This window comes from Arthrobacter sp. PvP023, from assembly GCF_017832975.1.
GTDB lineage: Bacteria > Actinomycetota > Actinomycetes > Actinomycetales > Micrococcaceae > Arthrobacter.
In genome coordinates this window covers 2,624,724-2,681,461 of record NZ_JAFIBI010000001.1, presented here as the reverse complement: position 1 = coordinate 2,681,461, position 56,738 = coordinate 2,624,724, and the positions used below count along the sequence as shown (strand labels likewise).

Sequence of the window (56,738 nt, the reverse complement as noted above, 5' to 3'; positions counted from 1 at the left end):
TGGACGGCACTCTTGTCGACCCGGCAGGGGGGATCACGGACGGAATCTCCGCGGCCCTTACCGAACTCGGCATCGGGGTTCCCGACCCTGCCCTGCTGAACGCGATGATCGGTCCGAAACTCAGCGACTCCCTGCTCAACATCGCGGGAGTTCCGCAGGAGCAGCTGGGCGAGGTCATCCGCCTGTACCGGTCCTACTATCTCGAAACGGGCATCGCCCAGAGCCGCCTGTACCCGGGCATCCGCGAGCTCGTTGAGGAATACGCCGCCGCGGGCCGGCCGATAGCCGTGGCCACACAGAAGCCGGAGGGACTGGCCCGGATCGTGCTGGAACACCACGGCATTGCGTCCTCGTTCCGCTTCATCCGCGGTTCCGCCGCGGACGAAGCCGCGCACGCCCAGGTTCCGCTCGGCAAGACTGAAATTGTTGCCGCCGCCCTGTCCGACCTCCGCACCCAGCACGCCGTCATGGTGGGGGACCGTGCCCAGGATGTGGCCGGTGCCCTGGCCAACGGCCTCGACTGCATCGGCGTCAGCTGGGGATTCGCCCCGGACGGTGAACTCCATGAGGCAGGCGCCATGGCAATCGTGCACACCACCACGGATCTATTGGCCGTCGTGGAAAGCCTTGACGCCGTGCGCGCCGCAGCCCTGAGCGGGGTGAACAACGATGGCATTGTTTGATGCGATCCGCTGGACCACCCGCACGTTGATCTCCGGAACGTGCCGGCCGACCGTCATCGGGCTGGAGAACGTTCCCAAAGAAGGCCCGTTCATCGTCGCGCCCAACCACCTGTCCTTCCTGGACAGCGTTATTGTCCAGGCGCTGATGCCCCGGCCGGTGGCCTTCTTCGCGAAGGCCGAATATTTCACCACCGGGGGCGTCAAGGGGAAGGTGATGAAGTCCTTCTTCGAATCCGTAGGATCCATTCCGGTGGAACGCGGGGAACAGGCTGCCAGCGTGGCGGCCCTCAAGACGCTGCTGGACATCCTCGAGGCCGGAAAAGGCATCGGCATCTATCCGGAGGGCACCCGCTCCCGGGACGGCATCCTCTACCGGGGCCGCACCGGCGTCGGCTGGCTCGCGCTGACCACGGGGGCGCCGGTCATTCCCGTAGGCCTCATCGGGACCGAAAACCTCCAGCCGGCCGGCCAGAACGGCGTGAAGCCGCAGCACTTCACCATGAAGGTCGGCGAGCCGTTGTACTTTGAGAAGACCGGACCGGACCACTCCCTGCCCGCACGCCGCCAAGTGACGGACCGCATCATGGACGCCATTGCGGAGCTCAGCGGCCAGGAGCGATCAACGAGCTACAACCAGAGCAAAGCCGCTGAGTAGGGCGCCCGGGGACCCCCTGTCCGGATGTTCCCTGCAGCGTCAGTAGACTTGAATCGTGGCAGATCCAGCTAGTTACCGACCCCAAACGGGTGAGATTCCAACCAACCCGGGCGTGTACCGTTTCCGGGACCCGCACGGCCGCGTCATCTACGTCGGCAAGGCCAAAAGCCTGCGATCCCGCCTGAATTCGTACTTCGCCAATCCCGGCGGACTGCTGCCCAAGACCTACGCCATGGTCCACGCCGCCAGCAGCGTGGAATGGACCGTCGTCGGAAGCGAACTGGAGTCGCTGCAGCTGGAATACACCTGGATTAAGGAGTTTAAGCCGCGGTTCAACGTCGTCTTCCGCGACGACAAGACCTACCCCTACCTGGCCGTCACTATGGGGGAGAAGTTTCCGCGTGTCCAGGTTCTCCGCGGCGAACGCCGCAAAGGCACCCGCTACTTCGGCCCGTACACGGCCGGGGCCATCCGCGAAACGATGGACACGCTGCTGCGCGTCTTTCCCGTCCGAAGCTGCAGCCCGGGCGTCCTGAAGCGGGCGCAGGCCAGCGGACGGCCCTGCCTGCTTGGTTACATCGACAAATGCGCCGCACCGTGCGTCGGCCGGGTCACGCCGGAGGAGCACCGGGCGCTGGCGGAAGACTTCTGTTCCTTCATGGGCGGTGAAGCCAAGCGCTTCATCGGACGGCTGGAAAAGGATATGGCCGCGGCAGTTGCCGAGCTCGACTACGAGCGGGCCGCCCGCGTCCGGGATGACATCATTGCGCTGCGAAAGGTCTTCGAACGCAACGCCGTGGTGCTGGCGGAAGACACCGACGCGGACGTTTTCGCGCTGCATGAGGATGAGCTGGAGGCCGCCGTCCAGGTCTTCCATGTCCGTGGCGGCCGGGTCCGCGGCCAGCGCGGCTGGGTGGTGGAAAAGGTCGAGGACTTCACCACGCCGGACCTTGTGGAGCACCTGCTCCAGCAGGTCTATGGCGAGGAAGGCGAAACGCAGGGGCGGCTGCCCCGCGAGGTCCTGGTCCCCGAGGAGCCGAGCAACGCTGCCGAGCTTGCCCAGTGGCTTGCCGGCCTGCGGGGTGCAAAAGTGGACATCCGGGTGCCGCGCCGCGGAGACAAGGCAGCACTTATGTCCACGGTCCGGGAAAATGCCGAGCACGCACTCAAGCTGCACAAATCGCGGCGCGCCGGGGACCTGACGAACCGGTCCCTCGCGCTGCAGGAGCTCCAGGAGGCCCTGGACCTGCCTGTCGCGCTGCTCCGTATCGAGTGCTTCGACATTTCCCACGTGCAGGGCACGAATGTGGTGGCGTCCATGGTGGTGGTGGAAGACGGTCTTCCGAAAAAGTCCGACTACCGCAAGTTCTCCATCACCGGCGCCGCCGCCGTGGACGACACAGCTGCCATGCATGATGTCCTCACCCGCCGCTTCCGGAACTATCTGCAGGAGAAGGCCTCCCAGGCGGAAGCGGCGCAGCTTCCCGGACATCAGGCAGCGCTCGAGGCCATGGCGGTGGCCTCCATGCAGGACACCACCACGCCCGCGCCGCGCGCAAAGTTCGCCTACCCGCCCAACCTCGTAGTGGTGGACGGCGGAAAGCCCCAGGTGAACGCCGCTGCGCGCGCCCTGGCGGAACTCGGGATTGATGACGTCTATGTCGTTGGCCTGGCCAAGCGCCTCGAAGAGGTCTGGCTGCCGGACAGCGACTTTCCGGTGATCCTGCCGCGGACGTCCGAGGGCCTCTACCTGCTCCAGCGCATCCGCGACGAAGCCCACCGTTTCGCCATCTCCTTCCACCGGCAGAAGCGCGGAAAGGCCATGACGGTTTCCGCCCTGGACAGCGTTCCCGGCCTGGGGGAGGCCAAGCGCAAAGCGCTGCTTGCGCAGTTCGGCTCGGTTAAGAGCATCCGGACCGCCAGCGCGGCCGAACTAACGACGGCCAAGGGCATCGGCCCATCGCTGGCGGACGCAATCGTCAGTCATTTCAGCAACGGCGCCGCGGCCTCCGATGCGGAAGCGCCGTCAATCAATATGACGACCGGCGAAATCATTGAAACTTAGCTAGGGTAAGGACCTGAAGCGGAACGCGCGGTTGCGTCGAATTACATAGCAGGAATGGGGCTTTACTCATGGCAGAGTCAACGGCAGGATCCGAAGCGGAACAGGACGGCATGACGCCCGTCAGGCCCGTTGAAGCGGAACTGCTCGTGGTGACGGGTATGTCCGGGGCGGGGCGCAGTACCGCTGCGGACGCCCTTGAGGACCACGGCTGGTATGTCGTTGAGAACCTTCCGCCGCAGATGCTCGGCACCCTGGCCGAACTTGTGTCCCACGCCCCGCAGTCCATCCCCAAGCTCGCCGTGGTGGTCGATGTCCGCAGCACGGCTCTTTTCGCCGACATCCGGGCGGCGTTGAAAACCCTCGAGGCCAGCGGCGTCACGTTCCGTGTCCTGTTCCTGGACGCCAACGACGACGTCCTGGTGCGCCGCTTCGAGCAGGGCCGCCGTCCGCATCCGCTCCAGGAAGGCGGGCGGATCCTCGACGGCATCGCCTCGGAGCGGGATTTGCTGCATGAACTCCGGGATTCCGCGGACATCGTGCTGGACACGTCCGAGTTCAACGTCCACGCCCTTGCCACCGCCATCACCGAGCTCTTCAGCGAGACCGGTCCCGTCGCCCTGCGGCTGAATGTCATGAGCTTCGGATTCAAGTACGGGCTGCCGGTGGACGCGAACTTTGTTGTCGATGCCCGCTTCATCCCGAATCCGCACTGGGTCCCGCAGCTTCGTCCGCATACCGGCCTGGACAAGGACGTGAGCGATTACGTCCTCGAGGCCGAGGGCGTCAAGAGCTTCGTGGACCGCTACGTGCTGGCCATTGAGCCGGTCCTGGACGGGTACCGCCGCGAAAACAAGCACTACGCCACCATTGCCGTGGGCTGCACCGGCGGCAAGCACCGCTCGGTGGCCGTCGCCATGGAACTCTCCAAGAAGCTGGCGCAGTACCCCCGTGTCACGGTGACCACCACCCATCGGGACCTGGGCCGCGAGTAATGGGACTTCTTACCGGGCCCCTGCCCCTGGTTCCGCCGGCAGCCGGCACCGGCGGCGGGCAACTGGACAAAGGTCCGTCCGTCGTCGCCCTCGGCGGAGGCCACGGGCTCTCCGCCTCGCTGTCGGCCCTCCGGCTGCTGACCTCCGAACTGACGGCGATCGTCACCGTAGCGGACGACGGCGGATCCTCCGGCCGGCTCCGCGAGGAGTACGGCGTCCTGCCGCCCGGCGACCTGCGGATGGCCCTCACGGCCCTTTGTGACGACACCGACTGGGGGCGGACCTGGCGGGACGTCATGCAGCACCGGTTCAAGCCGGGCGCGGGCCGCGGCGGCTCGCTCGATGACCACGCTATGGGCAACCTGCTCATCGTCACCCTCTGGGAACTGCTGGGAGACACCGTGGGCGGCCTGAAATGGGCCGGCGCCCTGCTCGGCGCACGCGGACAGGTCCTGCCCATGTCCGGCGAGCCACTGACGATCGAGGGCGACGTCCGGGTACCCGGCCCCGACGGCACGTACACCCTGGAGACGGTCAGGGGGCAGGCCAAGTGCGCCGTGGCAGGTTCGCTGGAAAGCGTCCGGCTCCTGCCGGAGTCGGCGCGTGCATGTGTCGAAGCCCTGACGGCCATCGAACTGGCCGACTGGGTCATCCTCGGCCCGGGGTCCTGGTACACGTCCGTCCTGCCGCACCTCCTGCTGCCCGAGATGCGGCAGGCTCTCTCCGACACCCCCGCCAAACGGTGCCTCACCATGAACCTGGCTACGGACACCAAGGAGACCTCCGGGATGTCCGCTGCCGACCACTTGCATGTGCTGCGCAGCTACGCTCCAGACTTCAGTATCGACGTCGTGCTCGCTGACCCTGTGTCCGTGCCGGACGTCGAGGAGTTCAAGCGGGCCGCAGGGATGCTCGGTGCCGAGGTGGTGTTGGGTAAAGTAGGGGCGTCGAGCCGCCGTCCGATCCACGACCCCCTGCGTCTGGCAACGGCGTACCACGATATTTTCGGGAACAGTTAGGAAGGTGCCATGGCACTGACATCATCAGTCAAAGAAGAACTGTCCCGCCTGGACATTAAGAAGTCCTCGGTCCGCAAGGCAGAAGTCTCGGCGATGCTGCGATTTGCCGGCGGATTGCACATCATCTCCGGCCGCATCGTGATTGAGGCCGAGGTTGACCTCGCGTCCACGGCACGCCGCCTCAGGGCCGCGATCGCCGAGGTATACGGCCACCAAAGCGAGATCATCGTCGTCTCCGGCGGCGGGCTCCGCCGCGGCAACCGGTATGTGGTGCGGGTGGTGCGCGACGGCGAAGCCCTTGCCCGCCAGACCGGGCTGCTGGACGCGCGCGGCCGCCCTGTCCGCGGGCTGCCGTCGGCAGTGGTCAACGGTTCCGCCGCCGACGCCGAAGCCGTGTGGCGCGGCGCCTTCCTTGCCCACGGATCGCTGACCGAGCCGGGCCGGTCCTCCGCCATGGAAGTGACCTGCCCGGGGCCCGAGTCGGCCCTGGCGCTGGTGGGCGCGGCCCGCCGCCTCGGCATCCAGGCCAAGGCCCGCGAAGTCAGGGGAGTGGACCGGGTGGTCATCCGCGACGGAGACACGATCGCCGCGCTGCTCACCCGGATGGGTGCCCATGACGCGCTCATGGTCTGGGAAGAACGCCGCATGCGCAAGGAGGTGCGGGCGACGGCCAACAGGCTGGCCAACTTCGACGACGCCAACCTGCGCCGTTCGGCCCAGGCAGCAGTTGCCGCCGGCGCCCGGGTGGACCGCGCACTGGAGATCCTCGGCGACGACGTCCCGGACCACCTGAAGTATGCCGGTGAACTCCGCGTTGCACACAAGCAGGCGAGCCTGGACGAACTTGGCCGGCTGGCCGATCCGCCCATGACCAAGGATGCGATTGCCGGCAGGATCCGCAGGCTCCTGGCGATGGCGGACAAACGAGCGCTGGACCTGGGAATCCCCGGGACCGAGGCCAATGTGACGCCGGAAATGCTGGACGAGTAAAGGCGCCCCTAGAATCGAGACCGGGTAACGGAAATACCTCGCGGCGGCCGGAGGTTGTGCCCCAAGGGAGCCACCGCTCCGCCTGGATTCCGTCCCTATAGATTTCCGGGTGACCTGTCATCCGGATGCACAATCCGAGAGTTACCAAACCGGACAACCTGTCCACGACATTGGAGGATTTTGTGACCGAGTACGTACTGCCTGAACTCAGCTACGACTACGCAGCGCTGGAGCCCCACATCTCCGCACGCATCATGGAGCTGCACCACAGCAAGCACCACGCTGCCTACGTGACCGGTGCCAACAACGCGCTGGCCCAGCTGGCTGAGGCACGCGAAAAGGGCGACTTCGCCAACATCAACCGGCTTTCGAAGGACCTGGCTTTCCACACCGGCGGCCACGTCAACCACTCCGTGTTCTGGAACAACCTGTCCCCGGACGGCGGCGACAAGCCCGAAGGTGAGCTGGCCGCAGCCATCGATGACGCTTTTGGTTCCTTCGACGCCTTCCGTGCGCAGTTCAGCGCTGCCGCGCTGGGCCTGCAGGGTTCCGGCTGGGGATTCCTGGCCTACGAGCCCATCGGCGGAAACCTGGTCATCGAGCAGCTCTACGACCAGCAGGGCAACGTTGCACTCGGCACCACGCCGCTGCTCATGCTCGACATGTGGGAGCACGCCTTCTACCTGGACTACGTCAACGTCAAGGCTGACTACGTCAAGGCTTTCTGGAACATCGTGAACTGGGCCGACGTCGCCAAGCGCTTCGACGGTGCACGCAAGAACGCCACGGGCCTCATCACCCTGTAACGCCGTTCAGGTGTGACGGGCAAGACATCACCCTGTAACAAACTTCACATTTAGTCCGTTTCGGGCCGAATCGTGGACGGTCCGCCCCCGCACTTGCGGGGGCGGACCTTCTTAAACGTAAGATGGATCACGGAAGGCGGTTAGCCTTCAGCAATGTGGCTGGTCGCCCTCCGATCTGGTAATCATCTCTGCCCAATGGCGTGCGGGATCTGTTAGTTGGCTTGAACGCCCGCTCAACTAGTTGTGCTTCAACAAGCACCAAGGAGACTGAAAAAGTGACGACCCGTATTGGTATCAACGGCTTTGGCCGCATTGGCCGCAATTACTTCCGTGCTGCACTGGCACAGGGTGCTGACCTCGAGATCGTTGCAGTCAACGACCTCACCAGCCCCGAAGCGCTGGCCCACCTCTTCAAGTACGACTCCGTAGGCGGCCGCCTCAAGGAGACCATCGAGGTCAAGGACGGCAACATCGTCGTCAACGGCAATGTCGTAAAGGTTCTCGCCGAGCGCGACCCCGCGAACCTCCCCTGGGGAGAGCTGGGCGTTGACATCGTCATCGAGTCCACCGGCTTCTTCACCAAGGCCGCTGCCGCCAAGAAGCACATCGACGCCGGCGCCAAGAAGGTCCTGATCTCCGCCCCGGCCTCGGACGAGGACATCACCATCGTGATGGGCGTCAACCACGAGCTGTACGACAACGCCAAGCACCACATCATCTCCAACGCATCCTGCACCACCAACTGCCTCGGCCCGCTGGCCAAGGTCGTCAACGACGAGTTCGGCATCGAGCGCGGCCTCATGACGACGGTCCACGCCTACACGGCCGACCAGAACCTGCAGGACGGCCCGCACAGCGACCTCCGCCGTGCCCGCGCCGCCGCCATCAACATGGTCCCCACCTCCACCGGTGCGGCCAAGGCCATCGGCCTGGTGCTTCCGGAACTCAAGGGCAAGCTGGACGGTTACGCCATCCGCGTCCCCGTCCCCACCGGCTCCGCAACCGACCTCACGGTCACCGTTTCCCGCGAGACCACCGTTGAGGAAGTCAACGCAGCGCTGAAGAAGGCGTCCGAGTCCGAGGCGCTCCAGGGCTTCCTGACCTACACGGATGAGCCGATCGTCTCTTCCGACATCGTGGGCGACCCGGCCTCGTCGATCTTCGACTCCGGCCTGACCAAGGTCATCGGCAACCAGGTCAAGGTTGTTTCCTGGTATGACAACGAATGGGGCTACTCGAACCGCCTGGTCGACCTCACGGAGCTCGTCGCATCCAAGCTGGGCTAGGGTTAGACACATGACATTCCACACCCTCAACGAACTGATCGCTGATGGTGTCCGCGGGCGGTACATTCTGGTCAGAAGTGACCTGAATGTGCCGCTCGACGGCTCTGACGTGACTGATGACGGCCGCATTAAAGCGTCCCTGCCAGTACTGACGAAGCTCACGGACGCCGGTGCCCGCGTGCTGGTCACAGCCCACCTCGGACGCCCCAAGGGCGCCCCGGAGGAAAAATACTCCCTCAAGCCTGCCGTAACGCGGCTGGCCGAGCTGGCTCCTTTCAAGGTCACCCTGGCCGGAGACACCGTCGGTGCCTCGGCAAAGGAGCATGCCGCTGCGTTGCAGGACGGCGAAGTCCTGGTCCTTGAAAACGTTCGTTTCGATGCCCGTGAGACCAGCAAGGACGACGCCGAGCGCGGCGCCTTCGCGGACGAACTGGTGTCGCTGACGGGCGGGAACGGCGCCTTCGTGGATGACGCCTTCGGCGCCGTCCACCGCAAGCACGCCAGCGTGTACGACGTCGCCACCCGGCTGCCGTCGTACCAGGGCGACCTTGTGCACACCGAAGTGGAGGTGCTCCGCAAGCTCACCACGGAGACCCAACGGCCTTATGTGGTGGTGCTCGGCGGTTCCAAGGTTTCGGACAAGCTCGCGGTCATCGACAACCTGATTGGCAAGGCCGACACCATCCTGGTGGGTGGCGGCATGCTGTTCACGTTCCTGGCAGCGGCCGGCCACAAGGTTGCCGGCAGCCTGCTCGAGGAAGACCAGATCCCCGTGGTCCAGGACTACCTGAAGCGCGCGGCGGACGCAGGCACTGAGTTCGTTGTGCCCACGGACGTTGTGGTCGCGGCCAAGTTCGCTGCTGACGCTGACCACGAGACGGTCAGCGCCGACGCCATCGAAGGCAGCAGCTTCGGCGCGCAGGGCATCGGGCTGGACATCGGACCCGAATCGGCGGCCGCGTTCGCCGCCCGCATCAAGGGCGCCAAGACGGTGTTCTGGAACGGCCCCATGGGCGTCTTTGAGTTCGACGCCTTTGCCGGCGGCACCCGTGCCATCGCGCAGGCCCTCACCGAAGCGGATGCCTTCACCGTGGTCGGCGGCGGAGACTCCGCAGCTGCCGTCCGCACCCTGGGCTTCGCCGACGACCAGTTCGGCCACATCTCCACGGGTGGCGGCGCCAGCCTGGAGTACCTCGAAGGCAAGGAACTGCCGGGCCTCAGCGTTCTGGACCGCTAGATCCTCCAGCCGGCAGGGCACCGCACTGAAAGGTCGGGGCCCTGCCGGCTGTTCATATCACACGCACTTTTTGGAGAACACGTGACTACGTCAACGAATGGCAAGTTCGACCGCACGCCCCTGATTGCCGGCAACTGGAAGATGAACATGGACCACGTCCAGGGCATCACGCTGCTGCAGAAACTCGCTTGGACCCTGTCCGATGCCAAGCACGATTACAGCCGCGCCGAGGTAGCTGTCTTCCCGCCTTTCACCGACCTTCGCGGCGTCCAGACCCTCGTCCAGGGCGACGAACTGGAAGTCGTCTACGGCGGCCAGGACCTTTCGCAGTTCGATTCCGGTGCCTACACCGGTGACATCTCCGGCCAGTTCCTGAACAAGCTGGGCTGCAAGTACGTCCTGGTCGGCCACAGCGAACGGCGCACCATCCACAACGAGACCGACGAGGTCCTCAACGCTAAAGTGAAGGCCGCATACCGCCACGGAGTCACCCCGGTGCTCTGCGTCGGCGAAGGCCTCGAGATCCGGCAGGCCGGCACGCACGTCCAGCACACGCTCGACCAGCTCCGTGCCAACGTCGAAGGCCTCAGCGCCGACGAAGCGGCCGAGCTCGTGGTCGCCTACGAGCCCGTCTGGGCCATCGGCACCGGTGAAGTGGCAGGACCGGAGGATGCACAGGAAATGTGCGCCGCCATCCGCGCCGAGCTCACCACCCTGTTCGGCGACGAGGTTGCCGCGAAGGTCCGCCTGCTGTACGGCGGTTCGGTCAAGGCCAACAATGCGGCCGCCATCCTGAACGAACGCGACGTCGACGGCGTGTTGGTAGGCGGCGCCAGCCTCGATCCCGCCGAGTTTGCTAATATTGTCAGGTTCGAGAGTCACCTGCTGACGGATTAGTCCGGACACAGCCTTGACCCCCGCAATCATCAACTTCTGAAAGGCCGTCGTGGACGTTCTTCATGTCATTCTGCAGATCCTCCTGGGCATCACCAGCCTCCTGCTGACGCTGCTCATCCTGCTCCACAAGGGACGGGGCGGCGGTCTGTCGGACATGTTCGGCGGAGGCATGAGCTCAGGCCTCAGCTCGTCCGGCGTGGCGGAACGCAACCTCAACAGGTTCACGGTCATCCTCGGTGTCACCTGGGGCGTCGTCATCATCGCCCTTGGCCTTCTGATGCGCTTCTCCGGAGGCGGCGACTCCTAGCAGTCCGCCTGAACAATACCGGCCGGGAGTTTTCCCGGAATTTACACTCCCGGTACTAACGGCCCTGCCGCCGTCGGGAACTCCGCACTAAACTGTGGCTGTTGGCTTCCAACAACCGGTCAGTCGAGTAGCCAGGAGTTCCCGATGGTGCATGCTGCTTCTGGGTTCCGGGGAACCCGTGTGGGGGTGGCCGAAGGGTCAGCCCCGAAAATTCAGCCAAACGACGTTGTCGGTGAACGCTTGCCGCGTATTCGTGTTTCCTATTGGTGCGCCAAAGGACACGAGACGCGGCCTGTTTTCATTAAGCTCCCGGAAGACCAGATCCCCGTGGTCTGGGACTGCCGCCGCTGCGGCGGCACTGCGTCACGGGACGAGGCCCGCGTCGAGCTGCCGCACCATTCCGACGAGGGCTATAAAAGCCACCTTGAGTACGTTAAAGAGCGACGCTCCAGCCAGGACGCCGAAGACGTACTGGCCGGAGCGCTGGAGCGGCTACGAGCCCGCGGGACCTTTACGGACTAGCTGCTCGGGAACCCGTGACGCGGCATTCTCATCGATTAGCCACAGCGTCCGAGAGCGGCCGGTAGGTCCCGCCGCGGGGACCTGTACGGGGTTTGCGCCTGCCAGGGCAAGGCCCACGGCACCTGCCTTATCCTCGCCCGCAACGACCATCCACACTTCGCTCGCCGTGTTGATCGCCGGCAATGTCAGCGAAATGCGTTCGGGCGGCGGTTTCGGGGAATTCCGGACGCCCACAACCGTGAGCTCTTTCTCCCTGATGCCTGCCTGTTCGGGGAAGAGCGAGGCCACATGGGCATCCGGGCCTACGCCAAGGAGGACCACGTCGAAGCGGGGAAGCGTCCCCGGGTTCTCGGGACGGTCATCGGACATGTCCGCTGCATGCTCCGCCGCGGCTGCCTGGGCAAGCCGCCGCGCGTAGTCAGCAGCGGCATCTTCCGGACTGTCGAAGTCGTCCGTGGAGCCGGGTTCATGCACCCGTTCCGGGTCCACGGGGATGTGCGACAGCAGCGCCTCGTGCGCCTGGAGGGTGTTGCGATCGCTGTCTGAGCTGCCGACAAAGCGTTCGTCGCCCCACCAGAAGTTGACCTTGGACCAGTTCACTGCCGGAGAGGCCGCCGAGTCAGCAACCGCCCTGAGGGTGCCGATGCCCACAGTGCCACCCGTGAGCACCACCGTTGCCTCACCGTGTTTGTCCTGGACGTCCACGAGTTTGGTAATGAGCCGGGCCGCGATGGCAGCCATCAGTACGGATGAGTCAGGGTGGATGCTTACTCTGGGATCAGCGCTCACTGGGACGGACACTCCTTAGATTTGTGCGGGGCAGTCCAATAGTAATCACTTCACCGAAGACTTCGTCGGGATCCAGCCGCCGCAGTTCTTCGGCAAGGCAGTCCCTGAGGCTGCGGCGCGGCAGCGAGATGCGCTGTGCGGGCTGGCCCGGCTGCGTCAGTTCAGCCACAGACAATCCCGGGCGGAACAGCTGAACGTCGCCGCTGGCGCGGCTGAGCCGGACGCGCCGGATGCCGGTCCCGGCGGGGTCTGCCACGATGGTCACCGGGGCATCGAGGGCCAGTGTCAGCCAGGCTGCAAGAAGGAGGGTGCTGGGGGAGTCCGAGGCGCCTTCCACGGCGACGGCCGTGACGGGCGAAGAGTCGACCTGGTCCAGGACAGCGGCCAGCTGGATCCGCCAGTTGGTGAGGCGGGTCCAGGCGAGGTCGGTGTCGCCGGCCTTGTACGTATTCCGGATGTTGTCCAGTGCCTTCTGCGGGTCCTCCTCATTGGCGGAGTCGGTGATGCGGCGGTGCGCAATCCGCCCGATGGACGTCTCACAGGCGCTCTTGGGCGCACCGTGCGGCCACCAGGCCACGATCGGAGCATCGGGGAGCAGGAGGGCGGCAACGAGGGATTCACTTTCCTCGGCGAGCTCGCCGTACCCGCGGAGCACGATCACTTCGGATGCGCCGGCGTCGCCGCCCACGCGGATCTGGGCGTCCAGCCGGGTGGGGGAGTTGGCTCCGGCATCGGCAAGGACGATGATCCGGCAGGGGTGTTCCCGGCTGGCTTCGTTGGCCGCTTCAATAGCCTCCTCCTCCAGCCCGGACTTGGTGACCACCACAAGGGTGAGCACCCGGCCGAGCGCGATCACGCCGCCCTGCTCGCGCAGGGACATGATCTTCTTGGAGATGGCGGAGGTTGTTGTGTCGGGAAGATCTACGATCATGGCCTTCTCCAGGTTCGTCCGTCGCGGGCAAGCAGCTCATCGGCCGAGGCGGGGCCCCAGCTTCCGGGGGCATACGGCTCAGGCTGTTCGCCCAGGCCGGCCCAGTACTCTTCAAAGGGATCCAGGATCTTCCAGGACAGTTCCACTTCCTGGTGACGCGGGAACAGCGGCGGTTCGCCCAGCAGGACGTCCAGGATGAGCCGTTCGTACGCTTCGGGGCTGGACTCGGTGAACGAGTGCCCGTAGCCGAAGTCCATCGTGACGTCGCGGACTTCCATCTGCGTCCCAGGAACCTTCGAACCGAACCGGATCGTGGCGCCCTCGTCAGGCTGCACCCGGATCACCACGGCGTTCTGGCCGAAGTCGTCCTCGCCGTGATCGCGGAAAAGAAGGTTGGGGGCGCGCTTGAAGACGACGGCGATTTCCGTCACCCGGCGCCCCAGCCGCTTTCCGGCACGGAGGTAGAACGGCACACCTGCCCAGCGGCGCGTGTGGATGTCCACCCGGATGGCGGCGTAGGTTTCCGTGGTGGAGTCGGCAGGGATGCCTTCCTCCTCCAGGTAGCCAAGGACCTGCTCGCCGCCCTGCCAGCCGCCGGCGAACTGACCGCGCGCCGAGTGCGTCGACAGGTCCTCCGGGAGCTTAACCGCGGCCAGGACCTTTTCCTTCTCGGCACGAAGGTCATCGGCGTTGAAGGAAATGGGTTCCTCCATGGCCGTCAGCGCCAGGAGCTGGAGCAGGTGGTTCTGGATGACGTCGCGGGCCGCGCCCACACCGTCGTAGTAGCCTGCCCGGCCGCCCGTACCGATGTCCTCGGCCATGGTGATCTGGACGTGGTCAACATAGTTCGCGTTCCAGAGCGGTTCGAACAGCTGGTTCGCGAACCGCAGGGCCAGGATGTTCTGGACTGTTTCCTTGCCCAGGTAGTGGTCGATCCGGAAGACCGCGTCGGGCGGGAAGACAGACTCCACGATGTCGTTGAGCTGCCGGGCGGACTCGAGGTCGTGCCCGAACGGCTTCTCAATGACGACACGGCGCCACTTGTCACCCTCAGCCTGCGCCAGGCCGTGCTTCGACAGCTGTCGGCAGACCTGTTCAAACGCTTTCGGCGGAATCGAGAGGTAAAACGCGTGGTTGCCGCGCGTTCCGCGCTGCTCGTCCAGCTCGTCGATCGTGTCGCCGAGCCGCTCAAAGGCTTCGTCGTCGTCGAACTCTCCCTGGACAAAGCGGATGCCCTCGGAGAGCTGGTTCCACACAGCCTCATCAAACGGCGTACGTGCGTAGGCCTTGACGGACTCCTTGACCTCGGCGGCGAAATCCTCGTTTTCCCACTGCCGCCGGGCGAAGCCCACCAGGGCGAAGCTCGGCGGCAGCAGGCCGCGGTTGGCCAGGTCGTAGACGGCAGGCATGAGCTTCTTGCGGGCAAGGTCGCCGGTCACTCCGAAGAGGACCAGCGAGGAGGGACCGGCGATGCGGTTCAGCCGGCGGTCCCGGGGATCCCGCAACGGGTTGCGTCCCCGCCCTGCTGACTTCCTGCTGCCGTTTTCAGTTTCTGGCATGGTTGGTTCGGTGCCTTAGCTTTCAGTGTGGGATGCTGCCTGGCCGGCAAGCTCTGAAAAAATATCCTGCAGCTGCTTGACGCCTGCGGCGCGGTCTGTGAGGTGCAGGCGGAGGACCGGACGGCCGTGGTCGCTGAGAACCTGGGCGTCGCCGGCGGCCTGGGCCGAGATCAGCTCGCCGAACGTGAACGGCCGCTCCGGGATGGAGAGGTCCGTTGCGGACTCGGCAGTGACCTGCAGGAACACACCGATGGCGGGTCCGCCCTTGTGGAACTGGCCGGTGGAGTGCAGGAAGCGCGGGCCCCAGCCGAACGTCACAGGACGTCCGCTGACTGCTGCGAGCTGGTCACGGACACCTTCGAACGGGGCATATGCCAGCCGGTCGAAGTAGGCCTGGACGCTGAGGTAGCTGTCGTCGGCGAGCTGGGCGAGCAGCGCGGACACTGCGGCAGACGCCGTCGAGGCAGCTCCCAGCCAGTCGCCGCCGCGCACCTCTATGGCGCCGTCGACGAAGTTGGCCGGGGTCGGTTCCGGCTGAGCGTCCAGCAGGCCGCGTGCGGCCACCTTGGCGGCTTCGACGTCGGGCTGGTCAAACGGGTTGATGCCCAGCAGGCGCCCGGCGACGGCGGTGGCAAATTCCCACACCATCATCTGCGTCGCCAGGCCGCCGGCAATGGCTACCTCGTTGTCACCGAGCTGGACGTCGTCGGCGTCGGCAGCTACCAGACGCACCACCAGGACGTCGGCAGCGCCGGAGGTGACCTCCGGTGCTGACGGACCGGCGACGACCGGCAGAACTCCGGTGCCGAGCTTACCGGTGGATTCGGCGATGAGCTGTTCGGCCCAGTCGGCGAAACCGACGATCCCGGATCCGTCCTCCGCAATCACGATCTTGTTCCGCAGCGGGTTGGTGCCGCCCAGCGCGGTGCCCAGGGCGAGGCCGATGTTCTCGGGGGCGTCCTCGTTAAGGATCTCTGCTGCCTCTTCGGCCTCGTCCAGGAACGCCTGGATGTCCACGCCGGCCAGCCCGCAGGGGACCAGTCCGAAGGCGGTCAGTGCCGAGAAGCGTCCGCCGACGTTGGGGTCGGCGTTGAAGACTGCGCGGTAGCCGGCCTCCCGCGATGCCTTGTCCAGCGGCGAACCCGGGTCAGTGACGATGACGATACGGCTCTTCGCGTCAACTCCGGCATCGGTGAAGGCCTGCTCGAAGATCCTCCGCTGGGAATCCGTTTCGACGGTGGAGCCGGACTTGGACGAAACGACAATGGCGGTTTCGCCAAGGCGGTCCACCAAAGCAGCACTGACCTGTTCAGGGTCGGTGCTGTCAAGCACAGTCAGCTCGACGCCAGCGGTGCCCGCAATGACCTCGGGCGCAAGCGAGGATCCGCCCATGCCGCAGAGGACAATGCGCGTGACGCCCTCGGCCTTCAGTGCGTCGCGGAGTTCCAGGATGTCGCTGACCAGCGGCTGCGAGACGGTGGCCGCCTCGACCCAGCCCAGCCGGATAGCGGATTCCTGTTCGGCGTCGGGCCCCCACAAGGTGTGGTCCTTCGCGAAAATCCTGGTGGCGATGCGGTCTTCCAGCAGCGCGGGGAGGTGCTGCTCAAGTGCCTCACGGGCTGCGCCGGTGGCGTCGTAGCTGAGTGTGCTCATGATGGGTTAGGAAGCCTTCCGTGCAGAGGCCAGGGCGCCTTCGACGTCACCCAGCAGTTCCTTCCAGCTGGCCACGAACTTATCCAGGCCCTCGGACTCAAGCAGTGCCACGACGTCGTTGTAGGAAATCCCCAGCGCGTCGAGGGCGTTCAGCGTCGCGTTTGCGTCGTCGTAGCCGCGAGTGACGGTGTCGCCCGTGACCACACCGTGGTCGAACGTGGCGTCGAGGGTCTTCTCCGGCATGGTGTTGACCACGCCGGGTGCGACGAGTTCGGTGACGTAGAGGGTGTCCGGGTAGGCCGGGTCCTTCACACCGGTCGAGGCCCACAGCGGGCGCTGCGGGAGGGCGCCGGCTTCGGCGAGCAGTGCCCAGCGTTCGGTGGAGAAGAGCTCCTCGTACACCTGGTAGGCCAGGCGGGCGTTCGCCAGGCCGGCCTTGCCCTTGAGTGCCTTGGCTTCGTCGGTGCCGATGGCGTCGAGGCGCTTGTCGATTTCGGCGTCGACGCGGGAGACGAAGAAGGATGCGACCGAGTGGATCTTGGAGAGGTCGTGGCCGTTGCCCTTGGCCTGTTCCAGGCCGGACTGGAACGCGTTGATGACTGCGCGGTAGCGTTCCAGCGAGAAGATCAGGGTCACGTTGACACTGATGCCCTCAGCCAGGGTGGCCGTGATGGCCTCGAGGCCTTCGAGGGTTGCCGGGATCTTGATGAGGACGTTGTCCTTGTTGACCTTCTTGTACAGGTGCTTCGCTTCGGCGATGGTGCCGGCGGTGTCCCAGGCGAGGCGGGGGTCCACTTCGATGGACACCCGGCCGTCGACGCCCTTGGTGGCTGCGGCGACGGGGGCGAACAGGTCGCAGGCGTCGGCAACGTCAGTGGTGGTGATTTCGAAGACGGTCTCTTCAACGGTGGCACCGGCTGCTGCCTGCTCAGCGATGGTGGCGTCGTAGTCCGTGCCGGAGGTGATGGCGGCGTGGAAGATGGACGGGTTGGTGGTGACACCAACGACGTTCTTCTCTTCGATGAGCTTGCGCAGGGTGCCGGTCTGCAGGCGGCCGCGGGAGAGGTCGTCGAGCCAGATCGAGACGCCGGCGTCCGAGAGCTGCTGGGTAGGGGTAGTCATGTCATAACTCCTGGAAATCAGGGGTTCCGGGGGCGCAACGTCCCCCGGAACCGTGGGGGTTGATCAGTTGGAGAGGCCGGCGAGGGATTCCTTGGCCGCGGCGGCTACTGCTTCTGCCGTGATGCCGAATTCCTGGAAGAGGCGCTTGTAGTCCGCGGAGGCGCCGAAGTGCTCCAGGCTGATGGAACGGCCGGCGTCGCCGACGAATTCCTTCCAGCCCAGGGCCAGGCCTGCTTCGACAGACACGCGCGCCTTCACGGCGGGGGGCAGGACGGCGTCACGGTAGGCGGCGTCCTGCTTGTTGAACCACTCCACGCACGGCATCGACACCACGCGGGTGGCGATGCCTTCGGCCTGGAGGGCTTCGCGGGCGTTCACGGCCAGCTGGACCTCGGAACCGGTGCCGATCAGGATGACCTGGGCGTCGGCGGTCTTGCCGTCCTTGGAGGCTTCGGCCAGGACGTAGCCTCCCTTGGCCACGCCGGAGACGGCACCGAAGGTGTCACCCTCGGCGTCGCCTTCGCCGCGGGCGTAGGTGGGGATGTTCTGGCGGGTCAGGACGATGCCGGCCGGGTTCTCGTGGTTTTCGAGCATGGCCTTCCAAGCGGCGGAAACCTCGTTCGCGTCACCGGGGCGGACAACGTCCAGGCCCGGAATGGCGCGCAGGGAGGCCAGCTGCTCCACCGGCTGGTGGGTGGGGCCGTCTTCGCCGAGGCCGATGGAGTCGTGCGTCCAGACGTACAGGGACGGGACACCCATCAGTGCGCCGAGGCGGATGGCCGGGCGCTGGTAGTCGGAGAAGATCAGGAAGGTACCGGAGAACGCGCGGGTCTTGCCGTGCAGGGCGATGCCGTTCACGATCGAGGCGGCGGCATGCTCACGGATGCCGAAGTGCAGCACCCGGCCGTACGGGTTGCCCTTCCACGCATCGGTGGACCGGGACACGGGGATGAACGAGGGCGAACCTTCGATGGTGGTGTTGTTGGATTCGGCGAGGTCGGCCGAGCCGCCCCACAGTTCCGGCATGACCGGCCCGATCGCGTTCAGGACCTTGCCGGAGGCGGCACGGGTGGAGACGTCCTTGCCTGCTTCGAACACCGGCAGGGCAGAATCGAGTTCCACCGGGAGCTTGCGGGCCTCGACACGTTCCAGCAGCGCGGCGGCGTCGGGGTTGGCGGCCTGCCACGCTTCGAAGGAGTCCTGCCATTCGCTGCGGGCGGCCGCACCGCGGTCCACGACGGCGCGGGCGTGGGCCAGCACCTCTTCGTCAACTTCGAACGTCTTCGCGGGGTCAAAGCCCAGCACGCTCTTCAGCGCGGCGACTTCCTCGGCACCCAGGGCGGAGCCGTGGATCTTGCCGGTGTTCTGCTTCTTCGGCGCCGGGTAGCCGATGATGGTCCGAAGCGACACGATCGAGGGCTTGGAGGTCTCCGCTTTTGCAGCGAGGAGGGCGGCATACAGTTCCTGCACGTCTTCCTTGTATTCGCCGGTCTTCGTCCAGTCCACGCGCTGGACGTGCCAGCCGTAGGCTTCGTAGCGCTTGAGGACGTCCTCGGTGAACGCGACGTCGGTGTCGTCTTCAATGGAGATGTGGTTCTCGTCGTACACCACGACGAGGTTGCCGAGTTCCTGGTGGCCGGCCAGCGAGGAAGCCTCGGAGGTCACGCCTTCCTGGAGGTCGCCGTCGGAGGCAATGACCCAGATCGTGTGGTCGAACGGGGAGGTGCCGGCGGGAGCATCGGCGTCGAACAGTCCGCGTTGGCGGCGCTGGGAGTACGCGAAACCGACCGAGGACGCCAGGCCCTGGCCCAGCGGGCCGGTGGTGATTTCCACACCGGCGGTGTGCTTGTACTCCGGGTGTCCCGGAGTCAGCGAACCCCAGGTCCGCAGCGCCTTAAGGTCCTTCAGTTCCAGGCCGTAGCCGGAGAGGAACAGCTGGATGTACAGCGTCAGGGACGTGTGACCTGGGGAGAGGATGAACCGGTCGCGGCCGATCCAGTCCGGGTTCTTCGGATCGTGGCGCATCAGCTTCTGGAAGAGAAGGTACGCGGCCGGGGCGAGGCTCATCGCCGTCCCCGGGTGGCCGTTGCCTACCTTTTCGACCGCGTCCGCGGCCAGAATGCGGACCGTGTCAACGGCTCGCTGGTCCAAACTGGTCCATGACAGTTCTTGCTCTTCCAAATGTGGCACGAAAACCGGGCCCCTCTCTGTGCTGACGGCAGGTGGTACGAACAGGCCGGAGCGGGGACACACATAATGGCGCCCGCTGCGGTTAGTACCAGCCGTTCACCATTGAAACGTTGATCTTCATTCAGTCGCGTTCGAGATTCCGGGAATGCGCATTCCATTGGCATTCCTTGCGTGCTGATCTGCAGACAGCTTAGCCCCATTCCAAGGGCTGGTCAGCGTATATCTCACTAAGTGGACTGAATTTTCCTTATATGAATCACCACGCTGCGCCGCTGCCGTGAGGATCGGTTAACCTGCCGGAATCATGGGGGCTTTGGGCGCCGAAGAGCCACGGTATGATATTCGGAGGCCACCGCCGGAGGGAGCGGGCCCTTTTTGGGCCGCCGCCGCTGCGAGAACCAGCCGGACTGAACAGCCAGACAGAACAGAGTGACTGCCACCGTGAGCACAACAGATACGCCGCTGAACGCCTCCCGGCTCCCCGGAAAGATCGGGATAGCCCGCAAAGCCAAGGCGTACCTTGCCCTCACGAAACCGCGGGTCATCGAGCTCCTGCTGGTGAGCACGCTGCCCACTATGATCTACGCTGAACGCGGATTCCCCTCCATCGGGCTGATCCTTGCAACGCTCGTGGGCGGAGCGTTCGCTGCCGGTAGTGCCGGTGCATTCAACTGCTATATCGACCGCGACATCGACAAGTTGATGCACCGGACCGAGAACCGGCCCTTGGTCACGGGTGAAGTGACTCCGCGCGAGGCGCTGGTCTTCTCCTGGTTGCTGGGTGCGGCCGCCATCGCGATCCTCTGGTTCGGCGCCAACCCGCTCTCGGCGTGGCTAGGCCTCGGCGCCATCGTTTTCTACGTTGTCATCTACACGATGATCCTTAAGCGCCGCACGGCCCAGAACATCGTCTGGGGCGGAGCGGCCGGATGCTTCCCGGTGCTGATCGCCTGGGCCGCCGTGACAAACACGGTGGAGTGGCCGGCCATCGTCCTGTTCATGGTGATTTTCCTGTGGACCCCTCCGCACTACTGGCCGCTGTCCATGCGCTACGGCGAGGACTACCGCAACGCCAACGTGCCGATGCTCGGGGCAATCGCCGGCGCAAAGGTAGTCTCGGTCCAGGTTGTCCTGTACGCGTGGGCCATGGTTGCCTGCTCGCTGCTGCTGATCCCCGCCGGCGGGGCCGGCTGGGTCTACACTGTGACCGCCGTCGTCGCCGGCGCCTGGTTCCTGTACGAATCGCATGCCCTCTATAACCGGGCCCAGGGCGGCGACGTCTCCAACAAGGGGGCCATGAAGGTCTTCCACGGTTCCATCAGCTACCTGACCCTGCTCTTCATTGCATTGGCTGTCGACCCCTTCGTGGGTTCAGCCATCATGGGCTAGACGCTCTCTCACTTCCTGCCGCTTAAACCCGGACGCTCTCTCACTCTGTGGAACCGCACAGGTGAGGGAGCGTTCTGCTTTGCCGCCACAACTGAGAGAGCGTCGGGGGAAAACCTGCAGGATCTGAGAGAGCGTCGGGGAGGGGGAAGCGGTGGTGCTACTTTCCCGGGGTTAAGAAACACCCCGGACCATGCGGACCGGGGTGTTTCTTTCGAGCCGTCTGCTCGAATGGCACTGCCTAACCGGGCCCGGCAGTCTTGCCAGCCGGTAAGCCCTACTTGACCGGGCTGAACCGTGCGAGGTCCGCCGCGTTGGTGGCGGCACTCATGAGGAGAGCCGCACCGAGCATGTGGGCGCCAACCAGCAGCGCGGGAATGCCGTTGTAATACTGTGTGAAGCCGATGATTGCCTGGATCACCGTGACACCCAGCAGCATCAGGACAGCGGAGCGGAACGGTCCTGTGATTCGGCCGCGGAATACGAGGAACACGCCGAACAGTGCCCCGGCGGTGACCAGGTAGGCGGGCACGGCGTGGATGTGCGAGAAGAGATCCCAGTCAAGATCGTTCCGGGGAGCGTCGGCGTCACCCGCGTGCGGCCCCGCTCCGGTAACCACCACCCCGAGCATCACGGCGACGGCAGAAAACAGCGCGACGGCGGCCATCACCGGGCGGGCGGCGCCGGGAAGGGCGGGAAGCGCGACGGTGGGGAACCGTCCCGTACGCCCGTAGGCCCGGTTGACCAGCAGCGTGGCGATAACAACGAGGGCCATCGAGACCAGGAAGTGGAGACCGACGACCCACGGGTTGAGCTGGGTGAGCACCGTGATGCCGCCGATGACCGCTTGGGCCGGGATGCTTGCCAGCAGGCCCAGTGCCAGCAGGAAGAGGTCCCTGCGCTCTTTGCGGAGGTTCCACAAATACACCAGCATGAGCACCGCAATCGCCGCCAGCGCGAACGTCAGGAGCCGGTTGCCGAATTCGATGAAACCGTGGATGCCCATCTCCGGAGTGTTGACCAGGGACGCATCAGTACAGCGCGGCCAGGTGGGGCAGCCGAGCCCGGACGCAGTGAGGCGGACTGCGCCGCCGGTCACCACGAGCACCGTCTGTCCGATGAGGGAGAGGACGGCCAGCCTGCGGACGGTCGAGTCCACCGTGACTGGCAGCTTGGACGTCATGCGTCCGAGTATCTGGGGGAGGCGCGATGCCGTACTCACGTTTTTCTCAATTCCACTTGAACCAACGGATGGCCGCTGCGCCGGCGATTGCCGTCCAGAGCAGCAGGATTAGGGTGGCGCCTCCATTGAAGCTGCCGGCAAGGAAGGCGTCCCTCAGCGCCTCGCCCAATGCCCCGGAGGGCAGGAAGTGCACCAATTCCCGGGCCGGGCCGGGCAGCCGTTCGGCGGGCAGCACGATGCCGCCCAGGGCTCCGAGCAGGATCCACAAAAGGTTGGTGATGGCCAGGGTCGCCTCGGGCCGGACCGTGCCTGCGACCAGAAGCCCCAGGGCCGTGAACGCTGCCGCCCCCAGAACCAGCAGTACCAGCGCAGGCACCCAGCCCGCCGTCGTCGGCTGCCAGCCAAGCACGAAAGCAACTGTGCCCACCACGAGTACCTGAAGGACCAGTACGGCCAGCACGGCCAGGATCTTTCCTGCGATCAGGCCCGTGCGGCCCAGGGGAGTGGTGGACAGGAAGCGCAGCACCCCGTAACGGCGGTCGAAGCCGGTGGAGATGCCCTGCCCGGTGAAGGCGGTGGACATCGCGCACAGGGCGAGGATGCCCGGTACCGCCACGTCAACGCGGCTGCCGCCGAGGCCGTCCAGCAGCGGAGTGACGGTCAGGCCCACCAATGCCAGCAGGGGCAGCACGATTGCCAGAATGAGCTGCTCGCCGTTCCGGAGCATAGTGAGAGCTTCGTATTTGCCCTGGAGCAGAATGCGGCGAAGCAGCGGGGCAGGAGCGCTGCCGAGAACCCGGCTCATCGGATCTCCCTTCCCGAAATGTCCAAAAATACGTCTTCGAGGCTTCGGGCCTCCAGGCTCATGGAACCGGGCATGATGCCGTGCGCGGCCCACCAGGCTGTCAGCGCTGCCAGGTCGTCAGGTGTCAGCGCGCCGGTTGCGGCATAGCTCCCCGCGCGGGTCTCGCGGACGTCGACGGCGGCAGGCAGCACGCCCGCGAAGTCGAGTCCGGGCCGCGCCTCGAAGAGCAGCGTCCGGACATGTTCCTGGGCGGAGTCAGCACCGATGTTCCGCTGGAGCAATTGGGCCACGGTACCTTCGGCGACGTTCCGGCCTGCATCAATGATGTACACGTAGTCGGCCAGCCGCTGGGCATCGTCCATGAGGTGGGTCGTCAGGATGATTCCCATGCCGGCGTCCCGCAATTCGGAAATGAGCTGGAAGACAAGCTGGCGCGACTGCGGATCCAGCCCGGCGCTCGGCTCGTCCAGGAAGAGGACCTCGGGGTTTCCCACCAGGGCCGCCGCAAGGGCCAGCCGCTGCCGCTGGCCGCCCGAGAGGCGCCGGACCGTGGTCCGGCTGAAAGTGTCAATGCCAAGGCGTCCGATCAAATCATCCACCGGCCATGGATCCTGGTACATTCCGGCGATATGCTTCAGCAGGGGGATGGGACGGGCCGACGGCGGCAACCCGCCGTCCTGCAGCATCACGCCAACGCGGGAACGGAGGGACGCCCCCGAGGCGTCCGAATCCTGGCCCAGCAGGGACACCGCACCGCCGGACCGCCGCTGCAAACCCTGGGCGCATTCGATGGTGGTCGTTTTACCGGCACCGTTGGCTCCCAGCAGGGCAGTGACCTGTCCGCGTTCCGCGGTGAGGGATACGCCGCTGACCACCCTGAGCATCTTGCCGTCAAGGGAGGCCAGCGGGCCAACGTCCTTAATGAGTCCCGTAATGGACAGGACGGGGGAATCGGGAGATCGCACCAAAGCATTCTACGGGATGTAGTACGCACGCCACCCGACCGGATGTGACCGCAGGTCAGCCTCGCCTTACTGGAACGGGGGAGTAAATTACGACATGATTGTGTTGTGTATTCCATGAGCACTCGACTTTCTGCGCGCCGGACCGGGCAAGCCGCGCCTGCCGGCGCCGCCGGTTCGTTCCGGCCCGGGACGTCTGCGCCTGCAACACGCCAGGCGCCGGCGCCGCACACGTTGCCGGCGGACTCCGACGAGCGCACCCGCGACCGTGTACTGAATGCCGTACTGGAGCACGGGCCCGTCAGCGCTGCCGAACTCGGCGACCTGCTCGGCTTCACTCCCGCCGCCGTGCGACGCCACCTGGACCACCTCTCACGCAACGGCGTTATTGAAGTCAAGCGCGTCGCCAAAGCGGGTGCCGGCGCCGGACGTCCCGCCCGGCGCTACGTCCTCAGCTCCCAGGGCCAGTCCAGCCTTGGAGACGACTACCTCGACATTGCGGGCCAGGCCCTCCAGCGACTGGGCGAGATCGCCGGACCCGACGCCGTCCGCGAGTTCGCCGTCGAGCGCTTTGCCGACATGGAGCGTCGCTATGCCCCGGAGATCGAAGCCGCCGGAACGGACATCACTGCACGGGCGCAGGCCCTGTCCGCAGCGTTGAGCCGAGACGGGTTCGTGGCCTCCGCTGCCTCCATCGAAGCCAAAGCGCCACTGCCTGCCGCGCTCTCCAGCGTTCAGCTGTGCCAGGGCCATTGCCCCATCCAGCAGCTGGCCACCAAGTTCCCCGTGTTCTGCGACGTCGAGACCGAAGTATTTTCCCGGCTCGTCGGCGTCGACGTGCGCAGGCTGTCCACCCTTGCACGGGGCGGGCACGTCTGCACTACCCACATACCTACAGGCCGTCCGGCCGCCAAGGGGCCCTCGGGTCCCGGACACACCACGGACAGCCTGGGCGAAGTATCCAACCATCTGCAAGAAAGGCCGTGATGACGGACCAACTATCAGAGAATAAGGTTGCTGAAACTACTGTGATTTCGGAGATTCTGGAGAAGAACCCCGAGCTCCACGGTATCGGCACCTATGAGTACGGCTGGGCCGACAAGAATGATGTCGGAGCCAACGCGCGTCGTGGCATCAACGACGAAGTTGTCCGGGACATTTCGGCCAAGAAGAACGAGCCGGAGTGGATGCTGGATCTCCGCCTGAAGGGCCTGAAGTACTTCGACCGCAAGCCCATGCCCACCTGGGGTGCAGACCTCTCCGGCATTGACTTCGACAACATCAAGTACTTCGTGCGCTCCACCGAGAAGCAGGCCGCCACGTGGGAGGACCTCCCCGAGGACATCCGCAACACGTATGAGAAGCTGGGCATCCCGGAAGCCGAGCGCAGCCGCCTGGTTTCAGGCGTGGCGGCGCAGTACGAATCCGAAGTTGTGTACCACCAGATCCGCGAGGACCTGGAAGCCCAGGGCGTCATCTTCCTGGACACGGACACCGCCCTGCGCGAGCACCCGGAGATCTTCCAGGAGTACTTCGGCACCATCATCCCCGTGGGCGACAACAAGTTCGCGTCGCTCAACACGGCCGTATGGTCCGGCGGATCCTTCGTCTACGTTCCGAAGGGTGTCCACGTGGACATCCCGCTGCAGGCGTACTTCCGCATCAACACGGAAAACATGGGTCAGTTCGAGCGCACGCTGATCATCGCCGACGAGGACTCCTACGTCCACTACATCGAAGGCTGCACGGCGCCGATCTACACCTCGGATTCGCTGCACTCCGCCGTTGTGGAAATCATCGTGAAGAAGGGCGCCCGCGTCCGCTACACGACCATCCAGAACTGGTCCAACAACGTGTACAACCTGGTCACCAAGCGCGCCATCTGCGAAGAGGGCGCCACCATGGAGTGGATCGATGGCAACATCGGCTCCAAGGTCACCATGAAGTACCCGGCCGTCTACCTCGTGGGCGAGCACGCCAAGGGTGAGACTCTTTCCATCGCGTTCGCCGGCGAAGGCCAGCACCAGGACACGGGATCGAAGATGGTGCACATTGCGCCGAACACCAAGAGCTCCATCGTCTCCAAGTCCGTGGCCCGCGGCGGCGGCCGTGCCGCTTACCGCGGCCTGGTCCAGGTCCGCGAAGGCGCTAAGCACTCGGCCAACACCGTCCGCTGTGACGCCCTGCTCGTCGACACGATCAGCCGGTCGGACACCTACCCGTACATCGACATCCGTGAAGATGACGTCCAGCTGGGTCACGAGGCAACCGTCTCGCGCGTTTCCGAAGAGCAGCTCTTCTATCTGATGTCACGCGGCATGCGCGAAGACGAGGCCATGGCGATGATCGTTCGCGGCTTCATCGAGCCGATTGCCCGTGAGCTGCCGATGGAATATGCCCTCGAGCTGAACCGCCTCATTGAACTCCAGATGGAAGGATCCGTCGGTTAATGACTGCCGAAATTACTACTGAAAAGGCCCGCATCGGAGCGCCTTCCATCGCAGGCTTCACCGAGGAAGGCGAGGGGCTGGTCGCCGCCAAGGTGGACCACAGCCACAATCACGGCGTGACCGTGATGTCCTCCCGCGCCGAACGCCTCACGAGCTTCAATGTTGCCGACTTCCCGCTGCCCACGGGCCGCGAGGAGGAGTGGCGCTTCAGCCCCGTCCGCGCCCTGGCCACCCTGCTCTCCGACACCGCGACGGACCTCGAACCCGTTCCGGCCGCCGACTTCACGGTCGAAGCGCCGGAAGGCTACGTCCGCGGCACGCTGGCCCCCGGAGCCGCGCCCCGCGGAACCGTCCTGGTCCCGGCCGACCGGGCCGCCGCCGTCGCGTCCGCCAACACGGACGAGGCACTGCACGTGGTCATCCCCGCTGAAGCCGAGCCGGCCGAGCCGCTGCGGATACTGGTCCACGGCGCAGCCGCAGGCCGCCGCTCGAACGCACACTATGTGCTGGAAGCGGGCGCCAACTCGCGCAGCGTTGTGATCCTGGAGCACACCGGTGCTGCCGACCACAACGGCAACCTGGAAGTCATCGTCGGCGAGGGCGCGCACCTCACCGTGATCTCGGTGCAGCTCTGGGAAGACGACGCCAGGCATCTGGCCCAGCACGACGCGCAGGTGGGCAAGGACGCTGTGTACAAGCACATCGCCGTTTCCCTGGGCGGCTCCATCGTGCGCCTGAACTCCAACGTGCGCTTCTCGGGCGAGGGTGCCGAGGCCGAGCTGCTGGGCCTCTACTTCGCTGACGCGGGCCAGCACCTGGAGCACCGTTCCTTCGTTGACCACAACGTGCCCAACTGCAAGTCCAACGTGCTCTACAAGGGCGCCCTGCAGGGCAAGGACGCACACACCGTATGGGTGGGCGACGTCCTGATCCAGAAGCAGGCCGTCGGCACCGACTCCTACGAGAAGAACCAGAACCTGGTTCTGACGGACGGCTGCCGTGCCGACTCGGTTCCGAACCTTGAAATCGAAACGGGACTCATCGAGGGTGCCGGCCACGCCAGCTCCACCGGACGTTTCGATGACGAGCACTTGTTCTACCTCATGGCCCGCGGCATCCCCGAGGATGTTGCCCGCCGTCTCGTTGTCCGCGGCTTCCTCAACGAGATCATCCAGAAGATCAAGGTTCCGGCACTCGAAGAGCGCCTGACTGTCGCTGTTGAGCGCGAGCTCGCCGCGAGCGAGAACTGAAACAGGCAGGCAGGAACGCATGAGTGAACAACCCAAGGGTGAGCTGGTATGCAATGCCAACGACATCCAGGTGAAACAGGCGCTGCGGATCCTGATCGATGACTACCCGGTAGCCATCGTCAAGGATTCGATGGGCGAAATCCACGCCATCGGAGACACGTGCTCGCATGCGGACATTTCGCTGTCCGAAGGCGAAGTGGAAGGCTGTGCGATCGAGTGCTGGGGCCACGGCTCCCAGTTCGATCTGCGCAACGGCCAGCCTCTTCAGCTTCCTGCCTACGATCCCGTACCGGTCTTCGCTGTCCAGCTTCACGGTGACGACGTCTACGTGGATGTGACCAATGTTCTGAACGGCGCCACGGTCAACAACTACTGAGCGCCCGGCTTCACAAGACTTACGAACGAAAGAAAGAAGAGCATGTCAACTCTTGAGATCAAGGACCTGCACGTCAGCATTGAGACGGAGCAGGGCACCAAGGAGATCCTGAAGGGCGTCAGCCTGACCATCAGGACCGGCGAGACCCACGCCATCATGGGCCCCAACGGCTCAGGCAAGTCCACGCTGGCGTCGACCATTGCCGGCCACCCGCGCTACAACGTCACCAGCGGCACCATCACGCTCGACGGTGAAGACGTCCTGGCCATGAGCGTGGACGAGCGCGCCCGCGCCGGCCTGTTCCTGGCCATGCAGTACCCCGTGGAGGTTCCCGGCGTCAGCATGACCAACTTCCTGCGGACCGCCAAGACCGCCATCGACGGCGAGGCTCCCAAGCTGCGTACCTGGACCAAGGACGTCAAGGCTGCAATGCAGAAGCTGCGCATCGACGCCGACTTCACCCAGCGCAACGTCAACGAAGGTTTCTCCGGCGGCGAGAAGAAGCGCGTGGAGATCCTCCAGCTGGAGCTCTTCAAGCCGAAGTTCGCCGTCCTGGACGAGACCGACTCCGGCCTGGACGTCGACGCCTTGAAGGTCGTTTCCGAAGGCGTCAACCGCGCCCACGCCGAAGGCAACATGGGCACCCTGCTCATCACGCACTACACGCGGATCCTGCGCTACATCAAGCCTGAGTTCGTCCACGTCTTCGTCGACGGCCAGGTTGTCGAAGAGGGCGGCCCGGAACTTGCCGACCGCCTCGAAGAAGAAGGCTACGACCGTTACGCCAAGGGTGCGGGCGCAGCCACCATCGCTGCAGCCGACGCTGCAGTCCAGGGCTAGTTAGGACAACGCCATGACCGAAATCAAAGCGGCCCGCACGGGCCTCGAAGATGTCGAAGAGGCACTTAAAGACGTCATCGACCCCGAGTTGGGCGTCAACATCGTTGACCTCGGGCTGCTGTACGGCCTGAAGTACTCGGACGACGACGGCGCCCTCCTGATCGACATGACGCTCACCACGGCGGCCTGCCCGCTCACGGACGTCATCGAGGAACAGGTCGGCAAGGCCCTCGACGGCGTCGTGGACGACTGGCGGCTGAACTGGGTGTGGATGCCGCCATGGGGTCCGGAGCGGATCACCGAAGACGGACGCGATCAGATGCGTGCGCTGGGCTTCAATATCTAGCACCCGTTAACATACGACGGCGGCCGGTCACCTTCCCCGGGAAGGTGACCGGCCGCCGTCGTTTTTTCGTCTAATTAGAGCGTGGCGGCGCTAAAGGTGTCGCACTTGTTGATGTCGCCGGTCTGGTAGCCCTGGTAGAACCATTTCTGCCGCTGGGCGCTGGAGCCGTGCGTCCAGGCCTCAGGGGAGACCCGGCCGGTTGCCGCTTTCTGGATGCGGTCGTCACCAACGGCGGATGCCGCGGAGAGCGCATCGTTCAGGTCCTGCTGGGTCAGCGGTTCAAGGAACGGCTGGCCGGTGTTCGGGTCCTTTTGCGTTGTGGCGTACCGTACCCAGAGGCCGGCGTAGCAGTCGGCCTGCAGTTCGACACGGACGGCACCGGATTCGGGGCCCTGCGGATCCTGCTGGGCGCGGTCAAGGTTGCCCATGATGTTCTGGACATGGTGGCCGAACTCGTGCGCCACAACGTATTCCTGGGCCAGCGGGCCGCCTGAAGATCCGAACCGGTCCACCAGGTCCTGGAAAAAGCCGGGGTCGAAGTAGGCGGTGGTGTCGGCCGGGCAATAGAACGGACCCACCTCGGAGGTTGCCCCGCCGCAGCCGGTGTTGGTGGCCTGGCTGAAGATCACCGTCGTGGGACGCGGATACTCCGTGTTGTACTGGGCGAGGTAGGCGGGCCAGAACGCGTTGAGGCTGTTCACCGTTCCGGTGATGCGGCAGTCTAGCCGGGCATCAGCGTCGGCGCCGGTCTGGCAGGCAGGCGCGCTGCCCGTGCTCTGCGGCTCCTGCACCGTGCCGGTCAGGCCTTCCAGCAGTTGCGGGTTGACCCCAAACAAGGCGGCCAGCAGGAGGATGATTCCGCCGCCGATGCCGCCGCCGATCTTGGTTCCGCGGCCCATCCCGCGCCGGTCCTGGACCTGCGACGGATCCAGCTGAACGTTGTCATTGAAACTCATAAAGTCACAATAGCCGTACCGGCCCAGCCCGTACCCGTGGACGCCGGTAAAGTTGATCCGATGCCATTCCTCAACAGACTCCAACGCTGGGCCGATGACCGCCCCGACGACACCGCCGTCGTCGTGGCAGGCCGGCACCTCAGCTGGGGCGCGCTTCGGGACGCTGCCGCAGCCCGGACCCCGGACACCGGACCGGTAACCGTGCTGGCCGAGCCCAATTCCGTGGATTTTGCCGTGTCCTATGCCGCCGCGGTTGCCGGCGCCAGGCAATGTGCCGTCCTAGACCCCACCTGGCCTGCGCAGCTTAAAGCGGACATCGCGGCCCGGCTGCACACTGGCGCTACTGCCGAATCCGGCCGGCCGGCTTCCGTTGAACTCCGCGACGGCACCCCGGAATCCCCCTTCCTGGTCGGACTGACCTCCGGCACCACCTCGGTGCCCAAGGCATTCACGAGGTCCCGGCGCTCGTGGCAGCTTTCCTTCGATGCGTCCATCGAGTTCTTCGGTCTTACCCGGCAGGACAAGACCCTCGCCCCGGGCCCGCTGGCGGCCAGCCTTAACCTGTATGCGCTCTCTGAGTGCCTCTATGCCGGCTCCGAGTTCCACACGCTGGAATCGTTCGACGTTGGCGAGGTGCACGCCGCCATCACGCACGACGGCATCACCCGCCTTGTCCTGGTTCCCACCATGCTCCGGTTGCTGAGTGAGCGCGGACTGTCCGGGTGCGTGGATGCTTCCGGCATCACATCGATCATCTGCGCCGGGTCCAAGCTGGATGCCCGGACATTGGAAGCCGCCCGCCGCTGGGCACCGAGAGCCACCATCTTCGAGTACTACGGCGCCTCCGAACTGAGCTTCGTCTCCGGGGCCGGCCTGCGCTCCGGTGCGCCGCTGGACGCCGGAGGAACCGGCATCGGCAAACCCTTCCCCGGCGTCGACGTCCGAATCCTTAACGACGCGGGCGAGCGGGTTCCCGACGGAACGGACGGCAACATCTGCGTCCGCAGCGGCATGGTCAGCAACGGCTACCTGTGGGGCGACGACGGGCAGGCGCTGCGCTGCTTCGAGGGCTGGTACACCGTAGGGGACCAGGGCTACCTGCTGGACGGTGAGCTCCATATACTGGGCCGGCGGGCCGACATGATCATCACCTCCGGAAAGAACGTCTACCCGCACGAGGTGGAACTGGCCCTTGCGTCCGTCCCCGGCGTTGCTGCCGCCGTGGCGTCTGGCATGGCGGACGATGTCCGCGGGCAGCGGGTGGTTGCCGGCGTGGTCCCTTCCCACGGCGGTGTCACGGCAACCCAGCTGAAGGCCGGGCTTGACGATGTGCTGCCACGGGACAAGAGGCCGCTGCAGTATTTTGCCCTCACGGAACTGCCGGTGACGGACCGCGGGAAAGTCAGCAGGCAGCTTCTGCTGGACTGGATCGAACGCGGGGACACCAGGATCCGCCGCCTTGGCTAAGGCCGCCGGGGAAGAGCTGCCGGCGGACCGGCAGCCGGTGGTCATTGCAGCCCTGCGTACTCCTGTCCGGCGGGTCAACGGCGCCTTCAAGGAGCTCCGCGCGCATGAGCTCCTGGCCCCTGTGCTGCGCAGCCTCCTGACGGATACCGGCCTGCCGGCAAGCGCTGTTTCGGACGTGGTGATCGGTAACGCCGTGGGGGGAGGGGGTAACGTCGCGCGCCTTGCCGCCCTTGAAGCGGGTTTGCCGGTCAGCGTTCCCGGCGTGACCGTGGACCGGCAGTGCGGGTCGGGGCTGGACGCGATTGTGCTCGCGTCGCGGCTCGTCGCAGCCGGTGGCAACGGCGCCTTCCTCGCGGGCGGCGTGGAGAGCATCAGCACCGCGCCGCTGCGTGCGAACAGGTCCGCCGACGGCAGTCCCGCCTTTTTCCGCCGCGCCCAGTTCGTCCCGCTCAGTTTCGGCGATCCGGACATGGGGAGCGCCGCGGAAAACGTGGCCACCGAATTCGGCATCAGCCACGACAGGCAGGACCGGTTTGCGCTACGCAGCCACCGCCTGGCCCTGGCAGCCGCAGCTTCCGGACGCTTCGCCGGCGAGACGGTGCCGCTGCAGGCCAAGTCCGGGACCGTGGCATCCGACGACGGTCCGCGGGCCGGGATGTCGGCCGCCCTGATCTCGCGGTTCCCGCCGGCGTTCGCCGAGGGCGGCACCGTCACCGCCGGGAACTCATGCTTCGACGCGGACGCGGCGTCCGCCGTCGTGGTCACTTCCCTGCAGCGTGCGCGGGAGCTGGGCGCAACGGACGGGCTCCTTGTCCTCGGCACCGATACCGCGGGCGTGGACCCGCGTGTGCTGGGCATGGGTGCCGCGGCAGCGGCCGGCCGCCTGCTTGGGGAGCGCGGCATCCGGGCGCCCGACCTTGACCTGGTGGAATTCAACGAGGCCTTTGCTTCTCAGACGCTCGCCTGCCTCGACGCCCTAGGCATCGACCCGGAGCGGGCAAACCTCGACGGCGGTGCGCTGGCATTGGGCCATGCGTACGGTGCCTCGGGGGCTGTGCTTGTGACGAGGCTCCTCGCACAGGCGCGCGGGATTTCTGCACCGGGCCGCCGGGCCGGGCAGCTCGCGCTGGCAATGATCAGCATTGCCGGCGGCATGGGAACCGCTGCCCTCTTCCGGTACGAACGGCTGGACAGCGCTTAGCGGCTTGGCTGATCGTCGTCGTCAGCCGTGCCGGGCTCGCCCAGGCCCCGGGCAGCGAGGGCATCGCCGGTCTGGCGCGCATAGGCCACCGTAGTGATGAAGACCGGCAGGACCAGTGCCCGGGGGTTGCGTTCGAGCCCGCGCGCGCGGGCCGAATCCCTGACCTCGGAGTAGGCTCCGGCGATGAACGGAATGCTGCGGAGCATGATGGCGATGGTCAGTGCGAAGCGTTCCGGATCCGCGCCAAACCGCCGTAACGGCACAGCCAGGGAGACGACGCCGTCGAGGAGCCGCTGCATCGGCGTGGTGGCGGTCAGTATGGACGCGGCCACCACACAGACCAGGACGTTGAGGACGATCCGCGCCGCGACGGGGCCGCCCAGTTGCCACCATTGGAACAACCCGATGGCCGCCATCACTGGAAGGATGGGTCGGACGGCTTTGAACAGACGTGCCGGGCCGGCGCCGCTGGCGAGGAACAGTGCAGACATCAGGCCCAGCGCCGCTACGGCAACCACCCAGTCCACCACCAGGAAGGAGGCCATGCCGCAGCCGACCACCAGGATGAACTTCAGCCAGAGCGGTGCCCGGTGCACCAGCGATGTGCCGGGAACGTAGTTGACCAGCAGGAATCCGTGGCCGCTCACGTGCCCTCCGCACTGCGCGGCACCGCAGCGGCACTGACCCGCGGAGCGGCAGTGTCCACCGGCGGGAGGCCTGCTGAGGACAGCGCCCGGTAGTGTTCGACGGCGGCGGCGGCGGCGCCGTCGAATACCACCTGTCCGGATTCCACCACCAGGACACGGTCCATGTCCCGGACCAGATCGAGGTCGTGCGTGGACATCACGATCTGCTGGCTGAGGCCGGCGATGGTGCGGCGGAGAAGCTCGCGGTTCCGAAGGTCCAGCAGCGTGGACGGCTCGTCCAGCACCAGTACCGCAGGCTCAACGGCAAGGACGGCTACCAGGGCCATCAACTGCCGTTCGCCGCCGGACAGCTCGTAGATGCTTTGGTCGGCCAGCGGCATCAGCCCGAAGCGGTTGAGGATGGCCGCGGCAGCGTCCTGGCGCTCCCGCGTGTTTCGGATGGAACGACGCAGCGAGAGTTCCACGTCTTCCCGGCCGGTGGGCATCACGAGCTGGGAGAGCGGGTCCGTGAACACAAAACCGACCTTGCGGCGCACTGCACGGACGGACCGGACCGTATCATCACCGTCAACGGTGACTGTTCCGTGGCTCGGTGCAACCAGTCCGTTCAGGAGCCGCAGGAGGGTGGACTTCCCCGATCCGTTCGCTCCGATCACGCCGATCCGCTGTTCGGTGAGGTTCAGCGAGATTCCGTCGAGGAGTGTCTTGGGCTGCGGCCGTCCATCCACCGCCACAAGGACGTCGACTGCGTCCAGCAGGATGCCGCCCATGCTAGTGGCCGGCCTGGCCTGCCCCGGGGTTACGGATACCGGGACGGCGGATCAGGAGATCCGGGAATGCCTTGTGCAGGGCGAGTGCGATGGTGACAGCCAGGACGTTTTTGATGATGTCGCCGGGGTAGTAGGCGAGGTCAAGGACGAACGCCTTGGAAAGGTCCAGCTTGCCGTTGACCATCATGCCCAGCACGCCCAGGCCGTGGACAACTACGATGCTCGTGGCCATGGCCGCGGCGAAGAGGAACAGCCCGCGGTATTTCACGGTGCGGCGCAGCACGATGGTGGTCAGCCAGCCGACCGCCAGGGCAGCGAGCGGGAACCCGATGATGTAGCCGGCGGAGGGGCCGGCCAGGATCCCCAGCCCGCTGCGTCCGCCGCTGAAGATCGGCAGGCCGGCCAGCCCCAGCAGGGTATACAGGCCGACGGCGGCGAACGCCCGTCCGGGGCCCAGCGCCAGTCCGGTAAGCATCACGGCGAGGGTCTGCAGTGTGATGGGGACGCCAAGTCCCCCCACCGGAATGGCCGCGATGAGCGCAGAGCCGGCCACGAGGGCGGCAAAGACGGCGATGAGGCCGAGATCCGTGGCATTCCAGCGGTTCCGGGCCGTTTTGCCGCCGGGCTGACGGCCGGCTGCAGCCTGGCCGGTGACGGCGTTGTCAGTCTTGGTCATGGGGAGGTCCTGTCAGTGAGTGCAAGTGCGAAGCAACGGGGAGGGGAGGCCGCACGCCGGCGGCCGATTCCCGTCAATTCCGACGATACGTCTCCGGTGCCGGGCCTATTTTGTAGGGGATCTACTAACGGAGCGAGCTGGCTCTGGACAAGATGGCCAATGGATGGCGGCGGGTGCCTGCAGCCGAGGTAATCCGGAAGGAGCGGTGCCGGTAGACTGGTAGAGGCCATTCTCTCGGCCACACTGCCCCGGCCCCGCCCAGATTCCATCCGTTGTGCCGCGGCGTTCCCTGTTGTGAAAGGCTTTAGCTGCATTGATTACCGTCCAGGATCTCGAACTGCGCGCCGGCGCCCGCCTCCTCATGGACCAGGTGAGCTTCCGGATCGACAAGGGAGACAAGATCGGCCTGGTGGGCCGTAACGGTGCAGGTAAAACCACTCTGACCCGCGTTCTCGCCGGCGAGGGACTGCCGGCTGCCGGCAAGGTCACCCGCAGCGGCGAGATCGGCTACCTTCCCCAGGACCCCCGCACGCCGGACATGGAACAGCTCGCGCGCGACCGGATTCTGTCCGTCCGCGGCCTGGACATCGCCGTCGGCAAGCTCCGCCTGGCCCACGAAGAAATGGCCAGCGAGGACGCCGCCGTCCAGCGCAAGGCGATGAACCGCTACGACCGGCTTGAATCCGAGTTCCTGGCGGCAGGCGGTTACGCTGCCGAAGCCGAGGCGGCCGCGATCTGCTCGAACCTCGCCCTCCCGGACCGCCTGCTGAACCAGCCGCTCAAGACGCTCTCCGGCGGGCAGCGTCGCCGCGTGGAACTCGCCCGCATCCTCTACTCGGATGCCGAGACCATGCTCCTCGATGAGCCCACCAACCACCTCGACGCCGACTCCATCGCCTGGCTGCGCGACTTCCTGAAGAACCACCAGGGCGGCCTGATCGTGATCAGCCACGACACGGAACTGCTCGAAGCCACCGTCAACAAAGTCTTCCTGCTGGACGCCAACCGCGCACAGATCGACTTTTACAACATGGACTGGAAGCGCTACCTCCAGCAGCGTGAAACCGACGAACGTGCCCGCAAGCGGGAACGCGCCAACGCTGAAAAGAAAGCCCAGGTCCTGTTTGACCAGGCCAACAAGATGCGGGCGAAGGCCACCAAGGCCGTCGCAGCGCAGAACATGGCCAAGCGCGCCGAACGCCTGCTCAGCGGGCTGGAGGCCGTGCGCGAAAATGACCGCGTCGCAGCCCTGCGCTTCCCGGACCCCTCGCCCTGCGGAAAGACCCCGCTCACCGCGGACGGACTCAGCAAGTCCTACGGCTCGCTGGAAATCTTCACCGACGTGGACCTGGCCATCGACCGCGGCTCCAAGGTGGTCATCCTGGGTCTCAACGGTGCCGGCAAGACCACGCTGCTGCGGATGCTTGCCGGCGTTGACAAGCCGGACACCGGCGAAGTGATCGCCGGCCACGGGCTCAAGGTGGGCTACTACGCCCAGGAGCACGAGACGCTCGACGTCGACCGAACCGTGCTGCAGAACATGCGCTCTTCCGCGCCGGACATGAACGACTCCGAGGTGCGTGGCATCCTGGGTTCGTTCCTGTTCTCCGGCGACGACGTCGACAAGCCCGCCGGCGTGCTCTCCGGCGGCGAGAAGACGCGCCTTGCGCTGGCCACGATCGTGGCGTCGAGCGCGAACGTGCTGCTTCTCGATGAGCCCACCAACAACCTCGACCCCGCCAGCCGCTCCGAGATCCTGGGCGCCCTGCGCAACTACACCGGCGCCGTCGTCCTGGTGAGCCACGATGAGGGTGCCGTCGAAGCCCTCAACCCCGAGCGCGTTGTCCTGCTGCCCGACGGCGTCGAGGACCACTGGAACGAAGACTACCTGGACCTGATCACGCTGGCTTAGGCTGCCTTCGTCGCTGCTTAGCGGACGGGCATTTCTTCTGCGCCGGTGATCCTGCGCAGGTCCTGGTAGGTGATGGAGAACATCGAGTTGTGGTCTCCGGCTCCGGCGCAGAGGAGGTTGTGGGCTTTGAGGGACTCGTCCAGCAGGGTTTTGATCTTCTCCGGGTGGCCAACCGGGGCCACGCCTCCGACTTCCTGCCCTGTGTGCTGCAAGACGAACTCGGGGGAGGCCCGGCGGATCTTTCCTGTTCCCAACCGGGCTGCCACCAGCGCGGTGTCCACCTTCGCCGCACCACTGGCCAGGATCAGCAGGGGAACACCGTCGACGTCGAACACCAGGCTGTTGGTGATAGCCGCGACGTCGCAGCCCAGCGTGGTGGTGGCGGCAGCTGCCGCCGTCGGGACCTTCGAGTCGAACACCGTCACGGTGTCGTCCGCGCCGAGCGCGGTGAGGGTGCGCTTGACGTTGGCCACCGGTTCCGGAATCGTGTCAAAACCCATCGGTCAGTACCCCTGGGCATCCAGGATGGCGTCTTCCTCTTCCTCCGCCGTCGGATTCTTGCGCTTCCGGGGAGCCGGGCGGCGCCGGTTCGCAGCCACGGCGTACTCGGGCGCGCCATCCTCGGCGGCGTCCTGGGCATCGATCTCCTCGTTGCGCGCCTGCTGCCGCGCCGCGTAGCCGAAGCCAACAAACATCAAGACGCCGAAAGCGAACCACTGCAGGGAATAGGACAAGTGTGTTCCTTCTTCCACGGAGGGCTTCGGGAACGGGAACGGCATGGTGGCGGCCGCCGGCGTTTCGGAGGCAAGCTGCCCGTAAGCGCCGGTCAGCACGGGGTACCCAAGCTGGGCGGCGTAGGCCGGGAGATCGATGGAGGCAAGCTGCCCGTCGGGAGCGCCACGCTGAAGCTCCGGCTCGCCTGGTTTCAGGCGCACTACGACAGTGACTTCGCCCGCAGGCGGTTCCGGCACGGAATCCGGGCGGCCAGGGGTGTTGTTTCCGATCGGGAGCCAGCCGCGGTCCACAATAACCGTCTGTCCTGTGGTGAGTTTGAAGGGGACCACCACTTCGTAGCCGGGCTGGCCGTTGAGCGGCCGGTTACGCACCACGCGTTGGCCGCTGACGTCGTAGCGGCCCATCAACTCCACCTGGGTCCATTCCTTGTCGGCATCCAGCCGGGAAAACTGGGCTTCCACAGCTGCGAAGGGCAGGGGAGTTGCCGAGTAATTGGACGTGACCCGGTTAATCTCGGCCAGGGTTTCGGCCCTGCGGTCCATCTGCCAGCGGCCAAGGAACACGCAGGCAGTGGCGAAGATCGCAGCCAGCAACAGATAACCCAGCCATTTGCTGGAGAAGAGGAAACGGTACATTCAGCTGTCCCTGCCTGAGGCAGTGGCAAGATCCAGCGGCAGGGTCTCTTTCCAGAGGCCCCGGGTCTGGAGGTAGTCTTCGAGCCACAGCCGGTGGTCATCGCAGGCCAGCCAGGTCTTGCGGCGTTCGGGCGTGTGGATCTTCGGGTTGTTCCACAGCAGTTGCCAGGTTGCCCCCGCCCGGCAGGCCTTCCGCGAGCACATCGGTGCAGCGGTTTCCGCAGGCCCGGCGTCGCCGCCGGCCAGGTCAAAAATGTTCATGAAGCTGCCCGTTCCTGGCCGTCGATATCGTCTTCGTCCTCGATGAGTTCGCCCTGGAGAACCGTGGGCCCGTCGTCCGCGACGGCAGCCGGCGAGTCCGGTGCTTCGAGCTCTGCAAGCGGTGCGGCGTCCAACAGGTAATCGCTGTGGATCTCCGCTTTGTCGCTGCCGTTGGCTATGACCACCGCAATCCACGGAAGAAACACCGCACCGGCAATCGGCAGGACCTTGAACCAGCCATCAACAACGAACACCAGGATCAGGCATACCATGCGGATGCCCATGGCCACCGCGTACTTGATCATCCGTACGCGCATCTCTTCCGAGTGGGCAGTGGCGGCATCCGTGATGCTGTGCACCTGGGCATCGCCGGAAACAGCGTCCGGTTCACCGGACGTCGAAGGTCCGGGTCGTTTTGCAAGTGTCACGGCTGTTTAATCACGCTCCCAAGGCTTAACCCAATTCTCTCACCCTCGCCAGTGCCGCCCAAACGGAGGCTAAGATCGGAGGCAGTAAAAATCCCGCCCCTTACCGCGGTGCCCCATGCCGCAGAATCCCGGAGCAAACTATGACTGAAGCAGCATCGACCGGCCGCAGCGTCCTGATCACCGGCGGCAACCGCGGCATCGGCCTCGCCATTGCCGAGGCATTCCTGGCCAACGGTGACAAGGTTGCCGTGACGTACCGCAGCGAGTCGGCGCTCCCGGAGGGAATCCTGGGCGTCAAGGCCGACGTCACTGATGAGGCCTCCGTCGACGCCGCCTTCGCAGCCGTCGAGGCTGCGCACGGGCCGGTGGAGGTGCTGGTCGCCAACGCCGGAATCACCAAGGACACGCTGCTGATGCGGATGAGCGAAGACGACTTCACCTCGGTCATCGACACCAACCTCACCGGAGCGTTCCGTGTCATCAAGCGGGCGTCCAAGGGCATGATCCGGATGCGCAAAGGCCGGGTTGTGCTGATTTCCTCCGTTTCGGGGCTCTACGGCGCGCCCGGCCAGATCAATTACTCCGCCTCCAAGGCCGGGCTGGTGGGAATTGCCCGCTCGCTGACCCGCGAACTCGGCGGCCGCGGCATCACAGCCAACGTGGTGGCACCTGGCTTCATCAACACCGACATGACGGCGGAGTTGCCGGAGGCCACCCAGAAGGACTACCTGTCCAAGGTACCGGCGGGACGCTTCGCGGAAGCCGCCGAAGTGGCGAACGTGGTGCGCTGGATTTCCAGTGATGAAGCGTCCTACATCTCCGGCGCCGTCATCCCCGTTGACGGCGGCCTCGGCATGGGCCACTAACCCTCCGCGCGCCACCCCGACCCGCTCCAAACCCATGGCCATGAAGGGGACCTTTTGCCCATTACACACCCCGCCGGCGGGTGTGTAATGGGCATACCGGCCGGACCCGCACCCGGACCGGCCACAGATCACGGGGAACAAGACTAGGGAGCTATCATGGCCGATCTCAACAAATGGACGCCGTCGGACGTCCTGGAACCCATCCGGCGCTTCCTCGACGGAGACCTGACAATGTCGTCAATCCGCGTGGAACAGTTTCTGGACGGAAACACGCTCGTGGTGCGGGCTGAGGTGCCCGGTCTCGATCCCGAGAAGGACGTGGACGTCTCCGTGGCAGACGGCATGTTGCACATCAAAGCGGAGCGCGAGGAAAAAACCGAGCATAAGAGCAAGGCCGGCTACCGTTCGGAGTTCCGTTACGGCTCGTTCGCACGAAGTGTCTCGCTGCCCCCGGGTGCCCGGGAGGAAGACGTGACGGCCTCCTACAAGGACGGCGTTCTCGAAGTCCGAGCGCCGGCGCCCGAGCAGGCGCCACCGGCCGCCGGGACACGCAAGATCCAGATCACCACTGAGCCGGGAACCCGCTCCGACGAACCACCGCAGAACCCCGTCTAAACCGAGGCGCAGCGGGCCGGCCGGAAAGGCCTGGCCCGTCGCCCCGGCAATGACCGGCGACCGGCCGGCGGCCGGCCGGAACTAGCCGGGGTCAGCTTCTTTGTTGACGTCAAACAACTGAAATCTCCCCGTCCGCTGGCATGATGGATGGCAGACCCACAGATTTTGGACGTTTGGAACAAAGGAGCTCGAATGGGATTGCTGGACAACAAGACTGCCATTGTGACCGGTTCGTCAAGGGGGATCGGCGCTGACGTCGCCAAGCTCCTCGCGGCCGAAGGTGCCGCCGTCGTAGTGAACTACCGCCAGAAGGCCCCGCGGGCCAACAAGGTCGTGGCTGAAATCGAGGCCGCCGGCGGCCGGGCCGCAGCGGTAGGCGCCGACCTCACCACGCAGGAAGGTGTCCAGGCACTGGCCAGCGCGGCCATGGAGAACTTCGGCTCGCTCGACGTCCTGGTCCTCAACGCCTCCGGCGGCATGGAATCGGGCATGGAAGAGGGCTACGCCCTGAAGCTGAACCGTGATGCCCAGGTCAACATGCTGAATGCAGCAGTGCCGCTGATGCGCGAAGGTTCCCGCGTGGTGTTCGTCACCAGCCACCAGGCGCACTTCATCGATACCGTGCCCACGATGCCGGAGTACGAACCGGTGGCACGCAGCAAGCGCGCAGGCGAGGACGCCCTGCGCGCCCTCATCCCGAACCTTGCGGACAAGGGCATTTCCTTCGTGGTGGTTTCGGGGGACATGATCGAAGGAACCGTCACCGCCACGCTGCTTGACCGGTCCAACCCGGGCGCCATCGAAGCCCGCAGGGCCGAGGCCGGCAAACTGTATTCAGTGGCGGAGTTCGCCGCGGAGATTGCCAAGATGGTCACCGCCGACGTCGAGACCGGCCACACCGAGTACGCCGGCGGAGCCGATTACTTCGGCAAGAGCACCGGCCAGGAAGGCTGAGACAGCCGCCAGTGTAAGCATGAATGAAGGCCGGGCAGATGCCCGGCCTTCTTTGTGTCACGGCAAGTTTTGTGTCGCGTCAAGCTCTTCGTCGAAGCGGGAGCCCCGCTGATGACGGTGCTCCGCCGCTCCCTCAGACCCCGGCGATGTGCCGTACGGCGTCCAGGTAGGGCAGGTTTACCGCCGCATCGGCGGCTGCGCGCACGGCCGGTTTGGCGTTGAAAGCGACGCCGATCCCGGCGGCACTGAGCATGTCCAGGTCGTTGGCGCCGTCACCCACGGCTATGGTGTGCTCCATGGGGATGCCCTCGGCGGCAGCCCACTCGCGGAGGTACTTCTCCTTGGCCGCGCGGTCGATCACCGCGCCGAGGACCTTGCCCGTCAGTGCGCCGTCGACGATTTCCAGTTCGTTGGCGATCCAGTAATTCATCCCGAGGTCCTCCGCGATCGGGCGCAGGATCTGGTTGAACCCTCCCGATACCACGGCAACAGCGTGGCCGGCAGCCTGGAACGCCGCCACGAGGTCTGCGGCGCCTTCGCTGAGTTCCACCTCGGCGCGCACTGAATCGACGACGTCGGCCGGCAGCCCGGCGAGGACCGCCACACGCGCATGCAGGCTCTGGGCGAAGTCGAGTTCGCCGCGCATTGCCGCCTCGGTGACCGCCGTGACCTCTTCCTTCTTGCCGGCGTAGGCGGCCAAGAGCTCAATGACCTCCTGCTGGATCAGCGTGGAATCGACGTCCATGATGAGGAACTTGCGGGGCGCCTCGCGGAGGGACGCCGGGACGATTGCCGTGTCCATTCCGGTGAAGCCGGCAGAGGCCACCTCATGGCGCAGTGCGGCGATCTCGGCAGCCGTGCCGGATTCCACGGAGAAATCCACCGTGTACACCTCAAATCGGTGGTCGCCGGTGCGGGATTCGGCGGAGAAGGAAGCGCCTGATCCGGTCAGCAGGGACCGGAGGTGTTCCAGTTCCGAAGGGGACAATTTCACGCCGTAGCTGACCGCAGTCACGTTCGAACTCATGGCTGCAATCTTAGCCAGCGCTTTCGCGGCGCCCGAATTCGTTTCATCGCGGCCGGTGCGGCGTCGCCAACGGCGATCGGTCAGGCGGTGTATCAGTTATCAGTCGCGCCCTGTTTTGTCCTAGTGTCTACTCCTATGAGTGATGTTCTTGAAATGGCTGGCGTCAGCGTTGTCCGCGGAGCCAAAACGCTCCTCAACAAAGTGGACTGGCAGGTCAAGGAAGGCGAACGCTGGGTAATCCTCGGACCCAACGGCGCCGGCAAGACCACTCTGCTCCAGATTGCGGCGGCACGGCTCCACCCCACAAGCGGTATGGCCGGCATCCTGGAAGAAATGCTGGGGGCTGTTGACGTTTTTGAACTCCGGCCCCGCATCGGCCTGTCCTCCGCCGCGCTGGCCAACCAGATTCCCGAGCACGAGAAAGTGCTCAACGTTGTGGTGACAGCCGCCTACGGAGTGACCGGACGCTGGCGCGAAGGCTATGAAAAGGACGACGAACGCCGTGCGTTCCGGCTCCTGAACGACTGGGGGATGGGTCCGCTCCTCAACCGTTCGTTCGCCTCCCTCTCCGAAGGCGAACGGAAACGGGTCCAGATTGCCCGAGCCCTGATGACCGACCCCGAACTGCTCCTCCTGGACGAACCCGCCGCGGGCCTGGACCTTGGCGGCCGCGAAGACCTGGTGCACCGCCTCAGCGAACTGGCGCGCGACGAAACTGCCCCGGCTATTGTGCTGGTGACGCACCACCTGGAGGAAGTTCCGCCCGGCTTCACCCACGCAATGCTGATGCGGGACGCCCAGGTGGTGGCCGCAGGGCCCATCGCCGACGTCCTGACGTCCGAACACCTGAGTGACACCTTCGGGCTGCCCCTCGACGTCACGGTCAACGCGGGACGCTACGCCGCCACCGCACGCCGCTAACCCGGCGGGCATCCGAGCGTGGAGTTACTCAACGGCGTCTTCATTTTCTTTGCGGGGCTGTGGGCCGGAACCATCAACAGTGTTGTGGGTTCCGGCACCCTTGTCACGTTCCCTGTCCTTATTGCCCTGGGAATTGCCCCGGTAACAGCCTCCATCAGCAATGCCATGGGCCTGGTGGCGGGAAACGCCGCGGGCGCCTGGGGCTACCGGAAGGAACTCGCGGGCCGGGGCAAGCAGCTGCTCCGCCTGTTGCCTGCATCGCTGCTGGGCGGCATCAGTGGCGCCTGGCTGCTCCTGCATCTCCCGGAAAAGGTGTTCCACTACGCCGCCCCTGCCTTGATTGTGCTCGCCCTCCTCATGGTGGTCTTCCAGCCCCGGCTCCAGCAGTGGGTAAGGAACCGGGAAGCCAACCCGGAGCACGCCATAAGGGACAAACGCCACGGCGTGCTGCTGATCGTGCTGGTTTATCTGGCAGGCGTCTACGGCGGTTATTTCGTGGCCGCGCAGGGCATACTGCTGGTAGGGATTCTGGGTGTATTCATGACCGGAACCATCCAGAACGCCAATGCCATGAAGAACATCCTTGTGCTGGGCGTGAACATTGTGGCCGCGGCGTCCTACTTGCTCTTCGCTTTTGGCCGCATCAACTGGGCCGTCGTGGGAATCATCGCGGTAAGCTCCCTGATCGGAGGCGTTGTCGGATCCAAAGTGGGCCGAAGGCTGTCACCGCCGGTGCTGCGTGGAGTCATCTTTGCGCTCGGCCTTGTGGCGCTGGGCTTCATGATCGCAAACCTGCTCAAATGACCGGCCGAAATGATGTCCAGTGACTTTCCACCATCTCCAATCCGCTGACGATCCGCGTGTCTCCGACTACACCCGGCTGACGGACGTGCACCTCCGCAAGCTCCGGGAGCCCGCTGAAGGCATGTACATCGCGGAATCGTCGCGTGTGCTCCGGCGTGCCCTGGCGGCCGGCCACCAGCCGCGGTCCTTCTTTCTTGCGGAGAAATGGCTTGAGGACCTCAGCGACGTCTTCGACCGGTTCCCGGACGTTCCGGTCTATATAGGCAGCGCCGCCCTGCTGGAAGACATCACCGGATTCCACCTGCACCGCGGGGCCATGGCGGCCATGCACCGTCCGTCGCCCGTGCCGCTGCCCGAACTGCTGGCCGGCGCGCGCCGGGTGGCTGTCCTCGAGGACATCGTGGACCACACGAATGTCGGTGCCATCTTCCGGTCCGCGGCCGCCTTGGGCGTGGACGCAGTTCTGGTCTCGCCGCGGTGCGGCGACCCCCTGTACCGGCGCAGTGTCCGCGTGAGCATGGGCACGGTGTTCCAGGTCCCGTGGGCCCGGCTGGAGTCGTGGCCGGGCGACCTTGCCGTGCTTCAGGAACAGGGTTTCACCGTGGCGGCCATGGAGCTCACCGACGACGCCGTGGACGTCGACGAACTTGCCGCCCGGGATCTGGACAAGCTAGCCCTGGTTCTCGGCACGGAAGGGGCGGGCATGAGCCCGGAGACGCTTTCCGCCGTGGACCTCGCCGTCAGGATTCCCATGCGGGCCGGGGTTGACTCGCTCAACGTTGCGGCTGCTTCCGCCGTCGCGTTCTGGGAACTGCGCCCGAAGGACTGACGCCGCCCGCCCGCGCTTTCCACCCGTTTCGTGCCGGGAGCCTGTTTAGGCTAGGATTGAGTGTTGGTCCGGACTCCCGGTGTTTGCAAGCTTGTGGCATCCATCGTTGTCCTGCGGCCCCATCCCATTCATACCTGGCAACTGGCAAAATCCAGTTGTGCGAACAAAGGTCCAATTATGAAGTCCAATACCCACCCGAAGTACGAAGCTGTTGTATTCAACGACCTGGCTTCCGGCGTCAAGTTCCTGACCAAGTCCACCGTGTCTTCCAAGAAGACCATCGAGTGGGAAGACGGGAACACCTACCCGGTCATCGACGTCGAAATCTCCTCCGAGTCCCACCCGTTCTACACGGGCAAGCAGCGCATCATGGACTCTGCAGGCCGCGTCGAGCGCTTCAACGCTCGCTTCAAGGGCTTCGGCGGCAAGAAGTAACAACTTCTCCCCAAGGTCAATTGGAAAGCCCGCATCTTCCGGAACTTCTGGAAGATGCGGGCTTTTGCGTTGTTGGGGCAGGATGGGTTGCATGACAATTCCTCCTTTTGAGACCCGTCCGGCGGACGGCACGCACGACGACGGCGGCCGTCGCCATGGTGAGTACAAGGTTCCTGGCGGGAAGCTTGTGGTGGTGGATTTCAACGTCGTGGGCGGACACTTCTCACATGTTTCCGTCAGTGGTGACTTCTTCCTGGAACCCGACGAAGCGCTACTCGACATCAACCGTGCCCTGACGGGCCTATCGGAAACGGCCACGGCCGCGGATATCTCGGCCGCTGTGAACGCGGCCCTGCCCGAGGATGCCGTCCTTTTTGGTTTCTCCGCCGATGCCGTGTCCATCGCCGTACGCCGTGCGCTGGCGAAGGCGACAGGCTGGGGGGACCACCACTGGAACGTCATTGCCCCGTCCGTGCTGCCGACGCACGTCAATGTCGCCCTGGACGAGGTCCTCACCGAGGAAGTGGGCGCAGGGCGCCGGAATCCCACGCTCCGCTTCTGGGACTGGGAGGAGCCGTCCGTGGTGATCGGCAGTTTCCAGTCGGTCCGGAATGAGGTCCACCCCGACGGCGTGGCACGTCACGGCATCAGCGTGGTCCGCCGCATCAGCGGCGGGGGAGCCATGTTCATGGAAGCAGGCAACTGCATCACCTACTCGCTGTACCTTCCGCAGACCCTGGTGGACGGCATCAGCTTCGCCGATTCCTACGCGTTCCTGGACGCCTGGGTCATGGCTGCACTGGAGAAACTGGGCATCAGCGCCTTCTATGTACCGCTTAACGATATTGCCACGGAACAGGGCAAGATCGGCGGTGCGGCCCAGAAGCGCCTCGCAAACGGTGGCATGCTGCACCACGTGACCATGAGCTATGACATCGACGCCGACAAGATGGTGGAGGTGTTGCGGATCGGCAAGGAAAAGCTTTCGGATAAAGGCACCACCAGTGCCAAGAAGCGCGTGGATCCGCTGCGCCGTCAGACCGGCCTGGCCCGGGCTGACATCGTGGAGGCCATGATGGATGTCTTCAGCGGCCTGTACGGGGCCACGCCGTCAGTCCTGACGGAGGCCGAACTTGCCGCCGCCCATGAGCGCGTGGCGGCCAAGTTCGGCACCGAGGAGTGGCTGCACCGGGTGCCTTAGAGCTCTCCGGATCCGGAAGAACTAGGAGGCGTGCGGCAGCGCGGCTGCCTGTGCCGAAAGGGCACGGTGCAGGTGGCTCCGCTGCTCAATGATGATCCGGCGCAGCGCGCGCGGGGCATCCGGATGCCCCGCGAGCCAGCCGTCCGTCAGGACAATCACGGCATTCGTGTCCGGACTGCCGCCGTCGAGGTCTTGTCCTGCCGGGTAGAGCCCGCGGACAATCCGGCTGGCGATCTCTATGCTGCGCTCCGCCCAGACGCCTTCCAGGCATTCGAAGTAGGGTTCCACGAACGGCTCCAGCAGGCCGTCAGGTGCCGTGTTGAAGCCTGCGATCGTGGCGCTGAGCAGCAGGTTGGAGAGCGCGGTGCCCCTGACGGCGGCGTCCCACGCAGCGGCTTTGACCGCGGCCTCGGGGCGGGCTGCCAGCGCAGTGGCATGGCCGGCACGGCCGGAGGCGGTCGTGTCACGGCCAAGTTCGGCGTCCAGTTCGGCCTCGGTTGCCTGTCCGTTCGCTGCCAGGGCGTGCCACAGGCTCCAGCGCAGCTCCGGGTCGACGGCAAGGCCTTCGAGCACGGTTGTGCCGTCCAGGATTCCCCTTACGAGGTCAAGCCGTCCTGCTGTCTTCCTGCTTGTACTGGCGAGGCTCCTTGCCCAGGCCAGCTGGTGGTCCGAACCGGGCCGGGCTGCGCTGAGTTCCCGGGCAGCCACCTCCAGGAAACCGTCCCTGACGGCAGCCCGCCGGGACGCGGGGACATACCGGTCGATGGCGGTTGAAGCGTTGCCCAGCACGTTCAGCAGGACACCGATGCCCGTTTCGGCAGGACCAAAGGCTTCCACGGCTGCAACGTAGCGGTCCGCCGGTGCCACAGCGTCGCGTGCCGCGTCCCAGAGTGCCGTCCAGCACAGCGCCCGCGCCATCGGATCCTGCAGGGCGCCCAGGGACGCGCGCGCCGTCGCCTCGGAGCGCGGATCAAACCGCACCTTCACGTAGCTGAGGTCGTCGTCGTTGACCAGGAGGAGCGCCGGCACCGGCTTGCCCTCAAGCTCCGGGACGACCGTGCTCCGGCCGGTCAGGTCAGTTTCCACGCTGTCCACGCGGACCAGCAGGCCGTCGGCGTCGAAATCGTAGAGGCCGACGCGGAGCCGATGGGGGCGCAGTTCCTGGCGTCCCGTGGCGGGGTCCACCGCGTCCTGGACGAGGGTTACCGGGCCCAGCACGCCGTCGTGCTCTTTGATCTCGGCAGATACGGTGGAAATCCCCGAGGTCTGGAGCCACTGCCGGGCCCAGAGTGCCAGGTCGCGGCCTGACGCCTCGCCCAGGGCCGCCAGCAGGTCGGTGAGCGTGGTGTTGCCGTACGCATGGTCCCGGAAGTACCGGCGCGAGCCGGCGATGAATGCTTCGAAGCCGACGTAGGCCACCAGTTGCTTCAGAACGGACGCACCCTTGGCGTAAGTGATGCCGTCGAAGTTCTGCTTGGCCGCCTCGAGGTCCGGAATGTCGGCCACGATCGGGTGGGTGGTGGGCAGCTGGTCCTGGACATAGGCCCAGGCCTTGCGGTTGTTGGCGAAGTTCACCCAGGCCGTATCCCAGTCCGTGGCGCGGTCAACGCCGAGGGTGCCCATGTAGTCGGCAAAGGACTCCTTGAGCCAGAGATCGTTCCACCATTGCATGGTGACGAGGTCGCCGAACCACATGTGCGCCATTTCGTGCATCAGGGTGTTGGCGCGGGCCTGGTACTGGGAATCGGCTGCCCGGGACGTGAAGACGTAGTTATCGGTGAAGGTGACCAGCCCGGGGTTCTCCATGGCGCCGAGGTTGTACTCCGGCACAAAGGCCTGGTCGTATTTGCCCCACGGATACGGATAGTCGAAGAGGCCGTTGAAGAAGCCCAGCCCCTGCTTGGTGAGCTGGAAGAGGTGCCCGGTGTCAAAGGATCCGGCCATGGAAGCGCGGCAGTACAGGGCCAGCGGGACCTCGAGGGCGGTGCCGTCCTCCAGTGTTCCGCTCCAGTGGTCCTCCGCCTTGAAGTACGGTCCCGCCAGCACCGTGGTGATGTATGTGGACATCCGCTGCGTCGGCGCGAAGTCCCAGCGGCTCGTTGCGGGGTCGCTCGTGAGTTGCGTGCGGCCGGCCTCGGCGCCGTTCGAGGCCACCTGCCAGTCGGACAGAGCCATCACATGGAAGGTGAACTCAGCTTTGAGGTCCGGCTGTTCAAAGTTTGCGAACACCCTTCGGGCGTCGGCCGGTTCGTACTGGGTGTAGAGGTAGCACTGGCCGTCGGCCGGATCGAAGAAACGGTGCATGCCTTCGCCGGAGGTGCTGTAGAGGGCTGTTCCCGTGACGGTCACCTGGTTTTCTGCCTGCAGGTTGTCCAGCCGGATGCGGGAGCCGTCCACTACGTCGGTGACCGAAAGCCCCTTGCCGTTCAGGAAGACGCTGTGCACCTCGCTGCTGATGAAGTCCAGAAAAGTGGACCCGCCGGGTTCCCGGGCCGAAAACGTGATGATGCTGCGGCTCGTGTAACCCGTGACCCCCGGATCCTGCGCCTGGCGGACGTCGAGGGACACGTCATAGCTGTGGGTGGTGATCAGGGCTGAGCGGTTTGCCGCTTCATCGCGTTGCAGGTTCTCATTCGACACCACGCTATTGAATCATGGGCCGGGCCGGACCGTCCCTGCGGCCGGGCGATCAGTGCGGCTGAATGATGAGCACGGCTGCCCCAAGGCCCAGTGCGGCAATAAGAAGCCATGCCGCCAGGGCTGCCAGCAGCGCCCTGGCACCGGTGTGGAGCAGGGTTTGCACTCGAACCGCAGAGCCCAGGCCGAAGAGTGCCATGCCCAGCAGAACGTCCTGCAGGGCGGCCCCCGCCTCCAGCCACCCGGGGGACAGCCACCCCGTTGACCGCAAACCCACCATGGCCACAAAGCCGATGACGAACAGCGGAACAATCGGCGGCATCCTGACGTCCGCGCCGTCGATGTCGGGTAAGGGCTTGGCTGCACGGGCAGGTTCGGCTCCGTTCCGGGCGGCTCCGTTCCAGGCGGCTGCGTTCGCTCCGCGGCTGAGGGCCGCCCTCTGGTGGATGCCCGCTGCCGCCACAATGGGGGCCAGGAGGATCACCCGTGTCAGCTTGACCACGACGGCGATGGCCAGGGCCCCGGTTCCGGCGGTCTGCGCGGTGGCCACCACCTGGCCGACGTCATGCACCGACGCCCCGGTCCAGGCACCGAAAACCTCAGGAGTTAGATCCAAGGGGTGCAGCAGGAGCGGCAGGACACCGATGGCGAGCGTGCCGCACAGCGTGACCAGAGCTACCGGGAGGACTGTGTCCACGTGGCGGATCCTGCGGACCGCCGCCATCGCACCAATAGCCGAGGCCCCGCAGATTGAGAAGCCGGTGGCGATGAGCAGGGAGGCGTCGCGGGTCAGCCGGAACGCCCGCGATATCCCGTAGGTACCGGCGAAGCTTGCCAGAACCACGCCCGCGATCAGCAGCAGCGACTGCCAGCCGAGGCCCAGGACATCCATCACGCTGACTTTTAGCCCCAGGAACACAATTCCGGCCCTCATCAGGTGCTTGCCGGCGAAGTCGAGCCCGGCGCGCCCACGTCCCGCCGTCCACGTTCCCGTGCCGGGAAGATTCGCGGCGAGCAGGCCGAGGACGACGGCGGCGGTCATGGCGGGCAGGACCGGCACCATTGCGTGTACGGTAAAGGCCACCCCGACGGCGAGAACGGCAGCGAGCAGTCCCGGCACCAGGGGTGGGATCCGTGCGGAGATCCGTCCCTCAGGGGCGGCGGGGAATCTGGGCAAGGGCACTCACATACTCTGCCGGAACAGTGCGGAAAAACACGAACCGGCGGGGGTGGCGCCAACACGCCACAATGGGCATCAGTAATGAATTCGAAACAAAAAGGTGGTTGGCTAATGACCATGTCTGACCTATTCCAGGATTACTCCGAGGCCGCCGGCCGCACCGGTGCCTACGACGAGATGTTCACCCCCGGCCAAGAAGCCAGGAAGTCCTACGGGCAGGTCGCCGGGGCTCTCCGTGAGCTTTCCCTCACCGATGTGACCGCCCGGGCCGATTCGATGGCCAGGACTTTCCTGGACCGCGGTGTTACCTTCGACTTCGCAGGGGAGGAACGCCCGTTTCCGCTGGATATCGTCCCCCGCGTGATCCCGGCCGACGAATGGACCGTCCTGGAGAAGGGTGTGGCCCAGCGGGTCCGCGCCCTGGAGGCCTTCCTCAACGATGTCTACGACAAGATGACCGTGGTGGCTGACGGCGTCATTCCGCGCCAGCTCGTCACCACGAGTGCCCACTTCCACCGCCAGGTCCATGGCTTCGAGCCGGCCGGCGGCGTCCGCGTGCACATCTCCGGCATCGACGTCGTCCGCGACGCTGCGGGAACATTCCGGGTGCTCGAAGACAACGTGCGCGTCCCGTCCGGCGTCAGCTATGTGCTGGAAAACCGCCGGGCCATGGCCAAGGGCCTGCCTGAGGCTTTCGGCCAGCAGCTGATCCGTCCGGTGGAGGAGTACCCGCGCCGGTTGCTTTCCGCCCTGCGCAAGACGGCGCCCTCCGGCGTCGACGACCCCACGGTAGTGGTCCTTACCCCCGGCGTGTTCAACAGCGCATATTTCGAGCACACGCTGCTTGCCGGTCTCATGGGCGTTGAACTTGTGGAGGGCCGTGACCTGATCTGCCGCGGCAACAGGGTGTACATGCGGACCACCGCCGGCGAACAGCGCGTTGACGTCATCTACAAGCGGATCGACGACGACTTCCTCGATCCGCTGCAGTTCCGGGCCGATTCCATGCTGGGCTGCCCGGGCCTGGTGAATGCGGCCCGTGCCGGAGGCGTGACCATCGCCAATGCCGTGGGCAACGGCGTGGCTGACGACAAGCTCGTCTACAGCTACGTGCCGGACCTCATCCGCTACTACCTCAACGAAGAACCCGTGATCGCCAACGTGGACACGTTCCGGCTGGAGGAGAAGGAGGCGCGCGAGCACGTCCTGGACAGGCTGGATGAACTGGTGGTCAAGCCGGTGGACGGGTCCGGCGGCAAGGGCCTGGTCATCGGGCCCGATGCGTCCAAGGAGGAACTCGACGCGCTGCGCAAGCGCGTCATCGCCGACCCCCGGGGCTGGATTGCCCAGCCGGTCCTGCAGCTGTCTACGGTTCCCACCCTCAGCGGTGATAAGTTTGGCCCTCGGCACGTTGACCTGCGGCCGTTTGCCGTCAACGACGGCGACGACGTCTGGGTGCTCCCCGGCGGACTGACACGCGTGGCCCTCAAGGAGGGTTCGCTGATCGTCAATTCCAGCCAGGGCGGCGGGTCCAAGGACACCTGGGTGCTCTCTGACTCTCCGGAGGTTCCGGTGGAAGCCCTGCCAAGGCCGTCCGTCACCGTCCGGGAACGCGTTTCAGTGTGGCCGGTCGAAAGCAACTGGCGCGACCGCCAGACGGAGCAGCAGCAGTGAGCCGCCGCCCGCCGGTGCAGCCCGCATCAGTTTGCCCCTTTATGTTCATGCAGATTTCGGACCCGCAGGAGGTAGCCGCAAATGCTTAGCCGTATTGCCGAGTCCCTATTTTGGATCGGCCGCTATGTGGAGCGCGCGGACGGCACCGCGCGCATCCTGGATGTCCACCTTGAGCGTCTCAACCACCTGCCCACGGAGGAGCGGGACAACGTTGCCCGGGAACTCCTGGCTGTCATGGGAGCCCGGCCCGAGAGCGATGAGTTCGGCCTTGAGGAACTGCTGCACGCCCTCGCCTATGACAAACAAAGTGCGACGTCGATCGCCGGTTCGCTCGGTGCTGCCCGTGAAAACGCCCGCCGCGCCCGCGAAACGGTTTCCTCCGGGCTCTGGGAGAGCCTGAACACGACCTACTACGGCCTGAACCAGCACCGCAAGGACGTGGTGGGCACCTACCGGTTCTGCCACTGGGTGCTGGAACGCACGGCCATGGTGAGCGGCCTGGCGGATACTACCGTCAGCCACGATGACAGCTGGCTGTTCCTCGCCCTGGGGCGCTCCCTGGAGCGCGCCGATATGACGGCCCGCATGCTTTCCACCCGCGATGTGCTTTCCGCCGGCATGTCATGGGTCAACATGCTCCGTTGTGCCGGTGCTTACGAGTCGTTCCTCCGGACGCGCCGGGCTGCATTCGGCGACCAGCACGCCGCAGAATTCCTGCTGCTGGACCGGCTGTTTCCGCGCTCCATTGTCTACGCCCTGCGGGACGCCGACGAGTGCCTGGCAAAGCTTGACCCGTCCGCACAGCGCGTGGGGTTCATCAATGATGCACGCCGGATTGTGGGCCAGGCCCGCACGTTCCTGGAGTTCCACCGCACGGACGACCTTATGTCCGAACTGCCGGAGCACATGGAGCGCGTACAGAAGGCCGTGTCGCAGGCGTCCGACGCCATTTCCCGTAAGTACTTCAATCAGGCGGACGAACTGGCCTGGGTGGGAGAAGTTTCATGACCCGGCTGAGCATCATTCACAAAACCGGCTACAAGTACAACAAGCGCGTCACGCTCTCGTACAACGAGGCCCGCATGACACCGCTGACGGATCCGCAGCAGGTGGTGCTGGAATCGTCCATGAAGGTTGCGCCGTCGCAGGCCGCAGTGAGCAGCTACCGCGACTACTGGGGCACGCGTGTCACTGCCTTCGACATGCAGATGCCGCATGAGTACCTTGAGGTGGTCGCCACCACTACGGTGGAAGTCCACCGCGTGGAGCGCGTTCCGGCCGAAGGCGACATCGTCTCCTGGGAGGTGCTGCAGGCGCCTGAGACGCTCAACCAGTTCAGCGACTGGATCCCGCAGTCCCGGCTGAGTGGTCCGGGGGATGAAGTCCTCGGCATCATTCCGGGGATCGTCGAAGGCAGGAACCCTTACGAGTCCGCCATGGCCATCTTCGAATGGATGCGCGGAGAGATGACCTACATGAAGGGCTCCACCGGGGTCACCACCAACGCGGCGCAGGCCTGGGGCCAGCGCCAGGGGGTATGCCAGGACCTGGCGCACCTCGCCGTCGGTGCGTTGCGCAGCTGCGGAATTCCCGCCAGGTATGTCTCCGGTTACCTTCACCCGCGTTCGACGGCGGACATCGGCGAGACGGTGGCCGGCCAGTCGCATGCGTGGCTGGAATGGTGGGACGGTGAATGGCGCAGCTGGGATCCGACCAACCACAAACCCGCTGGTGACTTCCACGTCACTGTGGCACGTGGCCGCGACTACCGGGATGTGCCGCCGCTTAAGGGCATCCTGTCGGGCGGCGGCGGTTCCGCGTTGAACGTGAGCGTGGAAATCACCCGTCTGGCTTAGGCCGGCACGCTTTACTCGTAGCCGGACCTGGTGGCGTCGTCCAGCGGCGTCCACCAGGTCAACGGGGGAGTGACCTTGAAACGCCGACCGGTGACAATGTCCGGGGTAATGCGCACGAAGTGCTCTTTCTTGCCGGCCTGCCACGGAAAGAGCAGCAGCCCCACCGTGTCCAGAACTTCCTGCTGGTTCTTGACGGGAGCTGCCTGCCCCTTGATGACGACACTCCAGGCGACGCCGCTGTCCGCGTCCACACCGTCGGCCTCGACGGCTACAGGGGTGTCGCCGGTGGCTGCCTGCAGCTTGGTGCCGTCGGCCGTGCGGAACACCAGTGTCCCGTGGTCCACCTTGTAGTTGATGGGGAAAATGTCCGGGTGGTCTTCGACCCAGACGGCCAGCCGGCCCACGGAGACGCTGCGCAGCAAGCGCCAGCATTCGTGATTGTCGAGGTTTTCGACTTCGTGTGGGTGCTCGGCGCCGGGTTTCGGATCAGTGCTCATGACGCCGAGCCTAAGCCAGGGAACCTTCGGAAAGCTAGGGCCCAAGGTCCCCATGCCGCGGAAAACCGACGACCTCTGCCCCGGGACGAACTGCTTAACGGTATTCTGGCCTCACGCCGCCGGAGCGGCCGTACGCGCTCAGGAGTTGGGTTGTGGATATGCATGCTGATGGCGACAGTCCCGAACGGTACACGGCTGCGAGCGGTACGAGGATTGAAGATCTGCTGAAGGATTTCGTCGCCCGGGCCGGCGAACTCCTCCAGTTCCAGGAGCGAATGGGCGGCCTGCTTGAAGCGGTCGTGGCAGTTGCGGAGGATTTGAGTCTCGACGCCGTCCTGGAGCGTGTCGTTCAGTCCGCCTGCCAGTTGCTGCGCGCCCGCTACGGGGCATTGGGCGTCATTGGCGATGACCGGGCCCTCAGCCACTTCATCACGGTAGGGATTGACGGCGAACTGGCCACACGGATCGGCCCCCTCCCTACCGGCCATGGGGTGCTGGGCTTGTTGATCACCGATCCGAGGCCGCTGCGGCTCCATGACCTGCGGAGCCACCCCGAGGCGTACGGCTTTCCCGAGCACCACCCGCCCATGCAGTCGTTCCTTGGCGTTCCCGTCCGGGTACGGGACGTTGTTTTCGGAAACCTGTATCTGACGGAGAAGGAGGGCGGCGGCGACTTCACGGTCGAGGACGAGGAGCTGGCCGTAGCCCTGGCGGCCGCTGCCGGTGTCGCCATCGAGAACGCACGGCTATATGATGACGCCCGCCGGCGCGCACAATGGCTTGAGGCCTGCATGGATGTCTCCGGGCTGATGCTGGGGACCGAACCGTCGTCGTCTGCCGGCCTTGATCCAATTGCAGGCAGGGCGCTGCGGGAGTCCGGGTCCCGACTGGCCCTAATAGTGGAACCCGCCGCGGACGGCGTGGGATATGTCGTTGCCGGCGCTGACGGTGAAGGCTCGGAGTTGTTCGCCGGCCTGACGCTGTGCCTGGATTCGGAAGTCCTCCAGGGGGTGCTTGCCGGCGGGGACCCGCTACTCGTGGACAACGCCGCCGACGTGCTGGGAGTGCTGGAGGGGACCGTGGCCGGTCCGCTGCTTGCAGTGGCGCTCAGCACCCAGGGAGCCCACCACGGCCTGCTCCTCCTCGTCCGGGACGCCACTGCGGGCCCGTACGGCCGCACTGATGTGGAGATGGGAGCGGTTTTCGGATCCCATGTGGCGTTGGCGCTTGAACTGGCCCGGGTCCACCGGCTGCGGGAAGAACTGCTGGTCTTCACTGACCGCGACCGGATTGCCCGCGACCTCCATGACCTCGTGATCCAACGGCTCTTCGCCGCAGGGCTGAGTGTCCAGAGCCTGAACCGGTTCACGAAGGAAGACCTTGCACTGGAGAGGATCCGTGCCATCACCGGTGAACTGGACGAGGCCATCCGCAGCTTGCGCGACACCATCTACTCGCTCAGGACCGGCAACGGCGATGGCGAACTCCTCAGCGGGAGGCTGCGGAGTGTCGCGCGGAGCGCTGCAAAGTCCATGCCCTTTGCGCCGAGGCTCAGCCTGGAAGGCCCGGTTGACTCTATCCAGCAGGAAAAGGCCGACCATGTGGTGGCCGTTGTTTCCGAGGGGCTGAGCAACGCCATCCGGCATTCCGGAGCTGATTCAATCGAGGTCTCCGTCTCGGCCCTGAATGGCAGGATGACCGTTCTGGTGACCGATAACGGCAGCGGGTTCAAGGATTCCGCGAATCGCAACGGATTGAACAACATGGAGGAGCGCGCCAGGATGCTGAACGGCACCTGCACCATCACCGGCGCGGCGGACACCGGAACCAGCCTGGTGTGGTCGGTTCCGCTCTAGCGCCGGTGCCCGTCGGAGTCGCTGCCGGCGGCGTGCGCCGCGGCTGAATGGGCCGCACCGGCGTGCCCTGAAGCAGACGGTGCCGGCACCGAGTTGTTGGCAATATATACCGCGGCCTGCGTGCGCCGTTCAAAGCCCAGTTTTGCCAGTAGCGATGACACATAGTTCTTGACGGTCTTCTCCGCCAGGAACATTTCGGCAGCGATCTGCCGGTTGGTGAGGCCGCCGCCCACCAGTTCCAGGACACGCCGCTCCTGCGGGGTGAGGCCGGCGATCCTCGGATCCACCTGCTGGGGTGCGACAAGGCTTTCCACGATGCTTGCCGCCACGCCGTCGTCGAAAAGCGACTCTCCGGCGGCCGCGCGGCGCAGGGCGCCAATCAGGTCGGTGCCGCCAA

At 65.5% G+C, this 56,738-nt stretch carries 56 protein-coding genes (2 of these 56 cut by a window edge); 34 read left to right on the top strand and 22 right to left on the bottom strand.

All coding sequences use genetic code 11. The features are described from left to right. From JOE31_RS12420 to JOE31_RS12365, 12 genes are all read left to right on the top strand, one after another. Positions 1-683: the 3' portion of an HAD hydrolase-like protein gene (locus JOE31_RS12420; protein WP_209744840.1), read on the top strand. It extends 34 nt beyond the left edge of the window; only the last 683 of its 717 coding nucleotides appear in the window; the start codon falls outside the window, past its left edge; its stop codon occupies positions 681-683. Beyond that, entirely contained in the window at positions 670-1,338 is a 669-nt protein-coding gene (locus JOE31_RS12415) for a 1-acyl-sn-glycerol-3-phosphate acyltransferase (RefSeq protein WP_011691927.1), read from the top strand. Before JOE31_RS12420 ends, JOE31_RS12415 begins: the two co-directional genes overlap by 14 nt. 55 nt (positions 1,339-1,393) lie before the next feature. Beyond that, positions 1,394-3,403: an excinuclease ABC subunit UvrC gene (uvrC, locus tag JOE31_RS12410; protein ID WP_209744837.1), complete on the top strand. Its 2,010-nt coding sequence runs from the start codon at positions 1,394-1,396 to the stop codon at positions 3,401-3,403. Positions 3,404-3,471: 68 nt separating this feature from the next. Further along, entirely contained in the window at positions 3,472-4,395 is a 924-nt protein-coding gene (gene rapZ / locus JOE31_RS12405; protein ID WP_011691929.1) for an RNase adapter RapZ, read from the top strand. Then, positions 4,395-5,414 carry a uridine diphosphate-N-acetylglucosamine-binding protein YvcK gene (gene yvcK / locus JOE31_RS12400; protein ID WP_209744834.1) on the top strand — a complete coding sequence of 340 codons (1,020 nt, stop codon included), beginning with the start codon at positions 4,395-4,397 and terminating at the stop codon, positions 5,412-5,414. Before rapZ ends, yvcK begins: the two co-directional genes overlap by 1 nt. 9 nt (positions 5,415-5,423) lie before the next feature. Then, on the top strand, positions 5,424-6,404 hold the full coding sequence (whiA, locus tag JOE31_RS12395; RefSeq protein ID WP_011691931.1) for a DNA-binding protein WhiA: 981 nt from the start codon (positions 5,424-5,426) through the stop codon (positions 6,402-6,404). Positions 6,405-6,586: 182 nt separating this feature from the next. Next, positions 6,587-7,210 carry a superoxide dismutase gene (locus JOE31_RS12390; RefSeq protein WP_043481406.1) on the top strand — a complete coding sequence of 208 codons (624 nt, stop codon included), beginning with the start codon at positions 6,587-6,589 and terminating at the stop codon, positions 7,208-7,210. 275 nt (positions 7,211-7,485) lie between these two features. Next, positions 7,486-8,496 (top strand): type I glyceraldehyde-3-phosphate dehydrogenase, encoded by a 1,011-nt coding sequence (gene gap / locus JOE31_RS12385; protein ID WP_209744831.1) that lies wholly within the window; start codon positions 7,486-7,488, stop codon positions 8,494-8,496. A gap of 10 nt (positions 8,497-8,506) precedes the next feature. Next, the gene (gene pgk / locus JOE31_RS12380; protein WP_209744828.1) at positions 8,507-9,733 is read left to right on the top strand and encodes a phosphoglycerate kinase; all 1,227 of its coding nucleotides are present in this window, start codon (positions 8,507-8,509) and stop codon (positions 9,731-9,733) included. Between the two features lie 81 nt (positions 9,734-9,814). After that, the gene (gene tpiA / locus JOE31_RS12375; protein WP_209744826.1) at positions 9,815-10,630 is read left to right on the top strand and encodes a triose-phosphate isomerase; all 816 of its coding nucleotides are present in this window, start codon (positions 9,815-9,817) and stop codon (positions 10,628-10,630) included. Between the two features lie 49 nt (positions 10,631-10,679). Further along, complete coding sequence (gene secG, locus JOE31_RS12370) at positions 10,680-10,937, top strand: preprotein translocase subunit SecG (RefSeq protein WP_011691936.1); 258 nt, start codon at positions 10,680-10,682, stop codon at positions 10,935-10,937. Between the two features lie 144 nt (positions 10,938-11,081). Then, positions 11,082-11,459, top strand: coding sequence for an RNA polymerase-binding protein RbpA (locus JOE31_RS12365; protein WP_209744823.1), 378 nt, complete (start codon positions 11,082-11,084; stop codon positions 11,457-11,459). Here JOE31_RS12365 and pgl read toward each other — a convergent pair. The 6 genes from pgl to tkt form a co-directional block, all read right to left on the bottom strand. After that, on the bottom strand, positions 11,430-12,248 hold the full coding sequence (gene pgl / locus JOE31_RS12360; RefSeq protein ID WP_209744820.1) for a 6-phosphogluconolactonase: 819 nt from the start codon (positions 12,246-12,248) through the stop codon (positions 11,430-11,432). The genes JOE31_RS12365 and pgl overlap by 30 nt on opposite strands. Further along, positions 12,238-13,179 carry a glucose-6-phosphate dehydrogenase assembly protein OpcA gene (locus JOE31_RS12355; RefSeq protein WP_209744816.1) on the bottom strand — a complete coding sequence of 314 codons (942 nt, stop codon included), beginning with the start codon at positions 13,177-13,179 and terminating at the stop codon, positions 12,238-12,240. The genes pgl and JOE31_RS12355 overlap by 11 nt, the downstream gene beginning before the upstream one ends. Beyond that, a complete protein-coding gene (gene zwf, locus JOE31_RS12350; protein ID WP_209744813.1) occupies positions 13,176-14,738 on the bottom strand; it encodes a glucose-6-phosphate dehydrogenase in 1,563 nt (520 codons plus the stop codon). Before zwf ends, JOE31_RS12355 begins: the two co-directional genes overlap by 4 nt. Before the next feature lie 15 nt (positions 14,739-14,753). Further along, a complete protein-coding gene (locus tag JOE31_RS12345; protein WP_209744810.1) occupies positions 14,754-16,391 on the bottom strand; it encodes a glucose-6-phosphate isomerase in 1,638 nt (545 codons plus the stop codon). Between the two features lie 6 nt (positions 16,392-16,397). Continuing rightward, the gene (gene tal / locus JOE31_RS12340) at positions 16,398-17,513 is read right to left on the bottom strand and encodes a transaldolase (RefSeq protein ID WP_209744807.1); all 1,116 of its coding nucleotides are present in this window, start codon (positions 17,511-17,513) and stop codon (positions 16,398-16,400) included. Positions 17,514-17,576: 63 nt separating this feature from the next. Beyond that, positions 17,577-19,694, bottom strand: coding sequence for a transketolase (tkt, locus tag JOE31_RS12335; protein ID WP_209748392.1), 2,118 nt, complete (start codon positions 19,692-19,694; stop codon positions 17,577-17,579). Between the two features lie 438 nt (positions 19,695-20,132). Here tkt and JOE31_RS12330 point away from each other — a divergent pair, with 438 nt between their 5' ends. Beyond that, positions 20,133-21,092: a heme o synthase gene (locus JOE31_RS12330; protein ID WP_209744804.1), complete on the top strand. Its 960-nt coding sequence runs from the start codon at positions 20,133-20,135 to the stop codon at positions 21,090-21,092. A 274-nt stretch (positions 21,093-21,366) separates the two neighbouring features. Here the strand turns inward: JOE31_RS12330 and JOE31_RS12325 are convergent, their stop codons facing one another. Genes JOE31_RS12325 through JOE31_RS12315 form a run of 3 tightly spaced genes read right to left on the bottom strand, consistent with a single transcriptional unit; the run spans position 21,367 to position 24,042 of the window. Beyond that, positions 21,367-22,311 carry a heme A synthase gene (locus JOE31_RS12325; RefSeq protein WP_209744801.1) on the bottom strand — a complete coding sequence of 315 codons (945 nt, stop codon included), beginning with the start codon at positions 22,309-22,311 and terminating at the stop codon, positions 21,367-21,369. Positions 22,312-22,318: 7 nt separating this feature from the next. Next, on the bottom strand, positions 22,319-23,077 hold the full coding sequence (locus JOE31_RS12320; RefSeq protein ID WP_209744799.1) for an ABC transporter permease: 759 nt from the start codon (positions 23,075-23,077) through the stop codon (positions 22,319-22,321). Beyond that, positions 23,074-24,042: an ABC transporter ATP-binding protein gene (locus JOE31_RS12315; RefSeq protein WP_209744796.1), complete on the bottom strand. Its 969-nt coding sequence runs from the start codon at positions 24,040-24,042 to the stop codon at positions 23,074-23,076. The genes JOE31_RS12320 and JOE31_RS12315 overlap by 4 nt, the downstream gene beginning before the upstream one ends. 114 nt (positions 24,043-24,156) lie before the next feature. Between JOE31_RS12315 and JOE31_RS12310 the strand changes: the two genes are divergently transcribed. Genes JOE31_RS12310 through JOE31_RS12285 form a run of 6 tightly spaced genes read left to right on the top strand, consistent with a single transcriptional unit; the run spans position 24,157 to position 29,301 of the window. Continuing rightward, positions 24,157-25,026, top strand: coding sequence for a metalloregulator ArsR/SmtB family transcription factor (locus JOE31_RS12310; RefSeq protein WP_209744793.1), 870 nt, complete (start codon positions 24,157-24,159; stop codon positions 25,024-25,026). Continuing rightward, positions 25,026-26,489, top strand: a complete 1,464-nt coding sequence (gene sufB / locus JOE31_RS12305; RefSeq protein ID WP_011691949.1) for a Fe-S cluster assembly protein SufB — start codon at positions 25,026-25,028, stop codon at positions 26,487-26,489. The genes JOE31_RS12310 and sufB overlap by 1 nt, the downstream gene beginning before the upstream one ends. After that, positions 26,489-27,739 (top strand): Fe-S cluster assembly protein SufD, encoded by a 1,251-nt coding sequence (sufD, locus tag JOE31_RS12300; protein WP_209744790.1) that lies wholly within the window; start codon positions 26,489-26,491, stop codon positions 27,737-27,739. The genes sufB and sufD overlap by 1 nt, the downstream gene beginning before the upstream one ends. A 19-nt stretch (positions 27,740-27,758) precedes the next feature. Next, positions 27,759-28,115: a non-heme iron oxygenase ferredoxin subunit gene (locus JOE31_RS12295; RefSeq protein ID WP_209744787.1), complete on the top strand. Its 357-nt coding sequence runs from the start codon at positions 27,759-27,761 to the stop codon at positions 28,113-28,115. A 42-nt stretch (positions 28,116-28,157) separates the two neighbouring features. Next, positions 28,158-28,955 (top strand): Fe-S cluster assembly ATPase SufC, encoded by a 798-nt coding sequence (gene sufC, locus JOE31_RS12290; RefSeq protein WP_209744785.1) that lies wholly within the window; start codon positions 28,158-28,160, stop codon positions 28,953-28,955. Positions 28,956-28,968: 13 nt separating this feature from the next. Continuing rightward, positions 28,969-29,301: a metal-sulfur cluster assembly factor gene (locus JOE31_RS12285; protein WP_011691953.1), complete on the top strand. Its 333-nt coding sequence runs from the start codon at positions 28,969-28,971 to the stop codon at positions 29,299-29,301. Between the two features lie 74 nt (positions 29,302-29,375). On the opposite strand, the gene JOE31_RS12280 is transcribed toward JOE31_RS12285, so the two are convergent. Further along, positions 29,376-30,257, bottom strand: coding sequence for a neutral zinc metallopeptidase (locus JOE31_RS12280; protein WP_011691954.1), 882 nt, complete (start codon positions 30,255-30,257; stop codon positions 29,376-29,378). 60 nt (positions 30,258-30,317) lie between these two features. Here JOE31_RS12280 and JOE31_RS12275 point away from each other — a divergent pair, with 60 nt between their 5' ends. After that, the gene (locus JOE31_RS12275) at positions 30,318-31,724 is read left to right on the top strand and encodes a class I adenylate-forming enzyme family protein (protein ID WP_209744782.1); all 1,407 of its coding nucleotides are present in this window, start codon (positions 30,318-30,320) and stop codon (positions 31,722-31,724) included. Then, positions 31,717-32,925: a thiolase family protein gene (locus JOE31_RS12270; RefSeq protein ID WP_245199158.1), complete on the top strand. Its 1,209-nt coding sequence runs from the start codon at positions 31,717-31,719 to the stop codon at positions 32,923-32,925. The genes JOE31_RS12275 and JOE31_RS12270 overlap by 8 nt, the downstream gene beginning before the upstream one ends. On the opposite strand, the gene JOE31_RS12265 is transcribed toward JOE31_RS12270, so the two are convergent. From JOE31_RS12265 to JOE31_RS12255, 3 genes are read right to left on the bottom strand one after another with little or no spacing between them, the layout of a single operon-like run. After that, complete coding sequence (locus JOE31_RS12265) at positions 32,922-33,572, bottom strand: energy-coupling factor transporter transmembrane protein EcfT (protein ID WP_209744779.1); 651 nt, start codon at positions 33,570-33,572, stop codon at positions 32,922-32,924. The two genes, JOE31_RS12270 and JOE31_RS12265, sit on opposite strands and share 4 nt — an antisense overlap. After that, positions 33,569-34,342 (bottom strand): energy-coupling factor ABC transporter ATP-binding protein, encoded by a 774-nt coding sequence (locus JOE31_RS12260; protein ID WP_209744776.1) that lies wholly within the window; start codon positions 34,340-34,342, stop codon positions 33,569-33,571. The genes JOE31_RS12265 and JOE31_RS12260 overlap by 4 nt, the downstream gene beginning before the upstream one ends. A gap of 1 nt (position 34,343) precedes the next feature. Further along, complete coding sequence (locus tag JOE31_RS12255; protein WP_209744772.1) at positions 34,344-35,018, bottom strand: biotin transporter BioY; 675 nt, start codon at positions 35,016-35,018, stop codon at positions 34,344-34,346. Positions 35,019-35,331: 313 nt separating this feature from the next. On the opposite strand from JOE31_RS12255, the gene JOE31_RS12250 reads away from it, so the two are divergent. After that, entirely contained in the window at positions 35,332-36,930 is a 1,599-nt protein-coding gene (locus JOE31_RS12250) for an ABC-F family ATP-binding cassette domain-containing protein (RefSeq protein WP_043481529.1), read from the top strand. A gap of 17 nt (positions 36,931-36,947) precedes the next feature. Here the strand turns inward: JOE31_RS12250 and JOE31_RS12245 are convergent, their stop codons facing one another. From JOE31_RS12245 to JOE31_RS12230, 4 genes are read right to left on the bottom strand one after another with little or no spacing between them, the layout of a single operon-like run. Next, complete coding sequence (locus tag JOE31_RS12245) at positions 36,948-37,430, bottom strand: YbaK/EbsC family protein (RefSeq protein ID WP_209744768.1); 483 nt, start codon at positions 37,428-37,430, stop codon at positions 36,948-36,950. A 3-nt stretch (positions 37,431-37,433) separates the two neighbouring features. Next, the gene (locus tag JOE31_RS12240) at positions 37,434-38,300 is read right to left on the bottom strand and encodes an SURF1 family protein (protein WP_209744765.1); all 867 of its coding nucleotides are present in this window, start codon (positions 38,298-38,300) and stop codon (positions 37,434-37,436) included. Next, positions 38,301-38,561 carry a hypothetical protein gene (locus tag JOE31_RS12235; RefSeq protein ID WP_209744762.1) on the bottom strand — a complete coding sequence of 87 codons (261 nt, stop codon included), beginning with the start codon at positions 38,559-38,561 and terminating at the stop codon, positions 38,301-38,303. Next, positions 38,558-38,989 carry a DUF3099 domain-containing protein gene (locus JOE31_RS12230; protein ID WP_209744760.1) on the bottom strand — a complete coding sequence of 144 codons (432 nt, stop codon included), beginning with the start codon at positions 38,987-38,989 and terminating at the stop codon, positions 38,558-38,560. Before JOE31_RS12230 ends, JOE31_RS12235 begins: the two co-directional genes overlap by 4 nt. 140 nt (positions 38,990-39,129) lie before the next feature. Between JOE31_RS12230 and fabG the strand changes: the two genes are divergently transcribed. From fabG to JOE31_RS12215, 3 genes are all read left to right on the top strand, one after another. Next, positions 39,130-39,855 (top strand): 3-oxoacyl-ACP reductase FabG, encoded by a 726-nt coding sequence (gene fabG, locus JOE31_RS12225; RefSeq protein ID WP_043481540.1) that lies wholly within the window; start codon positions 39,130-39,132, stop codon positions 39,853-39,855. Positions 39,856-40,011: 156 nt separating this feature from the next. Continuing rightward, a complete protein-coding gene (locus tag JOE31_RS12220) occupies positions 40,012-40,470 on the top strand; it encodes an Hsp20/alpha crystallin family protein (protein WP_209744757.1) in 459 nt (152 codons plus the stop codon). Positions 40,471-40,662: 192 nt separating this feature from the next. Further along, positions 40,663-41,424 (top strand): SDR family oxidoreductase, encoded by a 762-nt coding sequence (locus JOE31_RS12215; protein WP_209744753.1) that lies wholly within the window; start codon positions 40,663-40,665, stop codon positions 41,422-41,424. Positions 41,425-41,557: 133 nt separating this feature from the next. Here JOE31_RS12215 and serB read toward each other — a convergent pair whose 3' ends face one another. Beyond that, a complete protein-coding gene (serB, locus tag JOE31_RS12210; RefSeq protein WP_209744750.1) occupies positions 41,558-42,451 on the bottom strand; it encodes a phosphoserine phosphatase SerB in 894 nt (297 codons plus the stop codon). Between the two features lie 135 nt (positions 42,452-42,586). On the opposite strand from serB, the gene JOE31_RS12205 reads away from it, so the two are divergent. The 5 genes from JOE31_RS12205 to JOE31_RS12185 all read left to right on the top strand — a co-directional run bounded on the left by JOE31_RS12205 (position 42,587) and on the right by JOE31_RS12185 (position 46,641). Beyond that, positions 42,587-43,372 carry an ABC transporter ATP-binding protein gene (locus JOE31_RS12205; protein ID WP_209744747.1) on the top strand — a complete coding sequence of 262 codons (786 nt, stop codon included), beginning with the start codon at positions 42,587-42,589 and terminating at the stop codon, positions 43,370-43,372. A gap of 18 nt (positions 43,373-43,390) precedes the next feature. Next, on the top strand, positions 43,391-44,176 hold the full coding sequence (locus JOE31_RS12200) for a sulfite exporter TauE/SafE family protein (protein WP_209744744.1): 786 nt from the start codon (positions 43,391-43,393) through the stop codon (positions 44,174-44,176). A gap of 19 nt (positions 44,177-44,195) precedes the next feature. Further along, a complete protein-coding gene (locus tag JOE31_RS12195) occupies positions 44,196-45,005 on the top strand; it encodes an RNA methyltransferase (RefSeq protein ID WP_209744741.1) in 810 nt (269 codons plus the stop codon). A 177-nt stretch (positions 45,006-45,182) separates the two neighbouring features. Beyond that, positions 45,183-45,440 carry a type B 50S ribosomal protein L31 gene (locus JOE31_RS12190; protein WP_011691973.1) on the top strand — a complete coding sequence of 86 codons (258 nt, stop codon included), beginning with the start codon at positions 45,183-45,185 and terminating at the stop codon, positions 45,438-45,440. 91 nt (positions 45,441-45,531) lie between these two features. Next, complete coding sequence (locus JOE31_RS12185; protein WP_209744739.1) at positions 45,532-46,641, top strand: biotin/lipoate A/B protein ligase family protein; 1,110 nt, start codon at positions 45,532-45,534, stop codon at positions 46,639-46,641. A gap of 21 nt (positions 46,642-46,662) precedes the next feature. Here the strand turns inward: JOE31_RS12185 and pepN are convergent, their stop codons facing one another. Beyond that, positions 46,663-49,281 (bottom strand): aminopeptidase N, encoded by a 2,619-nt coding sequence (pepN, locus tag JOE31_RS12180; RefSeq protein ID WP_209744736.1) that lies wholly within the window; start codon positions 49,279-49,281, stop codon positions 46,663-46,665. 49 nt (positions 49,282-49,330) lie between these two features. After that, positions 49,331-50,455 (bottom strand): YeiH family protein, encoded by a 1,125-nt coding sequence (locus JOE31_RS12175; RefSeq protein WP_209748388.1) that lies wholly within the window; start codon positions 50,453-50,455, stop codon positions 49,331-49,333. Between the two features lie 120 nt (positions 50,456-50,575). Here JOE31_RS12175 and JOE31_RS12170 point away from each other — a divergent pair, with 120 nt between their 5' ends. From JOE31_RS12170 to JOE31_RS12160, 3 genes are all read left to right on the top strand, one after another. Next, a complete protein-coding gene (locus JOE31_RS12170) occupies positions 50,576-52,132 on the top strand; it encodes a circularly permuted type 2 ATP-grasp protein (RefSeq protein ID WP_209748386.1) in 1,557 nt (518 codons plus the stop codon). 81 nt (positions 52,133-52,213) lie between these two features. Further along, positions 52,214-53,140 carry an alpha-E domain-containing protein gene (locus JOE31_RS12165; RefSeq protein WP_011691978.1) on the top strand — a complete coding sequence of 309 codons (927 nt, stop codon included), beginning with the start codon at positions 52,214-52,216 and terminating at the stop codon, positions 53,138-53,140. Next, positions 53,137-53,988 carry a transglutaminase family protein gene (locus tag JOE31_RS12160; RefSeq protein ID WP_209744733.1) on the top strand — a complete coding sequence of 284 codons (852 nt, stop codon included), beginning with the start codon at positions 53,137-53,139 and terminating at the stop codon, positions 53,986-53,988. The genes JOE31_RS12165 and JOE31_RS12160 overlap by 4 nt, the downstream gene beginning before the upstream one ends. 11 nt (positions 53,989-53,999) lie before the next feature. Here JOE31_RS12160 and JOE31_RS12155 read toward each other — a convergent pair whose 3' ends face one another. Continuing rightward, positions 54,000-54,485: a pyridoxamine 5'-phosphate oxidase family protein gene (locus JOE31_RS12155; protein ID WP_209744730.1), complete on the bottom strand. Its 486-nt coding sequence runs from the start codon at positions 54,483-54,485 to the stop codon at positions 54,000-54,002. 158 nt (positions 54,486-54,643) lie between these two features. On the opposite strand from JOE31_RS12155, the gene JOE31_RS12150 reads away from it, so the two are divergent. Beyond that, on the top strand, positions 54,644-56,341 hold the full coding sequence (locus JOE31_RS12150) for a GAF domain-containing sensor histidine kinase (protein ID WP_209748383.1): 1,698 nt from the start codon (positions 54,644-54,646) through the stop codon (positions 56,339-56,341). Here the strand turns inward: JOE31_RS12150 and JOE31_RS12145 are convergent. Next, positions 56,338-56,738, bottom strand: partial view of a response regulator transcription factor gene (locus tag JOE31_RS12145; RefSeq protein WP_209744728.1) — the 3' portion only. The gene runs 364 nt beyond the window's last position; 401 of the gene's 765 nt are visible here — the last part of the coding sequence; its start codon lies off the right edge, out of view; the stop codon is at positions 56,338-56,340. The genes JOE31_RS12150 and JOE31_RS12145 overlap by 4 nt on opposite strands.

Coding starts and splice junctions, on each gene's coding strand:
- JOE31_RS12415 (WP_011691927.1), top strand. CDS start 670: ATGGCATTGTTTGATGCGATCCGCTGGACCACCCGCACGTTGATCTCC.
- rapZ (WP_011691929.1), top strand. CDS start 3,472: ATGGCAGAGTCAACGGCAGGATCCGAAGCGGAACAGGACGGCATGACG.
- yvcK (WP_209744834.1), top strand. CDS start 4,395: ATGGGACTTCTTACCGGGCCCCTGCCCCTGGTTCCGCCGGCAGCCGGC.
- whiA (WP_011691931.1), top strand. CDS start 5,424: ATGGCACTGACATCATCAGTCAAAGAAGAACTGTCCCGCCTGGACATT.
- pgk (WP_209744828.1), top strand. CDS start 8,507: ATGACATTCCACACCCTCAACGAACTGATCGCTGATGGTGTCCGCGGG.
- JOE31_RS12365 (WP_209744823.1), top strand. CDS start 11,082: ATGGTGCATGCTGCTTCTGGGTTCCGGGGAACCCGTGTGGGGGTGGCC.
- JOE31_RS12355 (WP_209744816.1), bottom strand. CDS start 13,179: ATGATCGTAGATCTTCCCGACACAACAACCTCCGCCATCTCCAAGAAG.
- zwf (WP_209744813.1), bottom strand. CDS start 14,738: ATGCCAGAAACTGAAAACGGCAGCAGGAAGTCAGCAGGGCGGGGACGC.
- JOE31_RS12345 (WP_209744810.1), bottom strand. CDS start 16,391: ATGAGCACACTCAGCTACGACGCCACCGGCGCAGCCCGTGAGGCACTT.
- tal (WP_209744807.1), bottom strand. CDS start 17,513: ATGACTACCCCTACCCAGCAGCTCTCGGACGCCGGCGTCTCGATCTGG.
- JOE31_RS12320 (WP_209744799.1), bottom strand. CDS start 23,077: ATGAGCCGGGTTCTCGGCAGCGCTCCTGCCCCGCTGCTTCGCCGCATT.
- JOE31_RS12310 (WP_209744793.1), top strand. CDS start 24,157: ATGAGCACTCGACTTTCTGCGCGCCGGACCGGGCAAGCCGCGCCTGCC.
- sufB (WP_011691949.1), top strand. CDS start 25,026: ATGACGGACCAACTATCAGAGAATAAGGTTGCTGAAACTACTGTGATT.
- sufD (WP_209744790.1), top strand. CDS start 26,489: ATGACTGCCGAAATTACTACTGAAAAGGCCCGCATCGGAGCGCCTTCC.
- JOE31_RS12295 (WP_209744787.1), top strand. CDS start 27,759: ATGAGTGAACAACCCAAGGGTGAGCTGGTATGCAATGCCAACGACATC.
- sufC (WP_209744785.1), top strand. CDS start 28,158: ATGTCAACTCTTGAGATCAAGGACCTGCACGTCAGCATTGAGACGGAG.
- JOE31_RS12285 (WP_011691953.1), top strand. CDS start 28,969: ATGACCGAAATCAAAGCGGCCCGCACGGGCCTCGAAGATGTCGAAGAG.
- JOE31_RS12280 (WP_011691954.1), bottom strand. CDS start 30,257: ATGAGTTTCAATGACAACGTTCAGCTGGATCCGTCGCAGGTCCAGGAC.
- JOE31_RS12275 (WP_209744782.1), top strand. CDS start 30,318: ATGCCATTCCTCAACAGACTCCAACGCTGGGCCGATGACCGCCCCGAC.
- JOE31_RS12260 (WP_209744776.1), bottom strand. CDS start 34,342: ATGGGCGGCATCCTGCTGGACGCAGTCGACGTCCTTGTGGCGGTGGAT.
- JOE31_RS12255 (WP_209744772.1), bottom strand. CDS start 35,018: ATGACCAAGACTGACAACGCCGTCACCGGCCAGGCTGCAGCCGGCCGT.
- JOE31_RS12245 (WP_209744768.1), bottom strand. CDS start 37,430: ATGGGTTTTGACACGATTCCGGAACCGGTGGCCAACGTCAAGCGCACC.
- JOE31_RS12240 (WP_209744765.1), bottom strand. CDS start 38,300: ATGTACCGTTTCCTCTTCTCCAGCAAATGGCTGGGTTATCTGTTGCTG.
- JOE31_RS12235 (WP_209744762.1), bottom strand. CDS start 38,561: ATGAACATTTTTGACCTGGCCGGCGGCGACGCCGGGCCTGCGGAAACC.
- fabG (WP_043481540.1), top strand. CDS start 39,130: ATGACTGAAGCAGCATCGACCGGCCGCAGCGTCCTGATCACCGGCGGC.
- JOE31_RS12220 (WP_209744757.1), top strand. CDS start 40,012: ATGGCCGATCTCAACAAATGGACGCCGTCGGACGTCCTGGAACCCATC.
- JOE31_RS12215 (WP_209744753.1), top strand. CDS start 40,663: ATGGGATTGCTGGACAACAAGACTGCCATTGTGACCGGTTCGTCAAGG.
- serB (WP_209744750.1), bottom strand. CDS start 42,451: ATGAGTTCGAACGTGACTGCGGTCAGCTACGGCGTGAAATTGTCCCCT.
- JOE31_RS12205 (WP_209744747.1), top strand. CDS start 42,587: ATGAGTGATGTTCTTGAAATGGCTGGCGTCAGCGTTGTCCGCGGAGCC.
- JOE31_RS12190 (WP_011691973.1), top strand. CDS start 45,183: ATGAAGTCCAATACCCACCCGAAGTACGAAGCTGTTGTATTCAACGAC.
- JOE31_RS12185 (WP_209744739.1), top strand. CDS start 45,532: ATGACAATTCCTCCTTTTGAGACCCGTCCGGCGGACGGCACGCACGAC.
- JOE31_RS12170 (WP_209748386.1), top strand. CDS start 50,576: ATGTCTGACCTATTCCAGGATTACTCCGAGGCCGCCGGCCGCACCGGT.
- JOE31_RS12165 (WP_011691978.1), top strand. CDS start 52,214: ATGCTTAGCCGTATTGCCGAGTCCCTATTTTGGATCGGCCGCTATGTG.
- JOE31_RS12160 (WP_209744733.1), top strand. CDS start 53,137: ATGACCCGGCTGAGCATCATTCACAAAACCGGCTACAAGTACAACAAG.
- JOE31_RS12155 (WP_209744730.1), bottom strand. CDS start 54,485: ATGAGCACTGATCCGAAACCCGGCGCCGAGCACCCACACGAAGTCGAA.
- JOE31_RS12150 (WP_209748383.1), top strand. CDS start 54,644: ATGCATGCTGATGGCGACAGTCCCGAACGGTACACGGCTGCGAGCGGT.